The sequence below is a fragment of the Roseburia sp. AF25-13LB genome (assembly GCF_003478915.1).
GTDB classification, from domain to species: domain Bacteria; phylum Bacillota; class Clostridia; order Lachnospirales; family Lachnospiraceae; genus Roseburia_C; species Roseburia_C amylophila.
In genome coordinates, this window is the sequence record NZ_QUFO01000009.1 from 1 (window position 1) to 57,671 (window position 57,671).

The following is a 57,671-nucleotide window of genomic DNA, read 5'->3' on the forward strand; positions in this document are numbered from 1 at the left end:
TCAAGGCTGCTTTTTCGTTTACACCAACTCCGATTGTTTCCTTAACAGTTTATCTTCATTTCTAAAAGTTACAATCGGACCGAGGAAATACTCGCTATTACTATCAAATTCTGTCTTCCCTTCATCAGGAATAGCAAAAGAAAATATATCGTCCCAAAGCGTCCTGCATTCAGCTTCGCCCCACGCATAAGGTCTTTGATAATCCGGTATTAAAAAGTCCGATTTTTTACTCTGAAATAAATCTTTTATTGTTTTCTGGTCAACATTTAATTTTGACATAACGCAATTCCTTCCTCTTCTAATTCTATCATCTGAAAACTTTTTCCTACTCCAATCAATTCTTTAATTCGCATATTTCTTAAAATTCTCTGCCTGTTCAAGAACTTCCTTGTAAACATCATCAATGGTTACTGGCGGATAGCCGAACTCATCAAGCAGCAATATTAAATCCACTTGCAGATTTGCCTTAATATCATCACGGGCAGACCAATCAGTATAACGTGACTTATCATCAACAATCAGCTTTATCCTCTTGGATAATTCAATCATTTTATCGTCCGGATATTCAAACTCATACTTCTTGGCAACTGCTTTCAAAATATCATAGAAAGCCTTTTCCTCATAATCTATGCCCATATTCTTGAATGAGTTTTTTTCTGTTTTCAGTTCAGACAACAACTGTGCAAGCTGCTCCGCAACATCATCAAGGACTTCGTTGGCATACGCTTCATCACGACGTCGGTTATTATACTCATCAACAACCTTTTTGAGTCTGTCTGCAAATTCTACCCCCATAATCTTATTGACTTTCTTAAACTCGTCGATTGCCTGAGAAAGAAGTCTTTGAAGTATCTTAATTTTCGTATTCGGCAACTGAATAGCGTTTATCTTATTCATATATTCATCGCTGAAAATATCAACCGATATATGCTTTCCGGTTTCAAATAATTCCTCAATACCATCGGACTGAATTGCCCCCTCAAGCATTTTGCGGACACGAGCGTTCATCTGCTCGATATCCGGTGCATCACCTTTTGTCAACTTGAAAAGGATAGAACGGACAGCACAATAAAAATGAATATAATCCTTATCTTCATCAGAGAATTTCTCACTTGAACTACAGAGGTTAAATGCCTGTTTCATTCTCTTGACTGCTGCCATAAATCTTCTTTCCAGTTCTTCAGACAACTGCACATACTCAACCGCACGGTTCAAGCAGGCAAGCTGTTCGGTAGGGGAACCATTGAAGAAATCACTGCTGTTAAAGTTGTGGAACATCTGACCAAGGACTTCTAACTGGTCTTTTACAATCGTGATGGACTGCTCCACACCTTCAAATTCTTCGCTCTCAAAATTCGTATATTTCTTGAGGGCGGTATTCATATTTTTCTTAATACCTATATAGTCAACAATCAAACCTTTATCTTTGCCCTCGCATACACGATTTACACGGGAAATCGTCTGAATAAGGGTATGCTGCTGAATAGGCTTATCAATGTAAATCGTATCAAGCTCCGGCACATCAAAACCAGTCAGCCACATATCTACAACAATGGCAATCTTAAAGTTCGACTTCGGATTTTTGAACTGACGGTCAAATTCTTTCCTATCCTCTTTTGTGCCAAGCATATCAAATAGCTCTTTTTCATCATCTTTATTACGAGTCATAACCAACTTAATTTTTTCCATTGGCTTCAACTCTTTTTTATCTTTCTCACTCAGAACAACACCGTCATCACAAATCTTCTTTTCTGTCCATTCCGGTCTGAGTTCCTTTACTATCTTATAGAAATCGTATGCTATATTTCGATTGGAACATACAAACATTGCTTTGCCTGCTACGGTTGCACCTTCTGCCACACGGGTTTCATAATGCTTGATAAAATCCTCCGCAACAGCACGAAGTCTATCAGGGTCGCCAATAATAACTTCCATTTTGGCAACTGCTTTCTGACTTTCTTCTACTTGATGTTCATTTGCCCCCTCAAGTTCACACTGAGCATAATATTCTTCAATCTGTCTTACCTTATCCTGATTGAGCATAACCTTGGCTGCACGACCATCGTAAACAAGATTAACTGTAATACCGTCCTTAACAGCTTCCGTCATTGTATATGCGTCTACAACACCACCAAAGACTTCGATTGTTCCATCAACCGGAGTTCCGGTAAATCCAACATAAGTCGCATTTGGTAAAGAGTCATGCAGATACTTGGCAAAGCCATAGGTTTTCTGAACACCGGACTCTGTAATCTTAACCTTTTGGTCGAGATTGATTTGGCTTCTGTGTGCTTCATCAGAAATACAAATAACGTTCGTTCTGTCTGTAAGAAGCTGCAAATCCTCTGTAAATTTCTGAATGGTAGTCAGATAAACACCGCCACTCTCTCGTCCCTGAAGCTCCTCACGAAGTTTCTCACGAGACTCAATGCTTACAACAGTTTCATCTCCGATATATTTCTTTGAACCGACAAACTGCTTGGAAAGCTGGTCGTCAAGGTCTGTTCTGTCCGTAATAATGAGAATGGTCGGAGAAGAAAAGTATTTGCTTTTCATCAACATACGAGTAAGAAAAAGCATTGTATAACTCTTACCGCACCCTGTCGCTCCAAAATATGTACCACCTTTACCATCTCCTTCAGGGCGAAGATGAGCCTTGATATTCTCATACAATTTATTTGCCGCAAAGAACTGTGGATAGCGGCACACTATCTTCAAATCCTTATCGGAGTTATCCGGAAAATAAATAAAATCTTTGATAACTTCAAGCAAACGGTCTTTTCGGAAAAGTCCCTTTATCATTGTTACAAGAGAATTGATACCGTCCAGTTCTTTATCGTCTGAATTTATCTTTCTCCACGCATAGAAGAAATCATACGGGCTGAAGAAAGAACCATATTTATTATTTGCTCCATCACTGATAACAACAAAAGCATTGTATTTAAAAATCTCCGGAATATCTCTACGGTAACGGATTGTAAGCTGCTTGTATGCGTCCATTATGGTCGTATTTTCTTGTACCGCACTCTTAAACTCAAGAACAACAACAGGAATACCATTTACAAACACAATGCCATCTGGAATACGCAACTGGTTATTTACGCCCTCAATTTCAAACTGATTAACCGCTTTGAAAATATTGTTTTCGGGAGTGTCAAAATCAATAAGTTCAATATAGAGGTCTTTCTGCGTTCTGTCCTCACGGTTAAGAATAAAGCCATCGCAAAGCAACTTAAATACAGCTTTGTTTGCTTCATAAATCGTACCGGAAATATTACGCAACATTAAAATGACACTATCCACCTCACTCGGTGTGATACCGTCTTTCGCATAGCGATTATAGAGATATTGCTTCAGGTCGCCCGTAAGCAGAACCTCTGTCCTTTCTCTGTGTATCTGGTCGCCACTGACATAGGTGTACTCCTCGTCTTTGAACAACTCCATTATTGACATTTCCAATGCGTGTTCATTAAAATTTGCCATTGCGTTCACTCCTTTTGCGTTAGCTTTTCTTCCTTTTGTTTTTATTCTCCGCAATACTCTTATAATAAGTATTATAAAGCTGTTGTATTACCTCATAATACTTGTCCTCAAATGTTTCAGCTTGTGCATCTGTATATTCTAATGGATTTTGATTTATTTCTTCATCAGACTTTCTATTTCTTATTACAATAGCAATACTTTCAATCAACTCCATTAACCACATACACACTGTTTCTTCTTCACAATATGCAAGATTTTGAGAACTCCATACATAATCCATTGGTGGAATAGGTGTACCTTCGTCAAATTCCATTTTCTTTTCAATGTAGTAATAAAAATACTCATCTACATACTCCCCAACAGACAGTTGATTTATATTGAAAGTTCTTCTGGATTTATTATCCTTATTTATGGGTTCAAACACACTTGGTGTACCATTCCACCGCAAATCACGGTATCTCTCATAGCTTCTATGAAAATACTTTGCTCCATCATACAGATAATCTCTACCTAAATTATATCGCTCAATATCCTTTTCCAAATCCATTATACATTTCTGTACCCAACGAGTTCCCTGTATTGAATTACTTTTATATCCTGCTTGACGCAATATTTCATTCTGAAGTTCTTCCGTACAACGACAATATGCCGTGTAAATCTTTCTGGAATGTCTTTCAAGTGGATGTAAATTAGCAACTATAACACACCATGGTAAATAATCTCTCTCAGGCTCATTATCAATTAAAAATAACCGTGCCTTCATTTCTAACTCTTTTTCCGCTTGTAGTTTTTGAATTTCTTTTTCGTGCCGTGTTTGTAACCAATATATCAAAAACGAAACAGCTATTGTTGCCACTAATGACAATATTCCAATGACTATTTGAATTATTTCTGCTGTTGTCATACATACCACCTCCGTTAAATGATAATTTAGCTGAACAATGTGCTTGCGTTATGTACAATCAGTATTCAGCTGATTTAGAATGTGGCAAACCTTGGATTAAGTACACGGTGCAGGATTTGATTGACCGAGGGTTTATTGATCCTCCTATGGACGGAAACCATGGAGAGATACATCCCAAGGTAAGCGATTATGTTGCATCAGGTGTTCCGTTTATTATGGCAAACAATTTATCTGATGGATTTGTTGACCTTTCTCAGTGCGCATTTATTTCGGAGAAACAAGCGAGCTCTCTTAGAAAAGGATTTGCAAAACCCAATGATGTGTTGTTAACACATAAGGCAACTTTGGGCAGAGTTGCTATTGTACCAGAAGGTAATGATTACATCATCCTTACTCCGCAGGTTACCTACTATCGAGTTCATAAAGGATTAAGCAATGTTTATCTCAGATACTATTTTACCTCAAGCTATTTCCAGTCAATTTTGGAATCATTTGCTGGTGGTGGAAGTACAAGAGCTTACATTGGAATAACTAAACAATGTGAGTTGCCAATATATTTACCTTGCGAATCTTCCATGTTGGCTATTACAGGTGTTTTGAAAGAAGTCGAAAAGGTTCGTTCTTACAATCAATCCGAGATACTGAAACTCAAGGAGCTTCAAAGCACATTGATTGCCCAACTCTCAAGCCGCTAAATTATCATTTATCTTCTGCTTCAGTGCTATTCTATCGGTAATCGTCTTATACGCTTTTACGATTTTTTTCTGCTCATTTATGGGCGGAACTGGTAATTCTACCTTACACATTTCATCCCAATCCATTACTTCACGAACACTACCGTGGGATTTGAATCGGGCATATCTATCGAATTCCGGACGGCTAAACCACAACATCAAATACTCCGGTAACATTTGTTTTTCGTCAATCACTTCAAATACGGTATATACATTGCTGACAAGTCCTTCCTCGTAATCCTCCAAAAATGCTATTCCAATCTTATCTCCACGTCGAGAAGTATCTGGAATGTATGTAAACTGTCGTCTTTTTACCACTTTGTATTTTGCGAAATCTGTTCCAACTGTATTGGCAATCGAGGGTATAAATTTTTTCTGAACTGAAACCCCCAAGAGATTTTCCTCTTTACCTTCTGTATTTCTCACATCAACTTGTCTGATAAAATTGCCAAGCATTTTGTAGCCTTCTTTCATCATAATCGCCTCATCCAATGTATTTTCTGTGAGCCATCTTTACATTGCTCTGTTTGACCATTGCATACTGCAAGGTCGTATCTATTCTTCTATGTCCCAAGAGCTGTTGAAGCTGCTCAATGGGCATTCCTTTATCTATTGCCATCGTCGCAAGGGTTCGTCGGAACTTATGCGGGTGTACCTTTGCCAAACCCAAGCGATTACCCAAATTTCTAAGTCTAACTTCTATGCCACCGATTTTCATTCTGTTATACGGTGACTGCAAGGAAACAAACAATGCCGGATTATCATCTTTTCGGCTCTGTAAGTAGTTTTGCAGATGTATCTTCGTCCTTGCGTCAAAGTACACAATTCGCTCTTTATCACCTTTACCGAACACAATACATTCTCGCTCATTGAAGTTTATATCTTCACGATTGAGCAGAACCATCTCTCCGACACGCATTCCCGTTGAAGCAAGCATATCTATCATTGCCAAATCTCTAAGCTCTGTGCAACTATCACGCATAAGCTCAAGTGCTTCATCGGAATAAGTTTCCTTAACGCTTGTTCCAGTCTTAACTTTATGTATTCTCCTGACTGGACTTTTCAGAATATAATCTTCATCCTCAAGCCAAGAGAAAAAGCTGGAGAGTATTCTCCTTATATTATCAATCGTAACACGGCTTGAATGCTTGCGGTTCTGATATTCCGTAAGGTATGTTCTTATGTCATCGGTCACGATTTGCTTTACATCTTTCTGAAGCTGAAAGAGCATTGCTTCAATCGTTGTTTGGTAGTATTTGAGGGATTTCTCAGAGCAACCTTCGATTCGCTTTGCCGAAAGGAATAGCTCCACCAAATTCTGCTCTGAGATTTCCTCGTGTTCTTTATCCTGCGTTACCTGATAATTAAAAAGTGCGAAATGCAATACCTCTTGCAACTTTTCAGTCTGTCCATTATTCAAGTATGGTAACATCCCTTGAACAACATCATTGATTAAATTCTGTTTCATCGTCGTTTCTCCTTTGCAAATTTGAGAACGACAAGCAACGGCTGTTCTTTTTAGGACTCCCGCCGTCGGTAGGAGTTGTTAACTGGTTAGCCGAGCTTTTCCAGGACAGCTTTCGCCATAGCTTTGGTCTGAGCTGCATCAAGCCCGATGGTGTTTTTATTGAGGTTGGCAGGGTTCATAGCAAGAACCTCTTTCAGCCAAGCCCTGTGATACTGTTTACCTTTGTTGTATTTGGAAATCCTGGGCTGTGTAGTCGATACCTTCGCCCAATTTCTGTGAGACGGGTCAACCGTTTCATAGTAGGCATAGGACACAAACCACGATGCACCCATTCCGGTCAATATTTCTCCACCTTCAAAGGCGAAATTATGTGATGCCATATATGAACCCTCCTTTTCGGTAAATGATAATTTAGCGGCTTAATGTGTGAGCTGTGAAAGAAGCAATTCCTTTAAAGCTTCCAATTCCTTGATTTCCGCTACATTGCTCAAGCGTTGGTCGAAAAATGGTTCAATTAACGCATTGAATTTGGACAAAGTTTCACTATCAGGGATAACTAAAGGAAAACTTTTTAAGTTTGCTTGATTGATTTTTGGTTGTGCTGCTCCAGTAACAATAGGAGCCATATTAGTATTTGCCAAGAATAAATACAAACTATCTTCTGTAAAACCAGCTTTACCTTTTAAGATATGTGCGTGATTATTTGCCCAAAACTTCCCGGTTATATGTTGTAGCAACGGATGTCCATTTTCGTCTACGACATAAATACCATCTTCACTAACGAGAAGATATTCACCGTCAAATAAGTAATCATCAACATAATCAACAATAGATACAGCACCATAGTATGGATATACCTTTTCCATATCGGTTCTTTCTAACGTAGAAAGGGGTTTACGCATAGAGTCATAGAACTCGGCAATATCCTCTACACAGCCATTTCGCCAAAAGTATGGGCATTTTCCCTCAAAAGGCTGAAAATCTACAAACCAAGACTTGAAAATAGCTTGTGATGTAGCCAGTAAATTATCATTTATCTTCTGCTTTAAAGCAATTCTTTCCGTAATTGCCTTATAACTGTTCACTATTTCAAGCTGTTTTTCAATAGGTGGGATAGGCAATTCCAGTCTGCAAATATCGTCCCAAGTAATCCCACCACGAACACTTCCGTCAGTATGTAACCAACAAATACTGTCAAATTCCGGTCTGCGAAACCACATCATCAGATAATCTTCATTCAAAATGCTGTTATCTACTACCTCAAACATAAAATACGCCGGAGAAACAATAGCAGGTTCTTCTTCATCATACAATGCAACCGGAAGTCGTTCATCACGACCAACGTGCATTGGATTACACGCAAACTTTCCTTTTGTTATCAGTTTATATTTACTCAAATCCGTACCAATGACATTTGCAACCGACGGCATAAAGAACTTGTCTATGTTAATTCCCAAAACTCTGTCTGTTATGCTTTCTCTGTTCCGAGTATCAATCAGTCGGATATGGTTTCCTAAAATATCATAACTCGATTTCATATCCCAACTCCTTAAATACAGCAAGCAAATCTGATTTAGATTTTTCCTCTTGAGCAAGAAGTTCTTTGAGTTCTCCCTGCAATGATTTCATTTTGGTATCAAAGTCGATGTTCTCATCACGGTTGACAAACTCAATATATCTGCTCGGTACAAGAGTAAATCCTTTTTCCTTTACTTCATCAAAAGAAGCAGAATAGCAAAATTCCGGCACATTCTCATAAGTTTCCTCATAGCCTTCCTGCTGCCAGTTATGATATACACTTGTAACTTTGGCTCTATCTTCCTCTGTCAATTCAATGTACTTCTTCTCATAAGGACTTCCCATCTGTCGCAAATCCATAAAGAGTATTTCATCTTCTCGATTACGATAGCGTTTTAGCTTTCCATTCTGTTCAACAACACGAGCCTTTTTATTCTTATTGAGTACCCAAAGGGTAACGCTGATGTCAGTGGTATAGAAAAGGTTTCTCGGAAGAATAATAATCGCTTCTACCAAGTGATTTTCTATAAGCTGCTGTCTGATTTTCAACTCTGTACCATCATCAGATAATGCACCATTGGCAAGCAGGAAACCTGCCACACCGTTTTGAGAGAGTTTGGAAACAATATTCAGTATCCAACCATAGTTTGCGTTGCTTGTTGGCGGAACTTCATATCCGTTCCAACGAGGGTCGTCTATAAGCTCATTTTCGGCTCTCCACTGCTTTTGATTGAAAGGCGGGTTTGCCATAATAAAATCTGCTTTAAGGTCTTTGTGCTGGTCATTGGTAAATGTATTGGCTGCCATCTCTCCAAGATTTGCAGAAATACCACGGATAGCTAAGTTCATTTTTGCCAGTTTGAAAGTGGTATTTGTGTATTCCTGACCGTAAATAGACACTTTCTTTTTATTACCGCTATGTGCTTCTACGAACTTGATGGACTGCACAAACATACCGCCCGAACCGCAACAAGGGTCATACAGTATTCCGTCGTAAGGCTCAAGCATTTCAGCAATCAGGTTTACAATGCACTTTGGTGTATAGAACTCTCCTTTACCTTTTCCTTCTGCAAGAGCGAACTTACTGAGGAAATACTCATATACACGACCTATAATGTCGTTCTCTTTATCATCCGTGTTGATACGATTGATTTCATCAAGCAAAGAAGCCAACTTTGCCGTATCAATATGTAAGCGGGAGTAATAGTTATCCGGCAAAGCACCTTTCAGTGCCGGGTTGTTCTTCTCAATCGTATAAAGTGCTGTATCTATCTTCAGGGCAATATCGTCCTGCTTTGCGTTTTCAATAATGTATTTCCAACGGCTTTCTTCAGGAAGATAGAATACATTTTCCTGAGTATAAAACGGCTTCATATCCGCATACTTTTCGCCGTGTGTAGCAATAATCTTATTACGGCATTCCTCAAACTTGTCACTGGCAAATTTAAGAAAGAATAAACTCAGAACAACGTGCTTATACTCCGCAGGCTCAACAGAACCTCTCAATTTATCAGCACTTTTCCAAAGTGCTTCTTCCATTGATATTTCTTTCTTTGGTTTAACCGCACTTGCCATCTATAATTACCTCCGTGTTTTAATCTTCATCTAAAATAACTTCGCATATATCTCCGATGTCGCAGTGAAACACCTGACATATCCTCATCAGTACTTCAAGAGATACTGGCTCATGCTTATTTATCTTCGTTGCAGCGTATGATGTGATTTCGGCTGCACGCATTAAATACTGTCTTTTCATCTGATTATCAATCATAAGTTTTTGAAGTTTGTTATAGCATATCTTCATCAGTAACACCTCTTCATCTTATAATTCAGCAACTGTGCACACTTTCCCCACTATACTAAATAGTACCACATACCCCTTCTGAATGATAGCAGTTAATGTGAACAGAACGAAAAGTTTTTGATATTCTCGCCTAAAAGTTACACAGAAACGCTCATCCACTGTTAGTTGCAAAAGTATATTTTCAACAAATCTGTTGTTGCTTTGTCATTTATGACAGCCCGTCCTATTGTTATGCCATTGCTGATGATAATATATTCTCCGTTTTCATATCTGGCATTTACCAAATCATCTTCCCTTTTTAAGTCTATACATATACTTGATATAATTCCGCAAATCTCCTCTTGTGAGCTTCCGCTTTTTATCTCATAAGCATAATCCGCATCTCCTATCTCATTCAGATCAGTTACCAAACAATACTCCGCTCCATTCATCAGCATTTCTTCATTCAAAGTGGGTAATTGAGCCGTCTTATACTCATTAAATAAAAAGATAACTACAAGCGCAATGAATACCGGAAAAAAGATACCGCCAAACCGCTGTGCATAATTTTGTTCTTCCCACCGCTTGCCATGACGACCAAACAGCGGTATTTTCATCTGCACCAAACCTGCTCCTATACTTACAAGCAAAAAATAAAATATAACTTTTATCAAAGACTCATCCCTCATTTAATCATTAATAAAAATATCATTCCTAAAACGACGCCTACTAACCATATAAAACGAAACACCTTGTTATATCTTGAACTATTAGAACACGGAACAAGCCAATATTCCTGTGGAAACCCCAAAAGGTATTCTTTTAATTCCTGCTTCAATTCCATGACTATACTCCACATTAATCCAAACAGCACAATGCACACCGTTCCATAATATGTAATTGGTGCATTTGTAACCACAGCAAAGAAATAATGTGCCATCTTTAGAAGGAAGATACACCACGCAATACAGCATACCGAAGCCAAATATTTTTAAGGGTATAGGCGTTATATCAAGTTCTTAGTATATGAAATTTGCAGATTATTCTTGGATTTGGCTCAAATCAAATGCACCGTTCTCAATCAACTTCAAAATTGTGTCTACCAAGTTGTTCTTTACAGTTTCACTTTCATTTTCAGCGCCAGAATACTCTACATAAATAGTGTTCTCTCCCATATCAAAGGTTGCATAATATATTACGGTTTTGATACCTTGACTATTTGACTTTGTTACGAAATATCCTGCATTGATATCAACGCCGTCTATACTTGAAGTGATTGTATTTCCATCAATGATAGTATCTAATAGATTTACACCCTGTTTAGATACTACCATTCTTGTATCACCAATTTTTCCCTCAAAACCCAGAATATTATGATTGTCAGCATCAAAGTAAGCATCTGCGGTAACAGGCAAGTCTGCAAAAAGCATTTCAATCTCAGCATCGCTCAAAGGTCTTGTTATTACATTTAAGTTAATTGAAGATTGTGATAAGTCATTTTTAACAAAAGTAATTGTTTCTCCACCATCCAGCGTAGCAATATCGTTTTTTGTACCAAACAGATTGCTTTGAAAAATTCCCACTCCAATCACAGCAACGAGTACGAAGCAAGCAGCAACAGACACCCATTTTTGCCGATTAGTTATTTTACTTGTTTTTTTCATAGGTTCAGCCTCCTTAATATACTGATTATCGACATTTCCCAATGCCCTTAAAAGTTTCTTTTCTTTCATACAGAGATACCTTCTTTCTCTAACAATTTTTTGAGTTCGTTCCTTGAACGAAATAATGACATCTTGATTTTGCTCTCGCTCATACCATATTCCGTTGCAATTTCTTTAATGGGCGATAAATACCAATATCTTCTCATAAAGATTTTTCGCTGTTCTAATGACAGGGAAGAAAGAAAGCGGTTGAGAATATCCGTTAGAGCAATTTCTTCAACAATGTTTTCTGTACTATCCAACGATGGTATGCACTCTTTTATTTCATCAAAAACCAATGGCATTTGCCCGCCATTACGTTTCTTTGCATTGAGCAGTTCGTACCTGTCCAAAGATAAGTTGCGAGTAATCTTCCCTAAAAAAGTTTTTAGGACAGATGGACGGTTAGGCGGTATGCTGTTCCAAGCTCTTAAATAAGTATCATTTACACATTCCTCGCTGTCTTCGTCATTGTGAAGAATATTAAAGGCTATATATCTGCAATACTTTCCGTATTTTTTTGAAGTTTCGGATATAGCAGCTTCGGAGCGCTCCCAATATAAATCTAATATCTGCTTATCATCCATAGGCTTCTCCTCCTTTCCCTTGTATTAAGGCCTTTCACCCTAATAGACGGGAAAAATGTGTCAAGAGTCACTTAAATTCAAAAAATATTTATTCAAAGATTAGCTTTTGATATTAATTCTTCAAGTATCATTTTATTTCATTATCTCATCAGTCTTCACCACATAAGCATAGGCCTCTGGATTTGCCTTTTTCAAGTAACGAAGAGTCAATAACTTTTCATGCACTAATTTATGATTGGCATATTCCCGGAAGTCCTTCACCTTTTCAAACTCTGTATCTGTCAACAAACACATTACCATGTACATAACCATGGTTGCTCTCCCTGCTGCAATTTCCGGACTATAGTTTTCTGCATAAATATGTCCACGTAAGTCACGTATACCTTTAACATATATCGGATACTCCTCTGCTCCGACCTTGCCTCGTGACGCAATACATAAAGCTGACTCAAAGCTGTCCCATAAGCAGTCCGTTGGTGTTGCATTTATTCCACGGTATGCAATCTCCGCCAACGCAATCGGTTCATATGTACGCTTTACAACATCGCATTCTTTAAAAACCTCTATTAAAGAACACACGTCATAAAGCTGCTTCATTACTTCCATATCCTTACCTTTATTAAGTTCGACACCTGTCGTATGAGGAGCAAATGCAGTCAGTTTATCTGCAAGAATACAATCTGCACTCGGAATTTTAACTGTTAGATACTCTTCTTCTGTCAGTAGTAAATCATTTCTTATTTCCTTTGTCTCAACTTCTGCATAATGATTATTTTCAAATAGCACATCCAATAATATATAAAATTGTTTATTGTTAATTGGTGAATCATAAGTAAATTTAAAATGCCGCTTTTCTATATTGTTTTTTCCGACTCTCTTCTGTTCTTCCACCATCTGAAATGGAAATATAGCAGATGCTTTTTCTAAGTAATCATCCAAATCAGTCCCTGGTTCCACAATAATATCAATATCTGTAGATAATCGACGTGGCTTATCCATTAGCATCATAAGGCAGGTACCACCTTTAAAAATAAATGGCATCCTCACCCTTGCCAAAGCTTCAAGAAGTCCAAAAGCATATACAGTACGTTCTAAAAGCACCGGATCTCTCTTGCTGTCCTTTTGTAGACTGCGAATATATTCCTCACTAAAATTTTCTTTCAAAAGCATTTGCACCTATTCCTTTGTTTTTAATATAATATCCGTTTTATCATGTAGCAGTTTCTTTATTTTCTTTGCGCTCTTTCTTCGATTTGCATATCGAAACAAACAATTTTCATCAATATAGTATCTTGCAAAAGCATCCATATATACACCCGGATATTCTGACTCACTTATAGATGCCAGAAGTAACGGTTCTGACATAATGTCTACTAATAGCTTCTCCAATCTTGTATGCCACGATTTTTCCTGTCCTTTTGGTGCTTCTGTTATAAGCTTTACAATTACAATCATGTTATCCGACCAATACTGATGGTAGATATCTGCCGTTGGATTGATAAGCACTTTTCCAGGATATTTCTCCTTTAATGTATCAAAAACAAATTCCATAATATCTGATTCTACTGATAGGAATATAACATTATGAGCCACTAAATGATTTACGAAATCATTCATTTGAACAAATTCAAATATTGTAAAATTCAAATATGGATATTGTTCCTCTAGTTGCAATGCCACTTCTTCCGCCAATTCCGAATAGTCATGACGGTACACCTGCCGCTTATCATTCGGCAAACAATAATGATTACGTCCCACCCTTACTATCTCACCATCATTGACCATATCTTCAACCTTTTTGTAGAACGAAGCTTCACTTAATTGATATCCTCCCTGACGAAAAGAGACGAATAATTCATTGCGCGTAAATTCCGTCACATTATGAACACCCCTGAAATAAATTTCTTCAGTCATCGTGATATCACCTCCAATTATTTTTCCGGCACTTCACCCAGCCAAGTGCCGGAAATATATGAATAGCGTAATATCTCTTTTCATATTTGTCAATATTTTTTCGGCACTATTATTATTTTAGTGCCATTAATATATTTTGCTTTTCTCAAAAAAATATACCTGGAATTTTTTTACTTTTTCAAGCAAAACGACAAAAAGAGCAATCCACCATAAGATGAATCGCCCTCCCTTCAGCTACTACTTTCCATTCAGAAAATATGCCCAGTACCTTTTCTCTTTATCTGTCATAAGCACTTACCTTGCCTTTCCGGTTTTAGGTACGCTTGGAACGATAACATCATCAGACTTTCTGCTATCTACAGACAGCTTCATGAAAACGGAAGCATCAAAAAAGGGGATGTATCTGAATCCACGGTTAACAGATATATTAATCTCCTGGCTCTTAAGCTCAAAACAACCAGCAATCAGGATATGCGCCGCTATGAAAGACCTCACATAAATGAAGTATGGTGTGGTGATTCAAGTATTGGTTCTTAACTGAAAACTCCTGATGGTAAAATAAAGTTCTTCCATAGTGGTCTCCTTTCCGTAAAACTTTGTCAGCATTACCAATCTTCTCCATACTCATCCATTGCATCATCTACACCATCTGCATAATCGCTGTCTCTGTCATATCTGTCATAGTCATAATCGTCATCCATATAGATATCATCATAGCCATCATCATATGATTAGCGCCTATTAGGAAAACACACTGTCAAAGGGGTTTGTAGCGGGGGTTAGCCCGCTACTGCGGTATCTTCCGTAGTGTTGATTTCAATGTACTCGGCAATCTTGCGGAGCTCGTCAGCAAATTTGAATTTCACGCTGATATTGCCGTTTTCATAGACCTTGATATAGTCCACAAGTTCAACCAAGATTTCACGGTTGAGGGCTTCAATGTTCTGATACTTCATAAAGGCTACCAGTGCAGGATGCTCATTGTCCACACCGTTTGCCAGTTCTGCGCGTTCAGCGTTCAGCCGGGTAAGCACCGCGGAAATATCAGAAGTCTGCCGTTCATAGTCAGCCTTCATATCCCGGTATTCCTGCTGGGTGATTTCACCGTCTTTCCAGTCCTGATAAAGAGATTGCTTGTAGCGTGTTATCTTTATCAGTTCCCGCTCTTTTGCAGCTATCAGATCGTCCAGTCGGTAAGACTGGCTTTTTTTGATTGGAGCGGAATTGATCTGCGTTACGATTTCTGAGTAGGAAACAGCTAAATGTACCTGATGCTGTACGGCGAACAGAACAGCAGCCTCCAGCCGTTCATGCTTGATTGAGTGCATGGTGCAGGCTGTCCGGGAACGGTTCTTGTAGGTTGAGCAAGAATAATATACATTGTTGTTCTTGCTAACGCATCGGGTAATGGCCCGCCCGCAATCGGCACATTTCAGAAAGCCGCTGAATAAATGTACCTCACGGCCTTTCGGGGAAGTACGGGTATCACGCTGTAAGAGAGCCTGTACCTTATCGAAAGTTTCATAGTCGATAATGGCCTCATGTGTTCCAGCCACTTCCACCCATTCCTCGCGGGGAACAGCTTCAATCTGGTGTACCTTGTAGCTTTTCACCCGGCTCCGGCCTTGGGCTAAGTCCCCGGTGTAGGTCGGATTGGTAAGAATGGAGTGGATCATGCGGGCTCCCCACATAGGATCGTCATACCCTCTTGTCGAAACAGGCAAGCCCTTTTGTACCTTGTAAGCCGAGGGGCTCGGTACGCCGTGTTCGTTCAGGTACAACGCGATAGCACGTTTTGATGACCCTTGAATAATCATTGTGAAAATGAGTTTGACATTTTCAGCAGCATCGGGATCAACAATCAGCCTGTGCTTGTCCTTTGGGTGCTTTACATAGCCGTAAGGAGCAAATGCTCCGATATACTGGCCGTTGCGCCGTTTGTAATCAAATACCTGCCGGATCTTTTTGGAAGTCTGATAGCAGTAATTATCGTTCATCACGTTTGTAATGGGAACGATGATATTTGAAACGCTGTCGGGGTTCTTGTAGCTGTCCACATTCTCAGCAAGGCTGATAAAGCGAACACCCATTTGAACAAACAGGTTGTCGATCAAACTTCCGGCATCGCTATAATTTCGTGCGAAGCGGGACAGGTCTTTTACTATAACGCAGTTGATTTTACCACTCATGACATCCGCCAAGAGCCGTTGAAAATCTTCACGGTTAGCGTCCGTTCCAGTATGTCCGTCATCTACATATTCCGTGATACTTTCAAACTCGTCAATGTTGCGTCGGTAAAAATCGTTCAGTAGGTCACGCTGGTTCTTTACGCTGTTGCTATCGTCTTTTCCTTTTTTCAAATCTTCCTTTGAAAGCCGGATATAGATGCCCAGCCGCCAGCGGCGGATTGTGTAAGAGGGAGAGAAACTCTGCTGATACCCTCTGTTTTTTGCTCGTGCCATTGTTCCTCCTTCCCTATCACATTACACTTATATTATAACTCTGTCCGGGGAGGACAACAAGGATGCCTCCACTTCGGGACACTTTGTCTCGAAGAAGCAAAACGAGCTGTAACCGAAGTTACAGCCCGCTTCTTTGCCGCAGCAGGAAATCCGTCAGCTTGTCTTGGAGAGATGGCCCGCTTTCAGCAAATTCAATTTTCACGCCAACACCACCGATGCAAAAGCAGTATGGATTTTTGACAGTCTGCAAAAATCGAGAGATGCGCTCCTTTCGGGAAAGCGCATTGTCAAAGGTCATACCGCTCACATCAGGCAGGGACTCGGCAGCCACCGCGCCAATGTCAACGCTTCTCATTTGTTCAAGTTCCTGTGTAGTTAATTTCACGGTAAACCTCCTTCGCAGATTGATAGAACGCCTCCCGCTGTTTGGTGGGGAAACGCAACAGGCCAGCACCACCGGGATGCTGGCCTGTTGCCTTACTCCACCTTGGGACACTTTGTCTCGAGGTTTATTATAGTTTTTGAATATTAGAGAGCGCCGCACATATTTACTTGGCCTGTCCAAAGACAATCGTTATTTTCTGTGCGGCGCTCTCAAAGCAAGTGAAGCGACAAGCCCGGAGGAACAGGCAGCCAGTCTGTTCATTGCCGGATCGTGGCCTTGGGATGGCCGGGCCCATTTACGATGTTGGTGTTGTTCGCTCAATCTCTTTTTGGAAATGTCACCGCGCACCCACCGTCTGGCTCCCCGAACTTACTCAGGGTTGCCGTTATTCCCTTGCGTTAGGAAGAAAACCTCCTCTCATAAACCGAGACATTTTTTCATCAATTCCAAGTGGGTTAAGATGAAAAAATCAAAAAGTTTTTTTCATGCGTTCAAGGCCACGCTTGACCGACTGGCGAATAGACTCCTCATGTACGCCCTCGGCCTCGGCAATTTCCTTAATCGACTTGCCAAGAATGATATGTGCGTCAATTCTGCGGCCCTGGATCTCCGGCAAAGAGTTGAGGGCGTTCCATAGACGGATGAACAGCTCCATGCGCTCCAGCAGCTCCTGGGGCGTTGGCTCATGCAGGCAGGCGGAATATTCGATCCCGTCATCGCAGTCCAGAGAATACTGCGCCTTATGCCGGGAGAGCCGCCGCTGGTAGGCCATTTCGTGCCGGGCATCGGCCACAAACACTTCGGCTACCTCGTCAGAAACCTCGATAAACTGATCCTGTGTGTACCAATAATAAAAATCTTTCAAATTGATAGTAGTCATCGTAAAATCCTCCATTTCAGTTTGTTCGGGGTTGGTCGGAAACGAAATGGAGTAACGGCGGAGAACGGCACCGCACCTCGGGACACTTTGTCTCGAAGTCTGGAAAGCAAAATGCGCCTGTGCGACACAAGGCCGCACAAGCGCACGAAAAAGTATTATCGGTTATGTACTGTTTAATTTCATGTTCAAAACCGGACTGCTCCGACGGAGGGGCTACGCTTTTTTTAGCTGGTGCAGATCACGCGAACAATGAAATAATAAAATGAACACGGCAAAATAACCTCCCATCGGCTACCGTGTCCCTACAAGTCGTCATTGGTTTGTGTAGACGCAAAGAAACGGCGGCTCTGAAAATCAAAGCCGCCGTTTCAAATGGGCGTGTTGATAGGCTGCTGTACGACGGCTTTTTTTCTTTTGCCGTCGTGCGGCAGCTTGTTCCTTTTGCGCTTATCTTAACAAGCAATCCTCACAGAAATGTCACTGACACACGCTGTTTCGACAGAATAATGGGCTGAAATCTCACGAACCTGTGAGATTTGAAAAACCGGGAGAATAATCTCCCGGTTTTCATCGCAAATATTTAATTCTGCCGCAGTCTCTCTACAACGCTTTGCTTAACATTTTGCATGAAAGTTATGACGGGGGTTGCCAAGCAGACCAGCAAAACAATAGCTGCGACAACCAACAGAGAAATTACAGGATAGTGAAAAGCTGCATAAGGAACCATTCTTCTAAAGGCTGAGTATATTGGAATATATATCGCTGTTCCCAGTGTGGCAAGCAGTAGGAAAGAAATACTCCAATAATACCCGCCTTCCCAAAGCAATACATTTCTAATTTGCTTTTTCGTCATTCCTATACTTTCAAGTGTTGCAAATTCATGTTTCCGAGTATTTACACTAACAACCATTGTGTTAATGAAATTCATAATTCCTATCAGCAAAAATACAGCGGACAACCCTGCGGCTATAATCCTTGAGGTCAGCAAATATCCGGCCATTTCTTGCTGCTTTTCATATCGTGACAGAATCGTAATGCCCGGTGACGAAGCAGTAATGGATTGAAGCTGCTCCATAATCCCTTTGTCATAACTGCTATCAATCGTATCAAAAGCAATCCGAAAGATTTTGGTTTCTCCAGACAACTTCTCTATTGCCTGCTCACTGATATACAAATCAGGGGCAGTACCTCTCTCATTTCCTCGACCATTCTGAAAATCAGCGTCCAGAAAGCCAGTTGCCACTGTAAAGACCTGTTCCCCGGACTCACCGACAACGGTGATTGCTTGCCCTGGCTGAATCAATAGGTTTCCCTCATCATCCGTCATAGCGGACAAAACCACCAACTCTCCCTTTTCAAAGGCGGTTAAGTCAATAGGCTTATCAAGCGTTTTATTAAGTTCTTCGATATATCTGGAATCTATTCCGTAAACGCCGCTCCAAAAATTATCTGTATAGTTTTTTCGTGTTTCCGCATTTGAAAAATCAAGACCTGATACGCCATCCAAGGAATCAATATATTTCCCGAATACATTTTCGTCGTAAATGACATCCATAGTGGGCCACGGTGAAGCAGAATAAGTGACGCGCAGATTTTCAATTCCCTGCATTGTTTCAATTTGCTGCAACATTTCATCAGAGAGCAGGTTTCCTTCTTCGGAAATGCTGTAAGTCAATGCGAAATCACTTTCTCCCCATTGATTTACAAAATTGTCGGGACTTAGGCTTGATAGTAGACCAGCAGAAACCAAAAACAATATTAAGCCTAAAAATAAGGACGCAAAAGTAAGGAAAGCGCTTTTAGGGTTTCTAAAAATATTATCTCGTGCCATCCGAGATAATTTTGTTCTATGGCTCTTATGATCTCGGTAACTCCTTGTATTTGCCTCCGTATAGCGTGAAGCCGCAACAGGAGAAATACTTGCAGCTATTTTCGCTGGTTTCATGCTGCCGATGATTGCAGTAAAAAATGTGAAGATTGCGGCACCCGCAAAAATAATGGGGGAAAAGGACACTATCTCCCCAAGGTCTGTATCGCTTGAGTACATCATATTCATGGCAAACGGAACAAGTCCAAGCGAAACAATACCACCGACAATCAGGCCGCTGGGAATACCGATCACCGCCGTTCTGAATATTTGAGAACGCACGATCCGCTTGATTTGTCTTTTTGTCGTGCCTATCGTTTTAAGCTGTCCATAGAATTGTGTATCTCTTGAAATTGAGATATACAGAATGTTATAAATCAGCAAATAGCCGCTGATAATGATAAAGACGATAATAGCAGCCAGTGGAAGAACAATGGTGGTGGAATTGCTCTGAGCAATAGGTACAATTTCAAAGGACTGACTTTCTGTAAACGAAATCTTCCGTTTTAGTTTTTCACAGGATCGCAGGGCATTACTGTCATCAGAAAAAGAAATCATTGCGGTAGACACACTATCAAAGGGAAGCCCTGTTTGTGTTGCAAAAAGCTCCGAAACATAAGCGGCACCACGGTTGCCTGCACGTGAAGCCGAATAATCTGTGTAATAGCCCGACAAAACAAATTCATCGGAGATATATTGATAATCTGTTCCGAGTTGATAGGAAAGGGAAATATTCATCCCTATCTGTGGATCATCAATCCCCATTGCACGCAAAGCCCATGTAGGGAGCATAATTTCATTTTTTGCTTGCGGATAATCTCCGTGTATATCCGAAATTGTTGGTACACGGTGTTCTTGCCATTCTGTTTCGTCTATCCAGGTAATACTCAGCAGGGCATCGTCCATTCCAGATGTATCAATGCTGCCCAATCTCTGACTGACACCAACTACGGATACCAAGCTGGATCGGCTCAATTCTTCATATTGTTCTTCTGAGAGGCTTGTAATTGCCACATCCGCAGTCGTGCCCATCGCACGAATTTGCTGCATTTGATAGGTTTCAAAATAACTGCACCCCAAACTAAATACAGATGTAATCATAAAGGCGGTCAAGAATAATGCGATGGTAACGAAAACATTTCTCTGCTTATTAGCGCGGTAGCTTCTTTTGGCAAGACGATTGATTGTTGCCTGATTATTGTTCCCAAATAAAATATCATCCATCAATGTCACCCCCTGTCACTGTGCGATTTTTCCGTCCTCAATACGGATAATTCGGTCGGCAAGCTGGGCAATTTCATTGTTATGGGTAATCATTACAAGCGTTTGATGGAACTTCTGACTTGTAACTTTCAGCAAACCAAGAACATCACTACTTGTCCGGCTATCCAAATTGCCTGTCGGTTCATCTGCAAGTATAATAGCTGGTTTGGAAACAAGGGCGCGGGCAATCGCTACACGCTGCTGCTGGCCGCCGGACAGATTGTTAGGCATACTGTTCAGCTTCCCATCGAGAGCCAACATTTTCACGACTTCATCCATAAACCGCTTGTCCACGGTATCACCATCCAGCTCCACCGGCAGGACAATATTTTCATAGACATTCAGCACAGGAACAAGATTGTAATTCTGAAAGATAAACCCGATGTTACGTCTGCGGAAGATGGTAAGCTGTTCATCCTTGAGTTTCGATAATTCTTTCCCTTTTACTTTAATACTGCCGGAAGTTGGCGTATCTAACCCGCCCATCATGTTCAGCAAAGTAGACTTACCGCTGCCGGAAGTACCAACAATGGCAACAAATTCACCTTCCTCAATGGATAGGGTCACGCCATCCAATGCTTTTGTAATGTTCGGTTCGGTGCCGTAATATTTCTTCAAATCTGTCGTTTGTAATATGTTCATATAGAACACCACCCTTTCTTTTTGATGGCTCTATCATAAAAGGTAAACCTCACAGAAATGTCACGGGAAACAAAATACCTCTGTTTAATTAAAGCTCAAATGTCATAGGCCTGTGACATTTTGTTTTTTAGCGTACTTATTTTATTGTCGAGGCAGAAAGACGGAAAAAGTTGAACCCCTCCCAACCTCGGATGTTACCCGGATATAACCGCCTTGCAAGGTTACGATCTCACGAGCCAGATATAGACCAATACCAATTCCATCTACATCATGTACGATGTCCTCTCGATAGAAACGCTTGAAAATTGCTCCCTGATGCTGTTCTGAAATGCCAATGCCTGTATCTGCAATGTCGATTTTCACATACATTTCCCAACTTTCAACCGAAACACGGATTTGACCGCCCTCCGGCGTATATTTCACTGCATTGTCCAAAATATTGAACAGTGCTTCGCTTGTCCATTTTCTGTCATGGGAAACGACCAAGTTCTCCGGGCAGTCCACTTGAACATTGATCTGTTTTTTCTCGGCGTTCAGAAGAATACCTCCCAATGCGGCGGCAAGCGTGTCATAAAGCGGCTGGCTTTTCTTTTCCAGAGAAATAACACCTGTTTCCAAACGAGAGGTTTTAATCATAGCCTGCATGAGAAAATCCAGTTTATCAAGCTGGCTGGCCTGTGCCGTTAGAAACTCTTTTTGTTTTTGCACAGGGACTTCATTTTCAAGCAGAGTGCTGTTAATCATTTTCAAGTTCGCAATCGGGGTCTTGACCTGATGGGAGATGTCGGAAATCAGTTCTTGCAGGTCAGCCCGTTCTTGTGCAATGCCGTTCTTGTTTTCCTGCATGACTTCATATAAACGGTTCAGCCGATATTCAATTTTATAGAAAAGACTTTCTTCTTCCACAGTCTGTTTCGGCTGCATATTCCCGGATAACATATCATCCATTAAACTGCAAAAAGCATCGGAGAACATTGCCAGTTTGCGGCGAACCAGCACCATAAAACAAACAGCGCAAACCAGCACAAAAATGCCGAACAATAATACATACCAGACAGCGGTTATATTTTGGGTCAGCCCATACAAAGCTGCTGAAACCGTCCCCATTGCCACCAGCAGGAGAACAGCAAAAAAGATACAGGCTTTGTTGACGGAAAGTTTTCGCACATTCATTTCAGCACTCCTCCGATCCACATATAGCCCATACCATATACCGTTTTGATATACTGACGGTCAGGTGTTTCGATTTTGTTTCGTACCCGGCTGATCGCCGCAGTCAGAGCGTGTTCATCCACAAAATTTCCGTCTGCGTCCCACAGCTTTTCCAACAAGACTTGCCGGGTCAAAACAATCTGCGGATTTTTCATCAGGATTTTCAAAAGTCGATATTCCAGTGGGGTGAATGTAAGTGGCTTTCCTGATAGAGTAGCACTCATTTCTGAAAAATTGATGGTCAGTGTGCCATCCTCATAAGTATCACCACCATATTGTTTTGTCAGCCTACCCAGCACTACCGCTAATTTCTTTTGAAAGACGCTCATAGGGAAAGGTTTTGTCACATAATCCTCTGCGCCCAGTTCATACCCTTTGAGCATATCGCTTTCCATATCATTTGCGGTCAGAAAAATAATAACGGTATCAGGGCGACGCTCTTTTATTTCCCGGCAGAAGTCAAAACCGTTCCCGTCCGGCAAATTTACATCCAGCACAATCAGGTCATAGTCCTGCTTTGTCAAGAAACTACTGGCCACTGATTTTGTCAGTGCAGAATCAACCGTATAGCCCGCAGTATTCAAGTTATAGCATAAAGTATTATTCAAAAGCCGATCATCCTCGACTACTAAAATTCGCATGGTATCACACTCCTTCATTTTCAGTATAGCACCCAAATGTCACAGAAACCTCACAATATTTCTGATTTTATTTTAGATACCAACCTCTGATCTTCGGGACAAATTGTCCCAAAGTTATAGGTATATTGTACCTCACATTTCCGCGATCATCAATTTTGCGTATGTGAAATTAAATAGTCAGTAGTATGAAATACAAAGTCGTTCAAATAATATCACATGAAATGTAAAATCATATCAGGTGATGTTATGAAGATAGAACGAGATGAAAGACGCTTTGATTTTCACGATATAGGGCTCGCCATCAAGCGTGCAAGAGAAGCCAGCGGCATGACACAGGAGCAACTGGCCTATATTGTTGACCGCGCTCCGCGTACCATTATGTATAATGAAAATGATGGTCAGCATCCAAGCTTCAACACCTTTTATCAGATGGTTACAATGTTTGATATATCGGTGGATCAATACTTTTACCCGTCCCAGAATAGCGGGAGCGAGTGCAGGAAGCGGATTGATGCCATGTTGAACGCCTTGGACGAAAGAGAATTGAAAATCGTTGAAGCTACAATCCAAGCGATGAAAGCATCGAAAGAAACGGAGGAAACGTAAAAGAAAGCGTAACCTCCGTTTTTTGCGCCATGTTGCGGGTTGCGCGTTTTGGCAAGCAATTCGGGTGTGGCCACACTCCGAAATTTTTGCAGGGCGCAGGGCCCGCAAAAATGCTTGTTGGGGAGCTCCCCAAACCCGCTGTACTTCGGGACAAATTGTCCCAAAGTCCCGGTGCGCTGCACCGTAGTCTGCGGCCCGTCACTATCGTTCCTGGGCCTTATTTTCACGCTCGTCTGTTATGCCGAGCAGATGATCAATGTTCGCTTTTATTGCCACAGCCTCCCGCATTTGCCGCTGGGCATCCCGGTATTCTGCATAAAGCTCTTTCTTTTGTCCCGCCAGCTCACGGCAGGATTTTTTTAGTGCTTCAATCTTAGGGAGCTTTGCGCCGTTCAGTATGGTGTTCATGGTATCCTTTGCCGCCCGGTAAGTGGCAAGCTCCACTTCATGCTGGGCCAGATACTTTTTGCTGTACCGCGCAGCCTTGTACCCATCGAATACCGGGCGGGTCTTGGCATAGTCCACCGTGGCAGCCATCAGCTCCGAGGTTTTGGAAAGAGCCTCCTCCGTTGTGCGGAGCTCGTCAGACAGCTTGTGAAAGTGATCCACAGCAGCCTCGGTGCTGGCCGTCAGCGCCGCATAGTCTGTCAGATGATGCTCCTGCAAATACTGGAGCGCGGCAGCCATCTGTTTTAGGTTGTAGACCTTGGCCCATCGTTCATAGGCCGGGCCCTTGCCCTGGGTCATACGCTCTTGAATGTCGATGATGAGATTAACTCGCCGTGGCGGAACCGTGGGCTCCTCTGTCAGCTCAGGGAGTGGACGTTCCCCGGCAATTACTGCCTTGATGTCCTCCGGGTCAAATCCGGCTCCCAGTGTAGAAGCCCGGAGCCGAGTCGGTTTTTCCTGCCCGGGCGCAAGGAATGAGATGACACCGCCGCGTCCCTGTTTCACCGAAAAGCCGGACTCCTCCATGAGACGAAGAAAGTCGGCAAAGTCCGTGGGCTTTTTCTCCAAAGTGGCGAGAACAGCCAGCCGCACCCGCTGCTTGGCAGAGGGTGGCTTTTCTCCGATCCACTGTCCATAGTGGAGAAAACGACCCTTGCTGTGCTGGCACGGATTTTGGATAACAGACAATTCATGTTCGATGCACACGCGGTCAGAGAGCCTCCGCAGGGCAAAGGACGAACCAATGAAATTATGAAATTTCCGGGAGCGGTCAAAGGCCGTCGCATTGAAATAAATGTGATTGTGGATATGGGCCTTGTCGGTATGCGTACAGACGAAGAACTGATACTTTCCCTTTGTCCAGCGCATCGCCGTTTCATAGCCGATACGGTTTGCTTCTTCCGCCGTAACCTCCCCGGGCAGGAACGCCTGCCGGATCTGAAAGAACAGGGCCCCGCGAGACACGGCCCGGCCTGTCTCTGCAAGGTATTGACTTTTTACCAGAAGAAACTCGGCGGGAGCCGTGTTCGGATCGCAGAGATAGGAAGATACGGCTCCCAGCTTTTCTGGGTTCAGGCCATAGGTGAAACGATCCTCCATCGTTTGAATTGCACTTTTTCCCGCCGCTGTTTTATAAGGGCGGATGTAGGTGGTCGCCGTAAAAATCCCTCCTTCCGGCAAACAGTATTTTTACTTTGGGACACTTTGTCCCGAAGTAGAAAAAGCCGGGGAGCGGTATCAACCACTCCCCGGATGGGTCAGAGCTCTACCAGCGCGGAGAGCTGTTTCAAGAGATCAGACAGCGGCTCCCACAAAGCGGCATAGTCCCGCTGCAAGGCCTCGAGTTCTTCGGGATAAATCGCGCCGTAGGTGTTGGCTTGAATTGCCACTTGGTTCAGATTGTTGGAGCAGCGCCGCTGGAGCGAAACCAGCTCACGAACAGGCGAAAGGTCAACATGAAGCACATACCCACTCAGGGCCATTTTCCGCATATAGGCTCCCATATTACGGATGCCAGCCTCCGCCATACGTTCTTGAATCAGGGCCTGTTCCGCCTCCGACACCATCACATGAAGATGAATCGGACGGCGGCGGTTCTTTGTCATCGTTCCTCACGCTCCCGGCTGCGGCAGGCGCGGGGCGGCTCCTTTACCTTATCCAGCGGCTTTTCCTGTTCGTCTGCCGGAATGGGGCGCGGCAAATGAAATTCACGGTGCAGGCGCAGCGCCTCCAGTACAGACAAATCCTGTTCACGTTTCTTTTCCATATACGCACCTCCTTATCTATCGTCACGGTCAGGCTGCCTGCGCTGGGGAGCCGGAGCCTCCGGGCCGCGATCTGCCTCCGCCAACTTTGCCGCGTTTTTCATCTGCTCGGCAATCGGACGGGGCCTGTCGGGATTATCAGGCGCAGGACGCAGCTCATAGTCGGATGCCTGTTTTTCTGTCAGGGGGCGGGTATAGGTAAGATAACCCCAAGCCAAGAACGAGCCATTTTCCACCGGGACGCGCTGATCGTAATTGAAAATTTCATCCGGCTTGTTATAGGGCGGCTTCGGGAATGTCCCGATGTCCACAGGCCGCTGGGTCGAATAATACTTGTAAAGACCGGGAGCCTCGGTCTGCCTGATCCCCACGTTATAAATACGCTGATAGTCCTGCACCCGGTCTGTAAAATCCTGTTCCATCGCGGTGCGGTCATTTCCATAGTGACCCCATTCGTACTGCCGCAGGCCGTCTTTGTCATCATAGCAGGCCCATGTGACATAGCGGGATGGCGCGGTGGGATGTTCGCCCAATGCAAATCCACGTCCATTTTCCAGCATAACAGCCTTCAGAATCGAATAGCCTTGATTTTTGTCCATAGTACACCTCCCATCATCGAGACATTTCTTTGTTTTCTCTTTTCACAAACGGCTGGAGCTGATAGGGGCTTGTACCGTCCTCGGGCCGCAGAAAGTCTATCCGGGCCGCAGCACGGATAGCGTTCTGGTTAAGCTGGCGCTGCCATGCCCCTTGGCTGGGAGCCCACTTAAAGCCGTTGCTTTTCAGTTCCTGCCGCTGATCGGCATCGGGCTTTTCCTCGAAAATAAGCTGCAAACGGTTTTCAGCCTCGTTGATTTTTGCCTCGCCTCCGGGGAATGTCCAGCCTGCAAACTCGGAGCGGTTGCTCAGTTCCTCAATTCGCTGGCGTACACGGCGGATGTTGGCGTTGTTGTTGGAAAGCAGATAGGCGGGATACGGCTTGCTTTTGTCCAAGTGCCATGACTGCGCCATATCTGCTTTGAGCTTTTCTGCCTGCTCCGGCGTAAGCTCCGGGCAGCCATCCAGCGTTTTGTGTTTCCGAAAATACGCATTGACCGCCTTCATGGTGGCCTGCTGGGACTCCAGCCCCTCCAGCTTTTTTGTCAGCTTTTCCACGGCCAGATCATCGTCTGCGCTGATCCCGCCCATACCAACAGAGCGGATTTTATCAAGCAGCTTTGAAATCTCCGCATACTCTCCATAGTTGCGATCCCGGGCGGCGTTCTGCTTGTGCTTTTTTGCCACAGGGAAATTGCCGCCCCCGGAGATCAGAATAGAGGGCACCCGGGCATCAATCACATTGCGTTCATTCAGATTTTCCGCAAGTTTCCGGGCATAGCGATCCACCAGCGCGTCAATCTTATCATGGTACATTGGATCGACACGGGCTTTCTGGCGTTCCGCCGCTGCATACGCTTCATCGACCATTGCCCGGTAGCCCGCCGTAGCGGAGCCCGGCTGATAGTCGGAAAAGCTGTTCATATCTTTTGCCCGCTTTGCGGCTTCTTCGTTGATCGGATAATATTTCGGCATAGTACCTCCTTCCACAAAAGCCGGAACTTTGGGACAAATTGTCCCAAAGCTCCGGCAGCTAAAATGTTGACAGCATCTCACGGAAACAGGGCCGGACATAGAAACATACACCTCCCGCAGAAAAGGGCCTTAAAAAGCCTTGTCACAGGCGGGTTTGAGGTGGCCTAATTGTCAACACATCAGCCCCGTTTTTTCCGCATATATTCCCGCTGCTGTCTGCGATGTGCCGCTTTTGCACAGGCCGCCGAACAATAGGTTTGCCGTCCATCAGGAGCCACGGCTCTGCCGCATACCGGGCAAGCCTTGAAATCCGGCCTTGGCCCCTCTGTCAGCAGCGCAATCTCCAGCGCCGGATCAAGGGGCAGAACTGCCTCGCGGAAGTAGCGGCAATAAGCCCCTGTCCAGCATTTCCCAAACATATAGCACTCGCAATCCAGCGGCAGGCAGCCGCAGTCCCGGTCATAGTTGGCACACCATTTTGACACCAGCCTGCGGATTGTCGCTTTTTCTGTCCGGGTCAGTTCTCGGCCCACAGTATCACCTCCCGTTGCCCGGTGGTTTGAGCTGCTCCCGGTAGCAGAACACGCAGCCGATCCCGCGCCAGTAAGGGCAGCCGTCACAACGGGAGCCCTTCGGCGGCAGGCTTGGCGGCACACCCTTAAAGTAGCTTTTTTCTTTCATAAATCCCTCATAGGGGTTATTTGTAAATCTCATTCATTATCCTCGCTTTCGGTATCGTCCTCGTCCCAAGGCGGCCCATTGTCCTCGGGATCGTCATAATCAGCCAGTTCCTCACTGTAATCCTCTTCGGGTACAGCAGCTTTTTCATGCTTCGGGCGGTAGATTTTGAAGTACCAGCCTGCACCGCCGCCCAGAACAGCCACTGCCAAAATCAGCAGAAGCATCCCGGTATTGCTTTTCTGCTGGGGCTCGGGTTCCGGCTCCTCCGCAGGTTCTGTCACCGGGGCGGGTTCGGGAGCCGTGCCAGCACACTCGGTCATGTTGACCGCGCAGACTTCGCAATCCGTATGGATGGCTCCGGGCGCACATTTTTCTGTGCAGGAGCAGGCCGGAAGTTCTCCGCCAGCGGCCTCCAGTGCCGCCAGCAGATCGGCTTCATCCACCATGTTCAGAAAGTAGGTGTGATACTGTTCGCCGTCCTCATCCACAGGCTTGTCATAGTCAATGACAATGTAAAAGGTGTTGCCGCCGCTGGTTTCCACCGTGATGAACTGTTTGTTGGTTGCGGCATCGTAGAGCAGATCGCGGGTCACAAGGTTTCCATCCTCCGAAAAGCCCTCGCCCGGGGTAATGGTAGGCGCTGGCTCCGGGGCCGGAGTTTCTTCCACAACAGGCGGTTCCTCATTCCCGCCGTCCGAATAGGCGTAGGCTGGGATCGCAAAGCCGCATAAAAGAACGGCGGAGCAAAGCCCCGCCGCCAACATACGAAAATGTTTCATATTCAGTTTTCCTCCTTCTTTTTTTCTTCGGACTTCGGGACACTTTGTCCCAAAGTACCGCCGTCCTTCAGCTTCTCAAACAGCAGCGGGAGCTCCGTAAGGGAAATGCTCATGCCGCGCACAATGTCCACGATCTCGCTGTTTTCTGCCTCCAGCTTTTTCTGTTCCAGTTCCTTGAGCCTGGCCTGCTGTTCACTGATTTTGGCCTTGACCTTATCAATCTCGGCCTGAATTTTCATGCTTTTGGTAGTTGCCATTTCAAAACCTCCTGTCACGGTAAACGCCCGTAGGCGTAAAAATGAGATTGCCAGTAGCTTGTATTCAAGTTTGCGTAGCCGATGGGATCTCCGCAATGCAGCATTTTTCCATCACCGACATAAATCCCGCAATGGCTCACGCCCGGCGTGTCATAGGTGCCTTTGAAGAACACCAGATCACCGGGTTTGGGAGAACTGGTCGGCGTACAGATGTTATAGAGCCCCTGGGCTCCCAGCCTGCCCACATTCCAGCCGGAGTGATTGATAACCCACGAAACGTACCCCGAGCAATCAAAGGAAGTGGCGGGAGAACTGCCGCCCCACACATAGGGATAGCCGATGTATTTCTGCGCTTCGGCAAGCATCGCGGCAAAGGTTTCATCGTCCAGATATTCTCCGGGCACTTCGTAATCACCGGGTTTCCCGGTAATGTACTTGTTCACATAGGGAGAATCCGGAAACAGATCAGGACGGTTTCCCAGCGTTGCCATATAGATGGCATACCGGGAAAGCTGATCCTCGCCCATAACGTATACAGGCACATGGGACAAATCAAAATTTTCCAGCGTGACCGTACAGATGTAATAGTCGTAAGGCACCTGATAGGTGTCCGTATGGGAGTTGCCGTCCTCGTCCGTCCATGTGTCGGTTTCCGTGCGATACCGGGTTTCCACCACCACATCCTCCGTTAGAATGTACTGGCGGTCAAACAGCATTTGCAGCGTTCCCTGTACTTCGTCTATTGTCCATTGCCCCTCATGGAGCGCACACAAAAGAGAAAGCAGCACATAGGGGTCATGTTCGATTTCGTCCAGATCGAAGTGGTATTCGTCATAGTCATGGGTGCTTTCATAGGTGTCCAGATAATGCTGCAAATCATCTTCCAGCGCACAGTAGGCAGCTTCGGCGGCCAGCATATCCCGATCCTCACAAGGATAGGTGCTCGCCCCTAATGCACCGGCCCCGGCGTTCCCCAGCATAAGCATGGTAGAGGAACAGGACTGCATAGCAAACAGGAGTAACACACAGAGCACCGCAACCACGGCACCTGCGGGATGACTTTTGACAAATTCCACTGCCCGGGCGGTCAGGCGTTCTGTGGCTGTGGCAGTTTTCCCAGCCGCAGCCGCGCTCTGCTTTGCAGCCTCCTTTGCCTGCTTGCGGTATTGCCTGCGGAGCCGTTGCTTCTGCCAGTAGCGGGTAAGGGCATTTTTCGTCAGCTCCGGGTGCTCCTGTGCGGCGGTGTGAAAATGGTAATCCGCCGTGTATTTGGTATAGCGGGCCTCGGCCTTGCGTACCACTTTTGCCGGATGTTCCCGGACTTTACGGCGCACAAAGCGGGAGCCGTGCCGCAGCGCGGTTTCTCCCGCAAGCTCAGAACGGTGTGCGCCTTCTGTGCCGACATTTTCCTGTTCCACTTCAAAAATCTTGCCATGCACGAAGCTGTGAACGGAACCACTGGCAACACGGCCTATGCGTTTTACCGGGCCGGGCTTTTTCGGCGGCTTTTGTTTTGCCAGCTTCTCCCGGGCCTGTTCCAGCTTTTCGCCTTGGGACTCCATACGGAGCTTTGCTGCCGCAGCCTGTTCTTGCTGGCTCTTTTTGCGGAACTTGGACTTTGGGACACTTTGTCCCGAAGTGTCGGAAGCCTCCGGCCCGGACTGCTCCCCGTCAGGGGCGTGGGCGGTCTGCGACCAAGCCTCCTCCTTGGCCTTATTCGTTTTTCGTTTCATTCTTCATATCCTCCGGGCGGGTAGTCAGCAGGTCATAGATTTCTCCGCGAGGGAACCGATCCACAAACGGGATGGTCACATTTCCATAGAACAACAGCCCCTCGCCGGAATTGCTGTGTGTGATATAGGAAAGCTGATGCTCGGAAATACCGAGCTGTTTTGCCAGAATGGTACGGTCACTCTGCGCCTGCGAAAGCAGAATCATAAAATCCGTGTTGTCCAGAATGTTCTCGATTTCCCGGCTGGCCAAAAGGTCTTTGACGTTCTGCGTCAAAGCAGACGGCACACATCCTTTTTTACGCAGCATTTTCCAGACTGCCACAAAGTAGCTGGCTGTCAGCGGATCGCGGAGCAGAATATGAAACTCGTCAAAGTAGCACCAAGTCGCCGCACCCTCGTGGAAGTTCTGATCCACCGCCTGCGAAACGAACTCATTTGTGATGTGCATTGCAATCTTTCTAAGGTTTTCGCCCATGTTTTTCAGAACGATGCACACCACACGGCTGTCCGTCTTGACGTTGGTAGGATGGTTAAAGAGATTGAGGGAGCCTGTGCAATAAAGCTCTAAGGCAGTTGCCACGCGCCGGGCTTCGGGCTCCGGCTGGCGTAAGAGCTCTTCGTACAAATCCTGCAACAGCGGTGTTTTTGCAGTTTCCAGTCCGAGCGCCTGTTCCCGGTACACCAAACGCACACAGCGGTCAATGACCGTCTTTTCAATGGGCTGCAAGCCTTCCTTGCCGCCGACCACCAGCTCGCATAGGGACAAAAGAAAATCCGCCTTCATGGAAAGCGGGCTTTCTCCGGCGGCCATATTGAGCTCCACATCCATCGGATTGAGGTGGTGCGGGCTGTCCGGGGCAATCTCGATCACCTGGCCGCCCAGCCTTCGCACCAGCGGAGCGTATTCGCCCATCGGGTCAACCACGATGATCCGATCCTGCGGGATGGTGAGAAACACATTCAAGAGCTCACGCTTTGCAGCAAAGCTCTTGCCGGAGCCCGTAGAACCCAAATACATCCCGTTTGCCGACTTCAGCTTTTTGCGGTCAGCCATGATGACATTGTGAGAAAGTGCGTTCATGCCATAGTAGAGTGCCTGCCCCGCCATGCGGAGCTCCCTTGTCATAAAGGGGATAAAGATGGCTGTGGAGCTGGTTGTCATACCGCGCTGGATTTCTACCTCGTTGTAACCAAGGGCCAACGAGGAAACAAAGCCCTGTTCCTGTTGCCAGTCCAGACGGCGCAGAGCGCAGTTGTATTTCTGCGCGATACCGCCCACGGTAAACACATCGTTTTCCAGCCGCTGGCGGGTAGGGGCAAGGTTTACCACCGTAAAGGTCAGCAGAAACATTCGCTCATTGCGGGATTGCAAATCAGCCAGAAGCTCCGCTGCGTCCTTGCTGAATGTAATCAGGTCAGGGGGAAGAATATCCGGGTCATAGCCGGAGCGCACAGCCTTTCTCTGTTCCTCCACTTTCATTTTTCCGATGTCCGAGATTTTCCCCTTGATGGTCTTAATTGCCTTGAGCTGATCCACGGTCTGAATGTGCATGGTCACGGTCATTTCCGCATCCAGCTCCAAGATTTCTGCCAGCAGCTTATCCGAAAGCTCCGATGCCATAATCTGCAAGTAGGACACCGCGCCCCAATACTGGCCGATGCGGAATGTGCGGGACTGGCGGAAGTCGAGACTGTCCGGGGCAATAAAGTCTTTTGTGCCAAGCCCGGTCTGTGGGATGTCTTTCCACGAAAAGCGGAACGCCTCGCGGCTCCCCGGATGCATCTGGCTATGAAGCAGCGCAAGGCGGGCCCGCCCGTCCATAGGCTCCGAGGGAACGCCCAGCCGCTTAAAGTTTCCCATGACATCAGCCTCCACACGCTCCAGACGGGGCCGTGCCTCCGCAATCCCCTCGGCGGGTATGCCAAAGGTGATGTATTTTGAGCGTTCAATGCCGTTATTGCTTTTGGCAATCTGATTTTTCAGCATCCCGGTAAACTCGTCCCGGACGCTGTTATAGTTGTCATCCGCTTTCGGGATATTGACCTGATAGCGGCTGCGGGAATGAGAACGGCGGTTGATAAAGGAAAGCTGGAACGGCAGCGAACTGTCAAAGTAGTTGAGAAATGAACTCCATCCGCTGAATATGGCAGTCTGATCCTCGGTGGATGCCACGGAGTAATTGATGTCCTCATATTCCACGGTTTTTGTATAGAGCCCGCCCGGGAGCTTGCACACACCGTCCGGGTGCATGGACAGATACGGGATTGTCTGCTGAGCAGACAGGGTCGCCCGGCCTTTACCCTTGGCGGCGGCTCCGTTTTTCTTCTTTGTGTTTTTCAATCACATCCTCCTTTCCAGCGCCCGGCCCGGCAAAGGGCGCATAAATGTTTTCGGTTCGGTAGGCCCTGATCCCCGGCCTTAGAAACTTGGCCCGGATGATGTTTCGCACAACCTTTTCAAAGGGCAAGCCGTCCTTTTCATACATCGCCAGTAGGAACGCCGGGAGCATAATTCCCAGCATGAGAAACATCGCCCCGGTATTGCCGAGGGTGCCACGGGTCAGCAGATAGGCCGGAATCCCCACTGCGCCCGCGCTGCCGAAGCAGACAAGCTGGCGTTTGGTGAGGTTGAAAGCCATCTTTGTTTTGATTTTGGATAAATCGTTTGGTACGTTTACATAGGGCATAGATCACACTCCTTTCTGCACTTCGGGACAATGTGTCCCAAAGTCCGGGATGGTTGGTGTTACTTCATTTCCCCATACAGCCCAGCCGGGCGGGGTCTGCCTGGCAAAGAGCTCCACGCGGGGCAGATCGCCCATCAGGGAAATGATTTTGGCGCGGGCCTCGTCCGGCTTTTTGCTATGGGCTTCAATCGGGGAAATGATGAATTGATGAATGTTGGCAGCCTGCCGCTTTGGATGTCCCTTGGTTGCCAGCAGGCAGATTTCTGCATTGCCCCTTGTCCAGAAGCCAAGGCCGTAAAACCAGCTATCCGCCTTCTTGTTCTTTTTCAGCCAGACGAAAGCGACGCTTTTGTAGGTGAAGCCCCAAGCCTCGATCAGCCGGAGCGCCTCCGGGAGCTGCGGGAAAGTAGCCCATAAAAAGAGTGCGCTGTCCGGGGCTGCAAGATCAGCCACAGGCAACGCACATAACTCCTCAATGCTCATAGTGGGATAATGGTTTTCCGCCGCGCCCTGTACTTTCTTAGCCGAGTAGCGCCACGGCGGGTCAGCGTAAATGATAGAATACTGCTGGATAATTACACTCCTTTCTCGCCAGAGCTTTTTACTGCCTGCGCCGCACGAATACGCTCACTGGCTGCGGCATAAAAGGCCGGGGCCGTTTCAAAGCATACAAAGCGACGTTCTGTGTTGATGGCTGCAATCGCGGTTGTGCCGGAGCCCGCGCAAATGTCCGCGACCAATTCGCCGGGACGGGTATAGGTGCGGATCAAATACTCGCAGAGCTCCACGGGCTTCTGTGTGGGATGGATGCCGCCGGACACCGTAGGCACAAAAAGCACATTTCCGGGATAGCGGCGGCCATCGTTGGACTCTGAGCCCTGCCGTTCAAATTTCCCATAGTTAGAGCTTGTACCGCTTCGGGAATGAACACGGGTATATGGCTTGCCGTAAGTAAACTGTGGATTGTAGACCGGGGACTTTTGGTAAAACACCAAGATGTTCTCGGACTTTTTCAGCGGAGCCCGGTTTGCATTGAGAAAGCCCGTTCCGCGCTCTTTGTACCAAATCCACTCATAGCGGAGCATGGCGAGGTTGGATGCGCCCAGCACCTTGTCAAAGGGGCACTGTGCGAAGAACAGCACCGCGCCATTCGGCTTGACCGCCCATTTCACCGCCTCCCACAGTTCCGGGAGCGGCAGGGGCACATCCCAATAATTCCGGGTTGTGCCGTAAGGCGGATCAGTCAACAGCATATCCACGCTATGTTTGGGCAGGGAGCGCAGGCCCTCGATGCCGTCCATGAGAAACAAGCCCTCCTTCGGGACACTTTGTCCCAAAGTGCGGCTATCGGTCATTGCGGGCCTCCTTTGCTTTGGCAGGTGCAGGCCGGGCGGCATTTTCTTTTCCAGCTTGTTTCGCGGCCTCGGCCATCTGCTCCTTGATCGGGGCAGGCCGTACCGCCTGGGCCCGTGCAACAAGCTGTTCCACCGCCGCATGATACGCCTCCACACCAGCCGCATTGATCCGCTCCTGTGTGGCGCGGTCAGGAATCCGAACCGTAGCCCGGTATCCCGTCCGGCTGGCAGGATCGGGTTTAGAGGGAGCTCCGAGAAAAATTCCGTTTTTCCCGTCCACAACCTTAAAATCGTCGATGACCACACCGCCAAAATTGACGCTGGCGAAGCCGATCAGTTTACCCTGCGGCTCAATCGGGCGGACAGATACTGTGATCGGAACAACCGCCTCTTGCAAGACGGCATCCGTCCGCATTTTTACCGCCTCGTCAATACTAACGCCCTTGACTTCTGCAAGCTCCGCGATGGGAGCATCAAACAGCCAGCGCCGCTCCTCCGCAGCAATCTGCTCCGGGGTCAGCAATACATCGTCGTTCTTACTCAGATAAAATTCCTCCTTTCCGCTTGCCGGAGCAGGCTGGGCGGGGTCGTCCATCAATTCTTTTCTTTGCAGGACGGCCTCTGTTTCCGCCATAAAGCGGTAAGCATCCGCCTCAGTAAACTCCTCCGGCGTTTTTCCATTCCATAAGCGCGTTCCGTCTGCCCCGTATCTTCGCGGCATAAGCACCACCTCCTGTTAATGAGCGCCAAAGATACGCTGGGCAATGCTCCCGGTCTTAAAGAGCATGAAGCAAAGCAGAACCGTGTAGCCCACAGTTCCCCAAATCGCCCCAATGGGATCGCCGCTTGTTGCGATGCCTTGAATGAGCACCGCGTAAATTGCAACACATACAAGAATCAGCAGCCCTTGAAAGCCCACGGCAAACAGGGACTTGATGTAGTTCTGTCCGGTGCCACCAAGCTCCCGGTTGGAAAGCGTAGCAACGGGGATGGGGGCCAGACTGGTCAGCAGTAGGGTAAGAACCCGACGCCTTACCATATCACTATGGCAGGTTTCCGAGAACTCCCCTCCGAACCGGACTTACACCTCTCGATGTATCCGGCTCTCCAGATGTCAGTCTAATTTCCCTACGTGTAACTTATCGTGACAGTCAATGCAGAGTGCCATTGTCTTGCGTCTGCGCCCAATCATGGCGATTTCCCATTGTTTCCTGCCACTCAAATCCTTGAGTTTTCGTACATGGTGTATCTCAAGCGGCACATTCTCTGTGCCGCACCACTCGCATTTGTTCGCTTGTAGCCTTTTAATCAGGCTGTTGCGCCCGTAGTTCTCAACCACTCTTGCCACTATGTCGGGGTTGCCGCTTTCGACTTTGGTATTCCGGCGGAACCCATTATTGTAGAACAGCACTTTACCCACTTTGCCATTTTTCTTCGGATACTCCACAACAAAGTCTTTTCCTTGACGGTACTTGCGAATAATTCTGCTAATTCGTGTCCGATATTTTCCGGCGAAAGTTTTGAGCATACTGTATCTCATTACATAGTAGAAGTTGTTGAGTACGGTCACGTTGTTTGCGAGCCGGTAGTAGTTGTATAATCCACGGATTTCTGCGTTGTACTGGTTTAGGATTTCCAGGTCGTCCAGGTGCAACAGGCGGGTGCGCCGGACAGGTTCCCAAACCTCTTTGTTTCCGTTCTGTTTGTCGTATTTAATTTTGAGGGCATTGTAGGAGAGCAGGCGTTTTACCCATTTATCATGGGGAACATAGAGCAAGACTTTTCCGTTGTTCACTCGTCTGGTAGCCCCGGTTTTGGTCTTTTTGCTGTACTCGCCCTTGGCGATTGTGACCTCGTATCCCAGAAACTTTGCAAAATCATGTCCGTGGGTAATCAGAGTCTTTTCCCCGGACATTTCCAGATGAAGTTTTTCCCGGATAAAACAGCCTACTTCTTGTTTTACCTGTTCTGCGTCCTCTTTACTGCCGATAACTCCTATCAGAAAATCATCCGCATACCGGACGTAGCAAATCCTCTTATAGCTGTCGTCCATCTGGTCACTGTATGGCATGGATTTCAGACTGCGCCGCAGTTCCCGGATTTCCGCAATTAAGCCCTCTTTTTCTTTCTCGCTCATTTTAGAGAGATTTCTTTTAAGCCGTTGCTCTTTTCCCCGGCAAACATCCAACTTCTTCTTGAACGCAGGATTGATTTTACGGCGGTTTCCGCAGTTGAACTTCTCTGCGTATTCTGCCATATAGTTGTCCAGTTCGTTCATATAGATATTTGCAAGGATGGGGCTGATGATAGAGCCTTGGGGAGTGCCGGAGTAGGTATTGTGATAATTCCAGTCCTCCATATATCCGGCTTTCAGAAACTTCCATAGCAGACCAATGAAATGTTCGTCTGCAATCCGCTTCCGCAGAATGTCAATCAGCACATGATGGTCTACATTGTCAAAACAGCCCTTTATATCCCCCTCAACGAACCACTTTGTCCCCGTAAAATATTTCTGTACATATTTGAGTGCCGTATGGCAGCTTTTGTTTATGCGGAAACCGTGGGAGTAGTCGCTGAAAGTTGGCTCATAGATGCTCTCTAAGATGAGCCGCACCACCTCCTGTATCAGTTTATCGTCGAATGACAGTATCCCCAGAGGGCGCATTTTCCCATTGGATTTCGGGATATACGTTCTCCTCGCCGGGTTGGGCTGGTAGCTGAAATCACGCATTTTTTCAATGAGGGCGTTTATCCTTGCCATTCCCATACCGTCAATGGTTTTGCCGTCTGTTCCGGCTGTCATGTTGCCTGGTTTCGCCTGTATCCGCTGGTATGCCAGCAGATAGAATTGTGGATTGTACAGATTGCGGTATAACCGCTCGTACTTGTAACTCTTATTACACGCCTTGGATTTTAGGCTTTCCAACACATTTTCAGGACTTCTCATAATGCCTCACGCACCTTTCCTTTTTATGAATTGGTTGACATCCTGCCTCCCTTCGCCATGTAGACGGCTTTCCCGCCCTCGGACTACTACGGAGGCTCCGTTGCCATGCCGGATATTCAGCGTCATCTTTCTTGGGTTTTTACCCCTTGAAATTTTTCACCTTGCGGCATTACGCATAGCCGGATAATCCCGGCACTCCGGTTTAGGCAATCTCCAGTTAGACACCTTGGGAAAAGCGTATTGTGATGTCGGTAATGGGTTTTCGTCCTTTTCCGCTTATTGCGGCTGGCTGTCATAAGTATCGTGCGGTCTGTGTCTACCTGTCACATTCTGCTATGACATACGGCGAATACAACCATCCTGCGCCGCCGGGTCGAGTATCCCGCCTCGGACTGCCCTTAAAGCAGTTTAGCCTTGTTCCTCATTCACAATGTTGCGTCTTGCCGCTCAGTCGTGGGTAGATGGTTTCCCCAACTTGCGATTTTTTCGGTACGCTATTGTCCCCCTTGTGGTTTCCCTCCGGGGTAAACCGAATGACGCTAAAGTGACATTTTTCACGTCTTTGATACTTTTCTTTACCGGCTTGCCAAAGCCGGATTCCCAAAATGCCCGCGCACCGCTTTCGGATGAAAAGCGGCGCTTCTGGACGCGCGATAGATTTCCAGCATCCTGCCATACACCAAAACGAAAATGATAATTCCCATCGCCTTCATCGTGAAGCCAATGAGCGCAGACTGCAGCCACAGCCCCAAAAGCGGCCCCAAGTCCATCGCCTCCAGTGAGGTTTCCAGTTCAGCAAGCATATCCGCCGAAACATCGGTAGAGCCTTGAATGAGCCCGCCTGCCTGCGCGATGACGCTCTGCGAGACATCGAACACGGCCATGACGATATTGAATGTATTTGACAGGATTAAGATTGCACAGGCTGTTTTGAACATCCATTTATAGAGGTTCGCAACGTCAACCTCGTGCATATTGTTCTTTTCCAAAAGCATCTGTATGAGCTCATAAGTGGCAACAAAGGTCAGCACCATTCCGGCAATCGGCAGGATCACCGTTTCGGAAAGCTGTCGGATCAGGGAGAAAACCCCGGCGTGCCAAGCCGCCGGGGTAGTCCCTACCTGTGCCGCAATCTCTCCGACTTGGGTATTGACAGTATCAAAAAGCCCTTCGAGGTTCCCCATGATCCCGCCAATCAGAAGCTCTTTGATCCAGTTTGTGAGCCAGTCGGTGAGAAAATCCATAAGCGCCTACCTTAAAACAGGCCAGACAGCAGAGGGATCAGTGTGGTGCCAATGACGATGATGCCGCCGCCCGCCATGAGCTGCTTCATGCCCTGGGACTTTGCTTATGTGTGATAAAGAAGTAATAGAAGTGTAAAAAATTTTGCCGTTCCTATCCGGCACATGAGGTATGTCGGATAGGTCGGGCGGTTAGGTGTCGGGCAGTTCTACCTTGCCGACAAAAGAATAATAGATTTCGATTTCCTGTCTGCGTAACTTGCCCCGGCGTTTCCCGTCAAGGGCAACGCTTTCATGGACAACGATTTTCTCCACAAACTCCCGCAGCAGAGTAGGGGTAAGTTCTTCAATGGTAGTGTGCCTGCGTACCACATTCATAAACTTTTCAGCGTTTGCGGTGGCTTCCTGCGCTTTGGAAAGTTCTTCCCGCAGTCTGGCGGCACGTTCTTTCAGTTCTTTCTGCTCGGCTTCATAGTCTGCCGACAGCTCTGTGAAACGCTCGTCCGATATGCGCCCGGTTACGCTGTCCTCATACAGCCGCTTGAAGATAGCAGATAACTCGGCTATGCGTTTCTCGGCGGCTTCCAGCTCCTTTTTCTTGGCGGCGTTCCTGCGTCTGTCCCCGTCCTCATTCTGCTCGATTAAAAGCTTCATAAACCGGGCTTCATGCTTTGCCGCATAGCTGGTAACTTTCCGCAGATTGGAGAGTACGCCAGCGGTCAAGAGGTCAGTGCGGATAAAGTGCGCTGTGCAGTCGGCGGTGCGTTTCTTGTAGCTTCCGCAGATATAACAGTCCTGCTTGCGCTTGTCCGTCTGGTATCGCTGCTGGTACATGACGCTGCCGCAGTCGGCACAAAAGAGTATGCCGGAGAACAAGCCCACTTCGTCATAACGGTTGGGGCGTTTGCGCTGCTTGCGTAACTCCTGCACCCGTTCCCACGTTTCCCGGTCAATGATAGGCTCATGGTGGTTCTCAAAAACCGCCTGCTTTTCCGGGGGATTTTCTATGCTGTGTTTCAGCTTGTAGGACGGCTTCTCGGTCTTAAAGTTTACCAGACAGCCCGTATATTCCCGGTTTTCCAGCAGATGAACCACGGTATTGGTCGCCCACTTGCACTCATAGCCGGGGTGGTAGCGGCGGGTGCTGCCCGTCCTGCGGTATTCCAGCGTCCCCGGCGTGGGGATTTGCTGCTCGGTCAGCATACGGGCTATCTTGGTCGGACCGTTCCCGGCAAGGCAAAGGCTGTAAATCTGCCGTACCACCGGGGCGGCTTCCTCGTCAATGATAAAGTTTTCGTCCTCGTCCATGAGGTAGCCATAGACGGGCTTGCTTGTGATGGGCTTTCCGCTCATGCCCTTAGAGCGTTTTACTGCCTTGATTTTCTTGCTCGTATCTCTCACCAGCCATTCGTTAAAAATGTTCCGCAGCGGGGCAAAATCATTTTCCCCCTGTGCGCTGTCCACTCCGTCATTGATAGCGATGAAGCGGACACCTTTCTGTGGGAAAATCATTTCTGTGTACATTCCCACCTGTAAGTAGTTTCGCCCTAACCTCGACATATCCTTGACGATAACTGTCCCGACTTTCCCTGCTTCAATGTCTGCAAGCATGGCTTGAAATCCGGGTCTTTGAAAGTTCGCACCGGAATAACCGTCGTCGGTGTACCAGCGCAGATTAGAAAATCCATTCTGTTTGGCATAGGTTTCCAAAATCCTCTTTTGGTTGGAAATGGAATTGCTCTCGCCTTGCAGCTCGTCCTCATGGGACAGTCTTGGGTAAAGGGCGGTAATGAGTTGCTGGGTGGTCTGTCTTAACATAAATTCCTCCGTTTCCGACAGCCAGCCCCACTATTCCGTACCTTGATTGTACCACATGGGGCGGCTGTCTGTATAGCGGCAAAAGCGTCAAATCTGCTTCTTTACGGTCGGTAAAAATGACGGTTTTTCAATCAGGCTTATCACAGGTCAAATATCCGGCGGCGGCTTCTGCTTCCAGCACTTTCATCATCTTGTCAGCGGCGGTGTCGGTCGCCCCCTCCTTGAAAAAGCCAGACACCACAAGGATTGTGTTGCCTATCCTCGTTTCGGTCACGCAGTCCGGGCGGCGGGCAGGGCGTTTGTTTCTCTGGGTGTCGGTCATAGGCAAATCTCCTTTCCGGCAAGCAGCCGTTTCAGCTGTTCCATTTTTCCCTGTGCGGCGGCTTTCCTCAAATTCTCCCCGGTAAAGCAGAGAGGGGAACACATTTCAAGCAGGCGGTCATAAATCCGGGCGTGGGCGGTGTCCTCCGGGTGCTGCAATTCCTCCAGCGTGAGGTTGGTCGTCACAATCAGCGGCTTCCTGCTCCGGTAGCGGCTGTCAATCACATTGTAGACCTGTTCCAGACCGTATTCTGTGCCACGCTCCATTCCAAAATCGTCAATGATGAGCAGGGGGAAGCTGCAAAGGCGGGAAATATATTCGTTCCTGCCCGCAAAGCTGGCGGCAAGGTCGTTTAATATTGCTGCAAAGTTTGTCATGCACACCGGGACTTCCTGCTCCATGAGGGCGTTTGCAATACACCCGGCAAAATAGCTTTTCCCAGTGCCTACCCTGCCCCACAAGAGCAGCCCGTAGTTCCCGTCCTTTATCTGTTCCCAGCGTGCCACATATCCGGCGGCGTTCTTCATCTGCGGGCAGCTGCCGTTATCGTTGGCAAATGTCCAGTCCTGCATGGTCTTGTCTGTAAAGCCCTGCCGTTTCAGCCGTTCCACCGTTTCAAGGTGGCTGCGCCGCTTCTCGGCGGCTTCCCGTTCCTTACGGGCTGCCCGCTGGCAGTCGCACTCTGACGGGTGGCGGTCACGCCCGAAAAAGGTCTTGCCCTCCGGGAAATAGGCTTCTTTGGGTTTCCGGCATTTGCCGCAGTATAAAAGCCCGTCCTCCCCGGTGTAATCCTCCGGCTCGGCTGTGGTGTCGGTCATAGGCAGTATGGTGTTGTGGATTGTATCGGTCATAGGCTTTCTCCCTCCTTGAATGAATAGTCCGGTATGCCTTTCTTTGGCTTCTCTTTGGCAGCGTCCTCCTGCGCCCACTTGTAAATGGTGGCTGCATGGCTCTGGTACTGCTTCCCGGTGGAAGCGATGTGGCAGGAAAGGCGGTCAAGGTAATACTCCCACTTGCCGGGGAAGTCCTGTTCCAGCTCCAAAAGTTCTGTGTCAGAAAGAAATACATTTTTATATCTGCCATAAGCGGCGGGGGGCTGCCCCTCACTCGCTCCTTTTGTTTGGCTCTCTATTAGGTTGTTTATATTAGTTTGGTTAGGGGACGGTTTTCCGACCGTCATAAGGTCAGTTTTCCGGCTGTCAGTTGGTCGGTTTCCCGCCCTTATGAGGGGCGGTTTTCCGTCCGTCAGTTGGTCGGAAAACTGTACCACTGGGATAGGCGGCACTTTCACATACAGACGGTTGGCGGCAGAAAAGCCCGTCCGTCTGCGTTCCAGCAGCCCGGCAGCGTCCAGTTCGTTCAGTGCGCCCTTTATGGTGGTGCAGCCTTTATCCAGCATTTCCGCTATCTCTGCTATGGGGTAGACAATGTATGTCCGTCCCTCGCTGTCCTGCCAGCCGTTCTTCTGCGAAAGGGTGGAACGGTCTAACAGCAGCGCATATAACTCTCTTGCGGTGTGGGATAGGTCTGTTTCCAGCAGGAAACGGGGGTAAGGCAGGTAAGCGGGCAGCTCCGTTCCTGCGGTCATATAATCAGCGATAGGGTTCACCTCCTTGTGGTGTCTGTCTGTGGGTTCTGTTACGCTTTTAGGGGGCGTTTTTAAGGGAAAAGGATAAATGTATCACGCACCCTTTGACACCCTCCAAAAAAGCCTTGATTTATGCGGGTTTGAAATGCCCTAAAGCGTGACATTTCTCCCTTTGTTTCCGCTTCCGTTTGGCGGCGTTTATCCGCTTCATGCGTCCGGCGCAGTCCGGGCAGTATTTCCCCCGGTTGGATTTTGGGAAGAAGAACGCCCCGCAGACAGCGCAGCGTTTCCGGCTTCCCCGGCGCAAGAGGGCGGCTTCCAGTGCTTCATCAAGGGGCAGGACAGCGGCGGTAAACCAGCGGCAGAGCAGCGAATAGCTGATACTCTGTACACACACGCAAGGCTCGCCGTCCTCCAACAGCAGGCAGTTCCCGCTGTCATAGTTGCAGCACTCATGCACAAGGCGGCGGGCTGCCCGGTACTGGCGGTAGTCCATGCGGGGGATATTACCGTTCATGGCTCTGCTCCTTTCTGCGCTGCGGCTCGCTCCGGCGTAAAATCTGGTCGATATTGCCCTTGACAGTCTGCAAGCGGCGGTACTCCTCCCGTTTTGCCCGGTAATCGTTGTAGCCGCTGTTTTTCTCTTTGATAAGGCTTTCAATCTCTGCTTGCAGGGATTTATAGCTCGGCAGCTTGGAAATGCCGTTCTCCCTGAAATAGCGGGCGGCTGCGTCTGCTATGATAAAGTCACTTTCATGCTTCTGACGGTAGGCTGCTTTTGCTTTGGCGTTTTTCTGCTGTTTCAGCCCGTCCCGGACAGGGCGGGTCTTGGAATAGGCAAGCACCTGCCGTTGCAGCTCCTTTTTCCCGTTCAGCGTCTTTTCCACCTGCTTCAACCACGCAAGGCTTTCCTGCATGGCGGCATAGGCGGCAGAACAGGCTTCGTCCAGTTCCTCCGGGGAGGAAAAGCCGTACTGCTGATAGGCGGTAACGGTAGCTGCCATTTGCTTTAGGTTGTGCTTTGCCGCCCAGCGGTCATAGCCCACGCCCTTGCCCTCGGCTCGCTTGGCTTCCCGGTCAACCATGCGCTGCAAGGTGTTGTCTGCCGGGGTGGTTTTTGCAGCTTTTTCCCCTTGTAACGGCTTTTTAACTGCGGCAGGGTATTCGGGTATGGCTTTGGTCTGTTCGGCAGCTCTGTGGGCGTTCTGCGTGAGCAGGGCAAGGACAGCAGCCTTGTCAAAATCGTCCCCCAGCTTTCGGGCTGTGATAGGCTTTGTCCTGTCCGGCGTGAGGTAGGAAAGCCGCCCCCGGCTCTCCTTGACGGTCACACCCTCCCGCAGCAAAAGGGAAGAAAACTCGTCAAAGCTGCCAGCTTGGGAAAGTGCCTGCCGTATCGTCCGGCGCAGCTTCGCCTTGTCCGTTTCAAACTTGGTGGGCTTGGTCGGCTGTCCGGCGGCTTCTCTGGCGGCGTTCTCTTTGTCAAGGGCAAGCTGCCCTTTCTTTGCCGCCCAGTATTCCCGTTCGGTTATCCGTTCCTTGCTGCCGTTCAAGAGGTCGATTTGGTAAAGCCCCTCCCGGTGGCACATTTCCATGACTTCGCTCTTGAAATATTCCATAGCGGCGTTGGTGCAGCGGTGCTTGCAGCCCTCCAGCGTGTCGGCTGGTCTGTCCATGTAGGGCAGAAGCGGGACTTCGTAAATCCGCAGGGAGTTGATGACGATATGCACATGGATATTCCCGCTGTGGTTATGCCCGTCCGGGTGGGTGCAGATTAGGGCTTGGTGTCCGGGGAAATGCTCCTTGCAGAACTGCTCGCCCAGCTCCTGCGCCCGGTCTACGGTCAAGCCGTTGTCTGTCCCGTCCCGTGGGTCAAAGCTGATGATATAGTGGTGGCTTTTCACATCTTCCCGTTTTTGGTTTTTCTCATAGCGGAGATTGGCTCGCATACAGGCAACAGCGAAATCCTCGCCCCCGCAGTTGAGGGAAGAAATGCGGTAATCCTCCCTCGGTATCAGCCGCCCGTTTTCATCAAGGGTGGCTTTCATGGTAAACTCGTCATGCTCAAATGTGAGATAGGCTTCCGCTGCGCCATAGTCGGCGTTTTTAGAGCTGATATGTTTGAATGTTGCCAACAGCGTCACCCACTTTCTGCAAGACTTCAAACTTTAGGGCAGCAAGGTCGGAAACCGCCGCCCGTACCTCCCCGGCAAGCTGCGGATAGGGACTGTGCCACTCGTTCAGCGTCCGGGCTATCTGGTTTAAGTTGCCGCCGATCCTCCCGTATTCGGCGGTCAGCTTCCCGACAGCGGCAAGCAGCTCGTCATTGATGGGGGAAACGGTTATGATGGGGCGTATGGCTGCCCCGGTTATGGCTTGCCGGATAAACTCGGCTTGGCTCATGTGGTAAGCAGAAAGCCGCTGGGCAAACTCGGCGTATTCTTCCTCGGTCATGCGTGTTTTGACTACCCGGCTGCGGTGCGGCGTGTTGTATCGTTTCATAGGTGGTTGACCTCCTTTCTGTGCGTGGTGTCCTCTCACTAATAGGAGAAAAACAGGGTGTGAAGCGGAACTGTTTTTGAAAAATCCGAAAAATATTTTGAGGGGTTTTTCAGCGGCGCAAGCCGCATAAGCAGGGTTTGGGGAAGGCACTCCCCAACAAGATTCCCGCAGGGGCAAAATGAGCGATAAGCGAATTTTGGCACCTCGGTAGAATCTTGCTCTAAGAAACTGCCGGACTGCCGTTCACTTGCTACTGCCACTTTTTCGGGAAATCTATAACCAGCTTTTTTATAAAAGGCTGCGGGCGGCGTTCTCCCCTTACTCCCTACAACACCGCAAAAAGCAAAAATGACGGACTTTCCGGCAAGAACTTTTCCTGCGGCGTGGTCTTTCCCGACAATAAGGCGTTTTGGAAACTGTGTTTTGCTCGCCGTCTGAAAAAAACGGCAATCTTTTTTGGCTTCACTGTCTAATACGGAACATTTGGAAATTTGCCAAAAATGGGCGCAAAAAAAGCAGCAAATCTTTTTCGGATTTACTGCTTCATGTGCCGCTGCGGGGCGGCGGGATATTCAGTTTTTATGTTATCGGTCAAGCCGAAACTTGAACAGGCTTTCAATCAGCTTTGTTCTGATGTAGTCCTCCATATCAGAGTTATAATAACCGTTCATGTTGGAGAAGTAGCGGATATATCCAGCGTATCGGTCAAGGACGGCTTGTATCGCTATGGGGTCGCCCTCATGTGCCTTTATGATAGTGTCATAGGGGAGAAGTCGGTTACTCATGGGACAACACCTCCATTTCCTCTTTCAGCCGCTTCAAGGCAAGCTGAATATGCCGCCCGATTGTGCTGCGTGTCCAGCCGCTTTGTTCTCCGATTTCTTTCTGTGTCAAGTGCTGGAAGTAATATAAAAAGATTTCCTCTTGTGTCTGTTCCGGCAGCCCGGCAAGAGCCGCCGCAAGGGAACAGCTATCTAAAAATATCGTCTGCCCCCGGACAGAAAACAGATAAGTTTCGCCATAGTCCGGCACTTGAAAATACTCGTCTGTGGTGCTTAGTGGGACAAACTTTTCTTCGGTCAAATATTCAAGAGAGATTTCCCGTCTCCACCTCGCCGCCAGCATACGGGCAGCGTCAAAGGACGCATGGCGAATAACAATCCGGCAATAGGTATCATGGGTATAGCGGATATGTTCTTGATAGGCTTCCTGTTCGGTCATGGAAAATCCCCCTTTCTTCAATTATGGGAAAGGGCGGCAGCATTTTCTGCTGTCGCCCCTTGATTACCCACCGGCAAGGACAGGCGGGGCTGTCAACGGTGGGTGCAGCCCATTTACTTGCCGTTGACTGGCTCGGCTGGTTTTGCTATTTTTAGCGACTTCATTCATCTATGCTTATCGTTTCATCACTTATTGCTAGCGGGTTATTCTGGGTATTGCTGTTGAGGTCTGGAACGCTGAAAAAGACAGCAATAAAAATATTCACAAGAACGATTACTGCTAATATAATGGCAACAATTTTCCAGATACGACATGAGCGGCGGTTCTTGATTGCCAGTTGCTCGTTTATTCTGGATAGTTGTTCGGCAACATCACTGGCGACATTTTCATTTTCAATTTTCGTACCCAGCAATTCACTGACAGATACCTCTAATATTTCAGCCAGACGAATAAGAGTATCAGCGTCGGGAACGGACAAATTTTTCTCCCATTTGGAGATAGTCTGTCTGACTACATGAAGTCTGGTTGCTAATTCTTCCTGTGAAAAGCCTTTCTGTTTTCTGAGAGTTTTTAGATTTCATAGAAACATGATGCGTTCCACTCCTTTGTCTTGGTAAATCAAAAATAGCATGATAGCTGCTATGCGGCAAGCAATGCAGATTAACATTAGCGCAACTGCCTATAAAATAAGCATAATTCCGCACAAATCACTTGAAAACGAATATTTCTTCAATCGGTGCTTCAACAACTCTTGAAATATCAATCGCCAGTTTAAGTGAGGGATTGTATTGTGCCTTTTCCAGCCGCATAATTGTTTCTCGCCGCACGCCTACCTGTGCCGCTAACTGCTCTTGTGTCAAATCCTTTAATAGCCTGTACTTTTTTAATCTACATTCAAAATCCGGCACGCTTATTCCTCGCTTTCATCAAACTGTTCATCGTTATCATAATGATATAGCAGATATTCGCTAAGGAATATTTCAAGTGCTATGGAGAGAGCTATAACAATAACAAGAGCAATTAAGGTATATTCAAGGTTATCCATGAGCTTTCCCTGTCCCAAAATGAGTATTGCAAGAAAAATAATGGACAGAGAAGTTTTGTTCGCTACACTTTGCGCTTTCATTTTGTTTTCTTTGTATCGTTCATCTATAAGAGTATTTGACATTTTTCCCTCATAGAAAAATCCGAAAAAGCCGAAAAACAGGAAAAACACAAAAGGAAAAATTGTCTTGTCAACGCTGTAAGTCCAAAATCCCAAAAATCCGGCAAATCCTAATAAACCTAAAAAACCCAGTTTTGGATTTATTGTTCTGGTGGATTGCAAGGTTAATTCCCTACGCCTGTTTGTTTTAATAGATTCCAAAAACAACACAACAATATTCACAATATACAAGGTAAGAAGTACGCCGGAAATAATCATAGGCAGGTCTTGCACTCTGAAAACATATTCAGATAAATCCATAGGCACAATAAACCTTGAATTGTTAAATGCTATCGTGTACCATGAAGATATTGCTACCAGCAGAGCGCATATCACGCCCAGGCAAATTGTGAGTTTCGTTCTTTTTTTCATAATGGTGTCCTCCGATGAGATGTATTTGTCGCTTGTCGAGATAAATATATCACTTCAAAGGCTGGCTGTCAATAGGAAAGATACAAATACATCACTTTCCCCAAAATGCTTAGAAAGACAAAAGCTGATATAGGAAAATCCCCACATCAGCTTTTCGTATTGGTCTGTGTTTCGGAAATAGTGGCTGCTGTCTATCAAATTATCATTTGTTACTTTACCGCACATGAGCATTGGAGCCCGGGTTATCCGAGCCGTAGCCCTCCAGCAGATTGACCACACCCCATACGCCAAGGCCAGCGCCGAGCGCGATAACGAGGGTCTGTAAAGTGTCGATTGCAGATGAGAAAAATGCCATATAAGCCTCCATTTCTCCGGGATTTTCCCGGTAACAAAAAAGCCGCCCATGCAGGCGGCAGGTTACAAACTTCGGGACACTTTGTCTCGAAGCGTTTATGCAAAGGCGTCTGGATCGTCGATGTCATCATAGTTGAGGATGTCCTCGTCCTCTTCCGTGAGTGCATCGTCCGGCACAGTCACCTCATACATCGTACACGCCTCGTTCAGCCGGGGCCGCCTGCGGCGGTTAATGAGCCTGTCGAGGTCAAAAGCGTTTTTCTGTTTATCGGCCTCCGCCGTATAACGGTAGTTCGGATGCCGTTTCAGATCATACTTGGGAGAGAAAAACGGGGGCAGACCCCGAAGCTGCAAAATACATTTGTCTCCCGGCATGGTTGCAAGTTCGGCTGGGGTCATCAGTTCCCGGCCCAGCCGCTGGGTATTTTGACTGTAGCTTTCCGACTGGCCACGGGAGCGGCTGTCGGTCTGCATACTGATTGTGGCTTTTCCCAGCCAGTTCTCGGATATTTCCTTGATGGTGCTGGCTTCGCGGCCACCAAGGAACACCACGCTGTCCATGTTGCCGAGGATTGTCTCGGCGTGCTTATCGTAAATGGCCTTGCATTGTGCCAACTGCTGATACAACAAGCACAAACTCACCTCACGGGAGCGGATGACCGCGACCAGCTTTTCGAGCTGGGGCACCTGTCCCGTGTTGGCTGCCTCGTCCCACAGCACCCGTACATGGTGCGGCAGGCGGCCACCGTGAACATTGTCCGCCCGTTCACACAGGAGGTTGAACATCTGCGAAAATGCAAGTGCCACTAAAAAGTTGTAGGTCTGCGTGGTATCGGAAATGATGAAGAATACCGCCGTTTTCCGATCTCCGATGCGGTCAAGCTCCAATTCGTCATAGGCCATGACTTCACGAAGCTGCGGGATGTCAAAGGGAGCCAGTCGCGCACCGCAGGAAATCAAAATGCTTTTTGCCGTCTTGCCGCTGGCCAATTTGTACTTTTTATACTGTTTGACCGCGAAGCAATCCGGCTTACGCTTTTCGAGCCCGGCAAACATATAGTCCACCGCGTTCATAAAATCCTCGTCATCCTCCTTGACCCCCATGCCGGAAATCATATCCACAAGGGTATTCATGTTCCGATCCTCGGCAGGCCCCTCGAAAATGATGTAGGCAATCAGGGCGCAGTACAAAAGCGTTTCCGATTTTGTCCAGAATGGATCGCCTTCCTTGCCTTCGCCCTTGGTGTTGGAAATCAGAGCATCCACGAATTTCAGAATATCGGCCTCGTTGCGGATATACGCCAGCGGGTTATAGTGCATGGATTTTGAAAAATCTATGCTGTTGAATACCTTGATTTTGTACCCGCGTTTTTGTAGGAAACCCCCGACCTGTCCCAGCACACCACCTTTCGGATCGACCACCACATAAGAGGAATGAGCCTGTAAAAGCTGGGGCGTAAGCCAGAAGCGGGTTTTGCCGGAGCCGGACGAGCCGATAATGCAGCAATTCAGGTTTCTGGCATTTGCGGGGATTTTCGGGCGGGTGTTCATCGTGAGAAACTCTGTCCCGGTCAAAATCACGTTGTTTTCAAACCTTGGATCAACAAACGGTTTGATGTCTTTTTCCGTTCCCCACCGGGCGCTGCCGTATTCTGCATCCCGCCGGAACTTCTTGGCGTTCTTGCTTTTGAAATAGATCAGCAGCCGGAAAACGATTGCGCCCACAATGCCGACAAGCCAATCCAGCGGGGCAAGACCGGGTGCAAAGTCAGCAAAGGCCGGGCCAATCGTCTGGCCCAGCCCGATGAGCTTATGTGCAAAATCGTTACCCGCCGCCAGCCGGTAGGCCGTTCCCAGCTTGAGGAACGCCCACAGGATGAACAGATAGGGAATGTTCAGAATGAGATATTTTCTAATCTTATCTGTCCTCATGGGCCACCTCCTTTGCATGTTCTTTCTGTTTCGGCTTTTCTTTGGAAAGCTGATCCGCCGCCTGTTGCAGTTGTTCTCGGATGGGAACTCGGTTCGATTTTGCTTTGCTTAACACCTTCCGGGAATACTCAGAAAAGCAGGCGGTCATTGCGTCTGCCTGTCCAGCCTTGAAAAACAACAGGTATTTGTCCGGCCCGGTTTTATAGAACGCATAGTCTACATTCCATTTCCGGGCCACACGGTCAAAGGACTTGGCATCCCCGGATAGCTCGATGCTGTTTGTGGATGTACCGTGTGCCATGAGCTTTCGCACACTTTGCTTGCCGTGTGGTGTTTGCCGCCCACGGTATGCCTTGCGGATCTTCCGCCCCACCATACCCAGCACATACGCCAGTCCCCGCGCCGTCAGCTTGGTTGTTTTTACGGATATGGCTATCGTGCGCCGGGAAATATCTTCATCAATCAGTTACACCGCCTCCTTCCTTGGGACAATTTGTCTCGAAGTGCCATCACCGATCCCCACGGTCTTTTTTCTGCATTTGACGGTAGCCCTCCAAAGAAGAACCGTCTATGATTTCCTGATAAGCGGCCATTTGCTCCCGGATAGAGAGCTTCGGGAAAGAGAACACCTTATGCTCCTTGGGAATATCCTGCAAGCCGTGATACACTTCCACGAAATGATCGCTTTCTTTGACAACATAGCCGCCCGGGGCAAAATGGCCGTTTTCGTGGATGCAGGCATCCCGGCCATACGCCTCATAATCGAAATACGGTTTTACCTGATCCGGCACATCCAACATTTCCAGATCGTCCACATAAATACGCCCCAGCGTTTCCTCATCGGATACGCCGGGGTAAAAGCCGTAACAGTCCAGATTTTGTGTCAGATTGATGATGTCCCGCACCGAAGAACAGTGATCGCCGCTGTCGAGGACGGCCTCCAGTGTTTCCAGCTCCGATGAGGTAAGCTCGGAAAGCAGGCAGGCCAGATGATTAAGCTCATCCAGATTTTCATACTCGCTCAAATGGTCATAGAGCCCCAGCACATCCCCATCGAAAGAGGTAATAAAAATTTCCTGATAGCGGACGCCATCCACGCCGATCCGTTTCAAGAGAGCCTCCACCTCCTGGGCGGTTGTGGGAAATTTCAGTGTTTCACCCACAAGCTGGCCCTCGCTGTACTTCCCCGCGTTGGTAACGTAGGCTTCAAACAGGGTTGCCATTAGCGGCGGCCCTGTCCCTTGACGGTCAGGATGCCCTCAAGGGTTGTTGCCGTAATTCCCAGCCGCTGGGCCACGGCAATATCATTTTTCATGGCTTCGGTCATACTGTGCCCGCAAACAACCAGCACATGAGAACGGCGGAGCAGGTCACGGCTCATGTCGATGCCGCTTTTATGCTCCTCGGGAACAGCATCATTGAGAAACAGGGGCAAGTACAGGGGCGGGCAAATAGGAGAAAAGCCTGCCTCATACACGGTGCGGCAATACTGCGCCGCCAGTTCTGCGTTTTCGCTATCGCCGCCGAGCCATGCAGCGGTGATATAAGCAAGGGGTCGTTTCATCGTTCATACCTCCGATATTTTAATAAGAAAGTTCAACCCAAACCCCACGCCCTTTCCCAGTCTTGGGAAAGGGGGCGGCTCTGGAGGATATACCCCCGCCGCTTGCCGGGGAAATAGCACAGCCGGGGCAGACCGTCAAGGGCGAGCCGCCGAAAACGGCGGTGCGCTGCACCCTTGACGGCCCACTCCCGGCTGTACTAAAAAACAGGCGGCGACGGGGGATATATACCACCAGAGCCTCTGCGCGAGGGCGGGGCCCTCGGGACAAAGTGTCTCGAAGTTGTTACTTGTCAAGTTCCTGCTTTTTCGGGGCTTTTGCCAGCTCCGGCGGCTGTTTTTCTTTCCAGTCATCCAGCAGGGACATAATCTGTTCTTTCATTTTGGCGGGAGTGACCTCCTTGCCAAAATACTTTTCCAGTTCCGCAGTAGAAATAATCACGCCTCGATCCTCCTTTTTCTGTTCTGATAAGATACCGTCAATGACATCGCCGTTGAGCTTGCCTTCCTTATCCAGCTCCCGGAGCCGTTTGGCCTGGGCCAGCGAGGGCGAAGCCTGCTCCCCGTCAATGGAAACAGCAATAAGCCTCTGATTTTTCGGTTTGATGTAGGAAAGCTCCACGGCAGGCATGAAGCCCATCTTTTTATCGTCTACCTTATCCAGAAGCTCCGGCACAAGGGAGTTGAGCCGCAAGTAGCGCATGACCTTTTTATAGTTCATTTCATGCGCCTCGCCTACAATCTCAACCGAGCGTTTCCCGACATCGCCTTCCGCAACACCTTTCAGCCGCCCGCCCTGATGCTTGATGTCCTCAACCTCGAGTTCCAGCAGCGCGGCCAATTCGCTGGGGAGCATCCCGTCACGCTGCTTGTTGCTGTCCTTCATGGCCTGTACCGCTTCGTGGTCGGTCATTTCACGGACGATAAAGGGCATTTCCTCCAGTCCAGCCAGCTCACTGCCGTGGGTACGGCGATGGCCCGCTACAATTTCATAGCCGTTTCCATCTTTCTCCGGGCGGGCAAGACCGGGAACCATTACACCGTTTACGCGGATAGAAGCAACGATTTCCTGCATCTTCGCATCGTCCCGTACCTTAAAGGGGTGCGGACGGAATGTGTGAAACGGATGAACCTCGGAAAGTTTCAGATAAACCAGCTTGCCTTCCTCAACCGGGCGGGGCGGTGTAGTCGGCTCGGGAGCCGTCTGTTCCACAGCAGCAGTTTCCTTCAGTGCCGTATCCTGTGCGGGCTTAATGGGCTCCTTGGCATCCGGGGCCTTTCCATCGCTTCGGGACACTTTGTCTCGTTTGGACGGCTTGGGCTTGTCAGGGGCCGCCTTATCCGCCTTGGGTGGGCGGCCCTTGCGAGCCCCAGCCGATTTCTCCGCTTTCTGATTTTCAGTCGCAGCCTTTTCCGCTTTCGGCGGACGGCCACGGCGCGGCTTTTTCGGTTCCTCCGTATTGGCGGGCTGCGGTGTTTCTCCGGGGGCTGCCGCCTCTGGCGTTTCGGGGGTTTCCGACTTTTCGACTTCGGCGCGGGCGTTCTGCCTCTTTTCCGCCATAAGTTCATTGATTTTGTCAAAGGACACAACCACATCGCCGGACTCAGGTATGGCAGGCCCGGTCTGTTCCTGCTGGGGCTCAGACGCTGCGGCCTGTTCGGGTGTGGTGATAGACCCGGCGGCCTCCGGGGAAGTATTCTCCGCAGGGCCTGTGTTCAGTTTTTCATCGGCCATTTACGATCCTCCTTTTCGTTAAAGTTGCACAAATTTGAACGCTAAAATTTTGTAGTTATTTTTGCGCCTCCTTTCCGTCTATCCACGCAAAAAAGCCGCCCGTTTTTCATGCCGGACGGCTTTTTGCGTAATGTGATAGATCAAATATTATTTTTTCTGGTTTGTAGGCTCCGAAAAGCCTTGTATTTACAGTGTTCCTAATAGGAAGTAATCATAAGAGTCATATGTACTCTTCTTTGTCGTTGTACTTTTCTTTGTACCACTGCTATATGATGACTTGTTTGTAGAATTTGATTTATTATTGTAACTGCTACTTGAACCAGAGTTACTTGTACTGCTCTTAGAAGTACTGCCAGACGATTTATTGCTATATGATGAACTGCTATGGGATGTACTGCTTCCCGTATATGGTTTATGCAAATAACAATAGCTGCTTCCACTTGCCTGCTTATTATCACATCCTGCCTTAATGCACTTAGGCTCACTTGCTTCACCTATGGAACCTATTACAAACAGAACGCCTATTATTACAAGGAATATTGCCAGTCCCTGTCCAAATGAATTCTTTCTCATACAAATCATCCTTTGCGTCATCCTCGAAGTCTCCGGCATCTCCAAATAATACTTCATGTTCTTCCCTGCTAGTGCAAAGCATTTCTCCTGCAAACATCATTTCTGAGCTATCTATTTCTCCATCGCCATTTAAATCCATCCAATTTCTCATTGCCATACCTCCTGTAATCAAGGTTATTTGTTTCTTTCTGATTATATAGTACTACTTCTCTTATATGATACCATAAATAACCATATAAGAGAAGTTCCTTCATTCCTGCTACACAAGCACAAAATCAAAAATAATTTAAGTTCACCACTTAACATTGTGGCAAAGATTTCCACTTCCATGAATTCCATCTACATTTTTCGACCCAAAAAAACTACACACCTTGAAAATTCATTCAAAATGTGTAGTCTATTAAAAATACTATTTAAATATTCTAATTCACTTTCTGGCTCAATCTCACCCGTTGCGAATGCCTCGGTCTGTCCACAATGACTTCTTTGCATTCCAACTCCTGTGTCCACTCTAACAATCTTGCCAGAAGTACTTTTACATCTTTTCGATATGGCTTTGGATCATTTACTAATGCACTATGTAATTCTACCGTAATTTCACCAAAATACATTTCACCACTATGTTTCTGCAATAATTCTAAGAGCCATCGGTATGCTCTGCATAACGAAAATGCTTGCTGTATTTCAGTTAATGATTCTCCTTTACTCATTTCCAGAAATTCTATTTTCTGCCCTAAGCTTTCCTTCGCTGTATCATATTCCGGAAAATCATTTACGAATAACATGTTTTCTACCGGACGAAACAAGTCGGTAATCCTTTTTGACCAGCCCAACTCAGAAGAAGTTCTATTTTTCATCTTGTCTAATGCTTCTGCCTTCATAATACTATATATTCGGTCATCCATTTCCACGGAGCCTTTTATAAGACAGTTTACTCTTTGTATATCTGTTTCATCCACTTCACATTTTTCAGCCATTTCAAGATTACCGCCTTCTTCCAGCAGTATTCCTTTATTTGTTAAATTTGCGCTTCCTATCACTCCATTCTTATCATCAAATATATACATTTTTGCATGCAAATCAAAATAAGCATACATTTTCCATTCATGTGATTTACAATACTCATAAATTTGCAAATCAGTTGCACCATTAATAATATCTTTTAATTGAAAACGCACAATTAACGTCTTATCCTTTATTGTCTCATTACAATTTTTCTGCATAAACTCAAGTGCATTTTGCTTGCAGAACGCAGTAATAACTACAATGGATTGATGACAACTTTGTAATTCCTTATAGATACATTTCTTTATTTCATCAGATATTAAGATACTCACGTTATCACCTGCTATTTCAAACTTCCATGTTGTGCATTGATATATTTTCTTAATTTTTCATTCCATGTAGCAATAAGATTATCATTCTCATCTTCCTGTCTGCGATTAGTCTCATCAATTGCCTTAACTAAGGATGCCACAAAAAGTTCAAATGCAACCTTTGCATCATTTGATTTTATCAAATCTTCAAGAAATGTCTTATAAAAAATATGATCCATATTAAACTTTACATAACAGTTTCCCAAACCAAATGAATAGTCAAATAAAGCTGCCAGTTTTCCCATATTCTGATAGTCTATATTAACCTGATTTTTAAGATTATTTACGATTTCTTCCTGCTGAGGATCTATAACCCCTCTCTCTTCTAACTGTTGTTTGCTCTTTTCGTATAATTCCTCTTTGGAAGTAGTTCTTCTTACCTCTGCGGATTCACTTTCCTCATTCGGTATTTCACTTTCTTCTACTTTATTTATTATTTTCGTTGTCGGAGAATCTATATCCTTTGAAGACCTTGCATTTTCTCTGGTCTTCTTATTTTCTTTATACATCCGTTCTATTGTAGGATGAATTATGCTATACAACTGTACCCATACCGGTTTTACAGGCTCATCCAAATAATCATCTTTATCTATCTTTCTCAATTCGACAAACTGCTTGTTATTTGCCACTCCAAACGCTTCATCCAGAACAGGATCAAATTTAATTTCGCAGCCCCACCACCTATGTTGCGGCTGATTAATATTTTCATAAAAATCGAACTGTCCAAAATCAATTTCTCTATTTGCCCGTACAATTGATATTCCTTCCAATTTTTTTACATAGCTTCCTAATGGCTTTCCACCCGGATCTCCTGCTACTGCTGTCTTGTCATAAAATTCCTTTTTTACTTTTGAAAAACGAATTTCAATGTTGTGTTCCTTTGTTTCTCCTGTTATCTTATCAATATATTGAATAGGAAAATAAATAACTCCATCTGTATGCTTCTCATCTGTATAAGGTTCAAAAATACTTTCTGTGTAATTTATATTATCGCCTGGACAGATATTTTCCGGTGTTGCAGGATTTCCCAATACATAATTTGGTTTCATGAGAAACAGCGGATCATTTGGCATTATTCTTTTTGAATTATCCTGATTTTCATGATGAATTAAACTGATATTACAGATTCCATCATGAATAAAATATCTGAACTTTTGTCCTAATGCAAATTCCAATTTTTTAAACAGAAATGATACTGTTTTAGGCACTACTCTATCACAGTTTTTCCACAATACAAATGTGCCACTCTCCATAAAATTGTATTCTTTTACAGCATCATTCTGCCCCTGCATTTTATAGGTTAAATACTTCTTGTATTTTGAAGGAATCTCACTTTGCACCGGATCTTCCAATACGGTCTGCGCTCCATCCTTTACTTTATTTATATCCAAAAATACTTTCTTGCAATTATCATATCCATTCTGCCAGGAGTACACATCAACTGATGGGCATGCATATAAAGAAGCCTGCGGCAAACCAACTCCAAATCTTCCCATTCCTTTTCTGTCAGTTCTTGTGGAATATCCAATTCCAAGACAGCTTTCCAGTTCTAACTGCTCCATTCCTTTTCCATTATCCAGAAATCCGATTTCTTTGATA

59 protein-coding genes and 5 pseudogenes (1 of these 64 running past the window's edge) are annotated in these 57,671 nt (G+C 46.7%); 3 read left to right on the top strand and 61 right to left on the bottom strand.

The features are described 5' to 3' along the window. Positions 1-18 precede the first annotated feature (18 nt). From DWY37_RS11865 to DWY37_RS11875, 3 genes are all read right to left on the bottom strand, one after another. Positions 19-279 (bottom strand): DUF262 domain-containing protein, encoded by a 261-nt coding sequence (locus DWY37_RS11865; protein ID WP_243092132.1) that lies wholly within the window; start codon positions 277-279, stop codon positions 19-21. 63 nt (positions 280-342) lie between these two features. After that, positions 343-3,483, bottom strand: a complete 3,141-nt coding sequence (locus DWY37_RS11870) for a type I restriction endonuclease subunit R (RefSeq protein WP_118540944.1) — start codon at positions 3,481-3,483, stop codon at positions 343-345. A gap of 19 nt (positions 3,484-3,502) precedes the next feature. Continuing rightward, positions 3,503-4,387, bottom strand: coding sequence for a hypothetical protein (locus tag DWY37_RS11875; RefSeq protein WP_118540942.1), 885 nt, complete (start codon positions 4,385-4,387; stop codon positions 3,503-3,505). A 50-nt stretch (positions 4,388-4,437) separates the two neighbouring features. Here DWY37_RS11875 and DWY37_RS11880 point away from each other — a divergent pair, with 50 nt between their 5' ends. Next, the gene (locus DWY37_RS11880) at positions 4,438-5,082 is read left to right on the top strand and encodes a hypothetical protein (RefSeq protein ID WP_118592606.1); all 645 of its coding nucleotides are present in this window, start codon (positions 4,438-4,440) and stop codon (positions 5,080-5,082) included. On the opposite strand, the gene DWY37_RS11885 is transcribed toward DWY37_RS11880, so the two are convergent. From DWY37_RS11885 to DWY37_RS11940, 11 genes are all read right to left on the bottom strand, one after another. Next, the gene (locus DWY37_RS11885; RefSeq protein WP_330417611.1) at positions 5,071-5,598 is read right to left on the bottom strand and encodes a restriction endonuclease subunit S; all 528 of its coding nucleotides are present in this window, start codon (positions 5,596-5,598) and stop codon (positions 5,071-5,073) included. The genes DWY37_RS11880 and DWY37_RS11885 overlap by 12 nt on opposite strands. Positions 5,599-5,605: 7 nt before the next feature. Beyond that, a complete protein-coding gene (xerA, locus tag DWY37_RS11890) occupies positions 5,606-6,589 on the bottom strand; it encodes a site-specific tyrosine recombinase/integron integrase (RefSeq protein WP_118540936.1) in 984 nt (327 codons plus the stop codon). 86 nt (positions 6,590-6,675) lie between these two features. Beyond that, positions 6,676-6,969 (bottom strand): hypothetical protein, encoded by a 294-nt coding sequence (locus DWY37_RS11895; RefSeq protein ID WP_118540934.1) that lies wholly within the window; start codon positions 6,967-6,969, stop codon positions 6,676-6,678. A gap of 39 nt (positions 6,970-7,008) precedes the next feature. Then, a complete protein-coding gene (locus tag DWY37_RS11900) occupies positions 7,009-8,127 on the bottom strand; it encodes a restriction endonuclease subunit S (protein WP_118592607.1) in 1,119 nt (372 codons plus the stop codon). Beyond that, positions 8,111-9,682 (bottom strand): type I restriction-modification system subunit M, encoded by a 1,572-nt coding sequence (locus tag DWY37_RS11905; protein WP_118540933.1) that lies wholly within the window; start codon positions 9,680-9,682, stop codon positions 8,111-8,113. Before DWY37_RS11905 ends, DWY37_RS11900 begins: the two co-directional genes overlap by 17 nt. Positions 9,683-9,701: 19 nt before the next feature. Next, entirely contained in the window at positions 9,702-9,911 is a 210-nt protein-coding gene (locus tag DWY37_RS11910) for a helix-turn-helix domain-containing protein (RefSeq protein ID WP_118540932.1), read from the bottom strand. 161 nt (positions 9,912-10,072) lie between these two features. Further along, entirely contained in the window at positions 10,073-10,507 is a 435-nt protein-coding gene (locus DWY37_RS11915) for a hypothetical protein (RefSeq protein WP_227700434.1), read from the bottom strand. Between the two features lie 423 nt (positions 10,508-10,930). Then, positions 10,931-11,623 carry a hypothetical protein gene (locus tag DWY37_RS11925; RefSeq protein ID WP_118540930.1) on the bottom strand — a complete coding sequence of 231 codons (693 nt, stop codon included), beginning with the start codon at positions 11,621-11,623 and terminating at the stop codon, positions 10,931-10,933. Next, positions 11,620-12,180: an RNA polymerase sigma factor gene (locus DWY37_RS11930; RefSeq protein WP_118540929.1), complete on the bottom strand. Its 561-nt coding sequence runs from the start codon at positions 12,178-12,180 to the stop codon at positions 11,620-11,622. The genes DWY37_RS11925 and DWY37_RS11930 overlap by 4 nt, the downstream gene beginning before the upstream one ends. A gap of 132 nt (positions 12,181-12,312) precedes the next feature. Then, positions 12,313-13,350 (bottom strand): nucleotidyl transferase AbiEii/AbiGii toxin family protein, encoded by a 1,038-nt coding sequence (locus DWY37_RS11935; RefSeq protein WP_118540927.1) that lies wholly within the window; start codon positions 13,348-13,350, stop codon positions 12,313-12,315. A gap of 6 nt (positions 13,351-13,356) precedes the next feature. Next, positions 13,357-14,094: a DUF6577 family protein gene (locus DWY37_RS11940; RefSeq protein WP_117698008.1), complete on the bottom strand. Its 738-nt coding sequence runs from the start codon at positions 14,092-14,094 to the stop codon at positions 13,357-13,359. 348 nt (positions 14,095-14,442) lie between these two features. Here DWY37_RS11940 and DWY37_RS16495 point away from each other — a divergent pair. Beyond that, a pseudogene (locus DWY37_RS16495) lies at positions 14,443-14,625 on the top strand (IS481 family transposase); the annotation flags it as partial. A gap of 248 nt (positions 14,626-14,873) precedes the next feature. Here DWY37_RS16495 and DWY37_RS11950 read toward each other — a convergent pair. The 7 genes from DWY37_RS11950 to DWY37_RS11985 all read right to left on the bottom strand — a co-directional run bounded on the left by DWY37_RS11950 (position 14,874) and on the right by DWY37_RS11985 (position 23,446). Next, positions 14,874-16,556, bottom strand: coding sequence for a recombinase family protein (locus DWY37_RS11950; protein WP_118544537.1), 1,683 nt, complete (start codon positions 16,554-16,556; stop codon positions 14,874-14,876). 118 nt (positions 16,557-16,674) lie between these two features. Further along, positions 16,675-16,941 carry a DUF6870 family protein gene (locus DWY37_RS11955; protein ID WP_007884026.1) on the bottom strand — a complete coding sequence of 89 codons (267 nt, stop codon included), beginning with the start codon at positions 16,939-16,941 and terminating at the stop codon, positions 16,675-16,677. A gap of 469 nt (positions 16,942-17,410) precedes the next feature. Further along, positions 17,411-17,821 carry a sigma-70 family RNA polymerase sigma factor gene (locus DWY37_RS11960; RefSeq protein WP_118540925.1) on the bottom strand — a complete coding sequence of 137 codons (411 nt, stop codon included), beginning with the start codon at positions 17,819-17,821 and terminating at the stop codon, positions 17,411-17,413. Between the two features lie 580 nt (positions 17,822-18,401). After that, a complete protein-coding gene (locus DWY37_RS11970; RefSeq protein WP_118544538.1) occupies positions 18,402-20,912 on the bottom strand; it encodes an ABC transporter permease in 2,511 nt (836 codons plus the stop codon). A gap of 15 nt (positions 20,913-20,927) precedes the next feature. Then, complete coding sequence (locus DWY37_RS11975) at positions 20,928-21,593, bottom strand: ABC transporter ATP-binding protein (RefSeq protein WP_005335790.1); 666 nt, start codon at positions 21,591-21,593, stop codon at positions 20,928-20,930. A gap of 141 nt (positions 21,594-21,734) precedes the next feature. Then, a complete protein-coding gene (locus DWY37_RS11980) occupies positions 21,735-22,766 on the bottom strand; it encodes a sensor histidine kinase (RefSeq protein ID WP_117461331.1) in 1,032 nt (343 codons plus the stop codon). After that, a complete protein-coding gene (locus DWY37_RS11985) occupies positions 22,763-23,446 on the bottom strand; it encodes a response regulator transcription factor (protein WP_117461330.1) in 684 nt (227 codons plus the stop codon). The genes DWY37_RS11980 and DWY37_RS11985 overlap by 4 nt, the downstream gene beginning before the upstream one ends. A gap of 246 nt (positions 23,447-23,692) precedes the next feature. Between DWY37_RS11985 and DWY37_RS11990 the strand changes: the two genes are divergently transcribed. Then, positions 23,693-24,052: a helix-turn-helix domain-containing protein gene (locus tag DWY37_RS11990; RefSeq protein ID WP_054754179.1), complete on the top strand. Its 360-nt coding sequence runs from the start codon at positions 23,693-23,695 to the stop codon at positions 24,050-24,052. 201 nt (positions 24,053-24,253) lie between these two features. Here the strand turns inward: DWY37_RS11990 and DWY37_RS11995 are convergent, their stop codons facing one another. The 40 genes and pseudogenes from DWY37_RS11995 to DWY37_RS12195 form a co-directional block, all read right to left on the bottom strand. Then, positions 24,254-25,600 carry a relaxase/mobilization nuclease domain-containing protein gene (locus DWY37_RS11995; RefSeq protein WP_199650060.1) on the bottom strand — a complete coding sequence of 449 codons (1,347 nt, stop codon included), beginning with the start codon at positions 25,598-25,600 and terminating at the stop codon, positions 24,254-24,256. A gap of 158 nt (positions 25,601-25,758) precedes the next feature. Beyond that, the gene (locus tag DWY37_RS12000) at positions 25,759-26,106 is read right to left on the bottom strand and encodes a plasmid mobilization protein (RefSeq protein ID WP_117715284.1); all 348 of its coding nucleotides are present in this window, start codon (positions 26,104-26,106) and stop codon (positions 25,759-25,761) included. After that, entirely contained in the window at positions 26,103-26,267 is a 165-nt protein-coding gene (locus DWY37_RS16005; RefSeq protein ID WP_181968383.1) for a hypothetical protein, read from the bottom strand. Before DWY37_RS16005 ends, DWY37_RS12000 begins: the two co-directional genes overlap by 4 nt. A 12-nt stretch (positions 26,268-26,279) precedes the next feature. Then, positions 26,280-26,864, bottom strand: coding sequence for a hypothetical protein (locus DWY37_RS12005; RefSeq protein WP_117567778.1), 585 nt, complete (start codon positions 26,862-26,864; stop codon positions 26,280-26,282). 13 nt (positions 26,865-26,877) lie between these two features. After that, the gene (locus DWY37_RS12010; RefSeq protein WP_117715283.1) at positions 26,878-27,837 is read right to left on the bottom strand and encodes a hypothetical protein; all 960 of its coding nucleotides are present in this window, start codon (positions 27,835-27,837) and stop codon (positions 26,878-26,880) included. Positions 27,838-28,016: 179 nt separating this feature from the next. Then, positions 28,017-28,370 carry a cysteine-rich VLP domain-containing protein gene (locus tag DWY37_RS12015; RefSeq protein WP_117471214.1) on the bottom strand — a complete coding sequence of 118 codons (354 nt, stop codon included), beginning with the start codon at positions 28,368-28,370 and terminating at the stop codon, positions 28,017-28,019. A gap of 177 nt (positions 28,371-28,547) precedes the next feature. Beyond that, on the bottom strand, positions 28,548-29,297 hold the full coding sequence (locus tag DWY37_RS12020; protein ID WP_118540921.1) for a DUF4366 domain-containing protein: 750 nt from the start codon (positions 29,295-29,297) through the stop codon (positions 28,548-28,550). Positions 29,298-29,299: 2 nt separating this feature from the next. Next, complete coding sequence (locus DWY37_RS12025; protein WP_117461324.1) at positions 29,300-29,554, bottom strand: DUF4315 family protein; 255 nt, start codon at positions 29,552-29,554, stop codon at positions 29,300-29,302. 14 nt (positions 29,555-29,568) lie between these two features. Continuing rightward, entirely contained in the window at positions 29,569-31,287 is a 1,719-nt protein-coding gene (locus DWY37_RS12030; RefSeq protein WP_118544539.1) for a C40 family peptidase, read from the bottom strand. Then, positions 31,268-33,628, bottom strand: coding sequence for a VirB4-like conjugal transfer ATPase, CD1110 family (locus tag DWY37_RS12035; RefSeq protein WP_173765246.1), 2,361 nt, complete (start codon positions 33,626-33,628; stop codon positions 31,268-31,270). The genes DWY37_RS12030 and DWY37_RS12035 overlap by 20 nt, the downstream gene beginning before the upstream one ends. Next, positions 33,585-33,974 carry a PrgI family protein gene (locus DWY37_RS12040; protein WP_015563852.1) on the bottom strand — a complete coding sequence of 130 codons (390 nt, stop codon included), beginning with the start codon at positions 33,972-33,974 and terminating at the stop codon, positions 33,585-33,587. The genes DWY37_RS12035 and DWY37_RS12040 overlap by 44 nt, the downstream gene beginning before the upstream one ends. A gap of 3 nt (positions 33,975-33,977) precedes the next feature. Further along, complete coding sequence (locus DWY37_RS12045) at positions 33,978-34,547, bottom strand: MT-A70 family methyltransferase (protein WP_330417617.1); 570 nt, start codon at positions 34,545-34,547, stop codon at positions 33,978-33,980. Between the two features lie 2 nt (positions 34,548-34,549). Further along, on the bottom strand, positions 34,550-35,329 hold the full coding sequence (locus DWY37_RS12050; protein WP_021738873.1) for a DNA-methyltransferase: 780 nt from the start codon (positions 35,327-35,329) through the stop codon (positions 34,550-34,552). Beyond that, positions 35,319-36,050 (bottom strand): septation protein SpoVG family protein, encoded by a 732-nt coding sequence (locus DWY37_RS12055; protein WP_118540915.1) that lies wholly within the window; start codon positions 36,048-36,050, stop codon positions 35,319-35,321. Before DWY37_RS12055 ends, DWY37_RS12050 begins: the two co-directional genes overlap by 11 nt. 15 nt (positions 36,051-36,065) lie before the next feature. Next, positions 36,066-36,344: pseudogene (locus tag DWY37_RS12060) on the bottom strand (VirB6/TrbL-like conjugal transfer protein, CD1112 family); the annotation flags it as partial. A 99-nt stretch (positions 36,345-36,443) separates the two neighbouring features. Further along, on the bottom strand, positions 36,444-38,276 hold the full coding sequence (locus tag DWY37_RS12065) for a reverse transcriptase/maturase family protein (protein ID WP_118540911.1): 1,833 nt from the start codon (positions 38,274-38,276) through the stop codon (positions 36,444-36,446). Between the two features lie 653 nt (positions 38,277-38,929). Beyond that, positions 38,930-39,520 (bottom strand): annotated as a pseudogene (locus DWY37_RS12070) (VirB6/TrbL-like conjugal transfer protein, CD1112 family); the annotation flags it as partial. Between the two features lie 11 nt (positions 39,521-39,531). Continuing rightward, positions 39,532-39,624 (bottom strand): annotated as a pseudogene (locus DWY37_RS16155) (Maff2 family mobile element protein); the annotation flags it as partial. Positions 39,625-39,709: 85 nt separating this feature from the next. After that, positions 39,710-41,335: a recombinase family protein gene (locus tag DWY37_RS12080; RefSeq protein WP_002594230.1), complete on the bottom strand. Its 1,626-nt coding sequence runs from the start codon at positions 41,333-41,335 to the stop codon at positions 39,710-39,712. Positions 41,336-41,462: 127 nt separating this feature from the next. Further along, positions 41,463-41,657, bottom strand: coding sequence for a transposon-encoded TnpW family protein (locus DWY37_RS12085; RefSeq protein WP_002594231.1), 195 nt, complete (start codon positions 41,655-41,657; stop codon positions 41,463-41,465). Continuing rightward, entirely contained in the window at positions 41,654-42,508 is an 855-nt protein-coding gene (locus tag DWY37_RS12090; protein WP_002594232.1) for an ATP-binding protein, read from the bottom strand. The genes DWY37_RS12085 and DWY37_RS12090 overlap by 4 nt, the downstream gene beginning before the upstream one ends. Then, positions 42,505-43,245 carry a replication initiator protein A gene (locus tag DWY37_RS12095; protein WP_002594233.1) on the bottom strand — a complete coding sequence of 247 codons (741 nt, stop codon included), beginning with the start codon at positions 43,243-43,245 and terminating at the stop codon, positions 42,505-42,507. Before DWY37_RS12095 ends, DWY37_RS12090 begins: the two co-directional genes overlap by 4 nt. A 130-nt stretch (positions 43,246-43,375) precedes the next feature. Next, complete coding sequence (locus DWY37_RS12100) at positions 43,376-43,762, bottom strand: cysteine-rich VLP domain-containing protein (protein WP_002594234.1); 387 nt, start codon at positions 43,760-43,762, stop codon at positions 43,376-43,378. Continuing rightward, positions 43,752-45,377, bottom strand: a complete 1,626-nt coding sequence (locus DWY37_RS12105) for a relaxase/mobilization nuclease domain-containing protein (RefSeq protein ID WP_002594235.1) — start codon at positions 45,375-45,377, stop codon at positions 43,752-43,754. Before DWY37_RS12105 ends, DWY37_RS12100 begins: the two co-directional genes overlap by 11 nt. Further along, positions 45,349-45,744: a plasmid mobilization protein gene (locus tag DWY37_RS12110; protein ID WP_002594236.1), complete on the bottom strand. Its 396-nt coding sequence runs from the start codon at positions 45,742-45,744 to the stop codon at positions 45,349-45,351. The genes DWY37_RS12105 and DWY37_RS12110 overlap by 29 nt, the downstream gene beginning before the upstream one ends. A 584-nt stretch (positions 45,745-46,328) precedes the next feature. Continuing rightward, positions 46,329-46,529: a helix-turn-helix domain-containing protein gene (locus DWY37_RS12125; RefSeq protein ID WP_118300895.1), complete on the bottom strand. Its 201-nt coding sequence runs from the start codon at positions 46,527-46,529 to the stop codon at positions 46,329-46,331. Then, positions 46,522-46,965: an RNA polymerase sigma factor gene (locus DWY37_RS12130; protein ID WP_007054578.1), complete on the bottom strand. Its 444-nt coding sequence runs from the start codon at positions 46,963-46,965 to the stop codon at positions 46,522-46,524. Before DWY37_RS12130 ends, DWY37_RS12125 begins: the two co-directional genes overlap by 8 nt. Positions 46,966-47,125: 160 nt before the next feature. Further along, positions 47,126-47,530: pseudogene (locus DWY37_RS12135) on the bottom strand (helix-turn-helix domain-containing protein); the annotation flags it as partial. 142 nt (positions 47,531-47,672) lie between these two features. Next, positions 47,673-47,873, bottom strand: a complete 201-nt coding sequence (locus tag DWY37_RS12140; protein WP_032747079.1) for a helix-turn-helix transcriptional regulator — start codon at positions 47,871-47,873, stop codon at positions 47,673-47,675. Positions 47,874-47,875: 2 nt separating this feature from the next. Next, a complete protein-coding gene (locus DWY37_RS12145) occupies positions 47,876-48,541 on the bottom strand; it encodes a DUF3796 domain-containing protein (protein WP_050540877.1) in 666 nt (221 codons plus the stop codon). Between the two features lie 214 nt (positions 48,542-48,755). Beyond that, positions 48,756-48,896, bottom strand: a complete 141-nt coding sequence (locus DWY37_RS12150) for a Maff2 family mobile element protein (RefSeq protein ID WP_014080223.1) — start codon at positions 48,894-48,896, stop codon at positions 48,756-48,758. Between the two features lie 95 nt (positions 48,897-48,991). Beyond that, on the bottom strand, positions 48,992-50,827 hold the full coding sequence (locus tag DWY37_RS12155; protein WP_118540907.1) for a VirD4-like conjugal transfer protein, CD1115 family: 1,836 nt from the start codon (positions 50,825-50,827) through the stop codon (positions 48,992-48,994). Further along, complete coding sequence (locus DWY37_RS12160; RefSeq protein WP_155177692.1) at positions 50,814-51,293, bottom strand: DUF3801 domain-containing protein; 480 nt, start codon at positions 51,291-51,293, stop codon at positions 50,814-50,816. Before DWY37_RS12160 ends, DWY37_RS12155 begins: the two co-directional genes overlap by 14 nt. Before the next feature lie 43 nt (positions 51,294-51,336). After that, a complete protein-coding gene (locus tag DWY37_RS12165) occupies positions 51,337-52,050 on the bottom strand; it encodes an antirestriction protein ArdA (RefSeq protein WP_014080243.1) in 714 nt (237 codons plus the stop codon). Continuing rightward, positions 52,050-52,391 carry a DUF7768 domain-containing protein gene (locus DWY37_RS12170; RefSeq protein WP_003020223.1) on the bottom strand — a complete coding sequence of 114 codons (342 nt, stop codon included), beginning with the start codon at positions 52,389-52,391 and terminating at the stop codon, positions 52,050-52,052. The genes DWY37_RS12165 and DWY37_RS12170 overlap by 1 nt, the downstream gene beginning before the upstream one ends. Positions 52,392-52,674: 283 nt before the next feature. Then, the gene (locus DWY37_RS12175) at positions 52,675-54,123 is read right to left on the bottom strand and encodes a ParB/RepB/Spo0J family partition protein (protein WP_118540905.1); all 1,449 of its coding nucleotides are present in this window, start codon (positions 54,121-54,123) and stop codon (positions 52,675-52,677) included. A gap of 186 nt (positions 54,124-54,309) precedes the next feature. Beyond that, positions 54,310-54,696, bottom strand: a complete 387-nt coding sequence (locus DWY37_RS12180; RefSeq protein ID WP_147403595.1) for a hypothetical protein — start codon at positions 54,694-54,696, stop codon at positions 54,310-54,312. Beyond that, positions 54,614-54,847 carry a hypothetical protein gene (locus DWY37_RS15865; RefSeq protein ID WP_118540901.1) on the bottom strand — a complete coding sequence of 78 codons (234 nt, stop codon included), beginning with the start codon at positions 54,845-54,847 and terminating at the stop codon, positions 54,614-54,616. Before DWY37_RS15865 ends, DWY37_RS12180 begins: the two co-directional genes overlap by 83 nt. Positions 54,848-55,118: 271 nt before the next feature. Next, positions 55,119-56,033 (bottom strand): phospholipase D-like domain-containing protein, encoded by a 915-nt coding sequence (locus tag DWY37_RS12190; protein ID WP_158575685.1) that lies wholly within the window; start codon positions 56,031-56,033, stop codon positions 55,119-55,121. Positions 56,034-56,044: 11 nt separating this feature from the next. Then, positions 56,045-57,671: the 3' portion of an ATP-binding protein gene (locus DWY37_RS12195; RefSeq protein ID WP_117698006.1), read on the bottom strand. It continues 173 nt past the right edge of the window; only the last 1,627 of its 1,800 coding nucleotides appear in the window; its start codon lies beyond the right edge, outside the window; the stop codon is at positions 56,045-56,047.

Coding starts and splice junctions, on each gene's coding strand:
- DWY37_RS11865 (WP_243092132.1), bottom strand. CDS start 279: ATGTCAAAATTAAATGTTGACCAGAAAACAATAAAAGATTTATTTCAG.
- DWY37_RS11870 (WP_118540944.1), bottom strand. CDS start 3,483: ATGGCAAATTTTAATGAACACGCATTGGAAATGTCAATAATGGAGTTG.
- DWY37_RS11875 (WP_118540942.1), bottom strand. CDS start 4,387: ATGACAACAGCAGAAATAATTCAAATAGTCATTGGAATATTGTCATTA.
- DWY37_RS11880 (WP_118592606.1), top strand. CDS start 4,438: ATGTACAATCAGTATTCAGCTGATTTAGAATGTGGCAAACCTTGGATT.
- DWY37_RS11885 (WP_330417611.1), bottom strand. CDS start 5,598: ATGATGAAAGAAGGCTACAAAATGCTTGGCAATTTTATCAGACAAGTT.
- xerA (WP_118540936.1), bottom strand. CDS start 6,589: ATGAAACAGAATTTAATCAATGATGTTGTTCAAGGGATGTTACCATAC.
- DWY37_RS11895 (WP_118540934.1), bottom strand. CDS start 6,969: ATGGCATCACATAATTTCGCCTTTGAAGGTGGAGAAATATTGACCGGA.
- DWY37_RS11900 (WP_118592607.1), bottom strand. CDS start 8,127: ATGAAATCGAGTTATGATATTTTAGGAAACCATATCCGACTGATTGAT.
- DWY37_RS11905 (WP_118540933.1), bottom strand. CDS start 9,682: ATGGCAAGTGCGGTTAAACCAAAGAAAGAAATATCAATGGAAGAAGCA.
- DWY37_RS11910 (WP_118540932.1), bottom strand. CDS start 9,911: ATGAAGATATGCTATAACAAACTTCAAAAACTTATGATTGATAATCAG.
- DWY37_RS11915 (WP_227700434.1), bottom strand. CDS start 10,507: ATGAAAATACCGCTGTTTGGTCGTCATGGCAAGCGGTGGGAAGAACAA.
- DWY37_RS11925 (WP_118540930.1), bottom strand. CDS start 11,623: ATGAAAGAAAAGAAACTTTTAAGGGCATTGGGAAATGTCGATAATCAG.
- DWY37_RS11930 (WP_118540929.1), bottom strand. CDS start 12,180: ATGGATGATAAGCAGATATTAGATTTATATTGGGAGCGCTCCGAAGCT.
- DWY37_RS11935 (WP_118540927.1), bottom strand. CDS start 13,350: ATGCTTTTGAAAGAAAATTTTAGTGAGGAATATATTCGCAGTCTACAA.
- DWY37_RS11940 (WP_117698008.1), bottom strand. CDS start 14,094: ATGACTGAAGAAATTTATTTCAGGGGTGTTCATAATGTGACGGAATTT.
- DWY37_RS11950 (WP_118544537.1), bottom strand. CDS start 16,556: ATGGCACGAGCAAAAAACAGAGGGTATCAGCAGAGTTTCTCTCCCTCT.
- DWY37_RS11960 (WP_118540925.1), bottom strand. CDS start 17,821: ATGACTACTATCAATTTGAAAGATTTTTATTATTGGTACACACAGGAT.
- DWY37_RS11970 (WP_118544538.1), bottom strand. CDS start 20,912: ATGGATGATATTTTATTTGGGAACAATAATCAGGCAACAATCAATCGT.
- DWY37_RS11975 (WP_005335790.1), bottom strand. CDS start 21,593: ATGAACATATTACAAACGACAGATTTGAAGAAATATTACGGCACCGAA.
- DWY37_RS11980 (WP_117461331.1), bottom strand. CDS start 22,766: ATGAATGTGCGAAAACTTTCCGTCAACAAAGCCTGTATCTTTTTTGCT.
- DWY37_RS11985 (WP_117461330.1), bottom strand. CDS start 23,446: ATGCGAATTTTAGTAGTCGAGGATGATCGGCTTTTGAATAATACTTTA.
- DWY37_RS11990 (WP_054754179.1), top strand. CDS start 23,693: ATGAAGATAGAACGAGATGAAAGACGCTTTGATTTTCACGATATAGGG.
- DWY37_RS11995 (WP_199650060.1), bottom strand. CDS start 25,600: ATGGAGGATCGTTTCACCTATGGCCTGAACCCAGAAAAGCTGGGAGCC.
- DWY37_RS12000 (WP_117715284.1), bottom strand. CDS start 26,106: ATGACAAAGAACCGCCGCCGTCCGATTCATCTTCATGTGATGGTGTCG.
- DWY37_RS16005 (WP_181968383.1), bottom strand. CDS start 26,267: ATGGAAAAGAAACGTGAACAGGATTTGTCTGTACTGGAGGCGCTGCGC.
- DWY37_RS12005 (WP_117567778.1), bottom strand. CDS start 26,864: ATGGACAAAAATCAAGGCTATTCGATTCTGAAGGCTGTTATGCTGGAA.
- DWY37_RS12010 (WP_117715283.1), bottom strand. CDS start 27,837: ATGCCGAAATATTATCCGATCAACGAAGAAGCCGCAAAGCGGGCAAAA.
- DWY37_RS12020 (WP_118540921.1), bottom strand. CDS start 29,297: ATGAAACATTTTCGTATGTTGGCGGCGGGGCTTTGCTCCGCCGTTCTT.
- DWY37_RS12025 (WP_117461324.1), bottom strand. CDS start 29,554: ATGGCAACTACCAAAAGCATGAAAATTCAGGCCGAGATTGATAAGGTC.
- DWY37_RS12030 (WP_118544539.1), bottom strand. CDS start 31,287: ATGAAACGAAAAACGAATAAGGCCAAGGAGGAGGCTTGGTCGCAGACC.
- DWY37_RS12040 (WP_015563852.1), bottom strand. CDS start 33,974: ATGCCCTATGTAAACGTACCAAACGATTTATCCAAAATCAAAACAAAG.
- DWY37_RS12050 (WP_021738873.1), bottom strand. CDS start 35,329: ATGACCGATAGCCGCACTTTGGGACAAAGTGTCCCGAAGGAGGGCTTG.
- DWY37_RS12055 (WP_118540915.1), bottom strand. CDS start 36,050: ATGCCGCGAAGATACGGGGCAGACGGAACGCGCTTATGGAATGGAAAA.
- DWY37_RS12065 (WP_118540911.1), bottom strand. CDS start 38,276: ATGAGAAGTCCTGAAAATGTGTTGGAAAGCCTAAAATCCAAGGCGTGT.
- DWY37_RS12080 (WP_002594230.1), bottom strand. CDS start 41,335: ATGTTAAGACAGACCACCCAGCAACTCATTACCGCCCTTTACCCAAGA.
- DWY37_RS12085 (WP_002594231.1), bottom strand. CDS start 41,657: ATGACCGACACCCAGAGAAACAAACGCCCTGCCCGCCGCCCGGACTGC.
- DWY37_RS12090 (WP_002594232.1), bottom strand. CDS start 42,508: ATGACCGATACAATCCACAACACCATACTGCCTATGACCGACACCACA.
- DWY37_RS12095 (WP_002594233.1), bottom strand. CDS start 43,245: ATGACCGCAGGAACGGAGCTGCCCGCTTACCTGCCTTACCCCCGTTTC.
- DWY37_RS12100 (WP_002594234.1), bottom strand. CDS start 43,762: ATGAACGGTAATATCCCCCGCATGGACTACCGCCAGTACCGGGCAGCC.
- DWY37_RS12110 (WP_002594236.1), bottom strand. CDS start 45,744: ATGAAACGATACAACACGCCGCACCGCAGCCGGGTAGTCAAAACACGC.
- DWY37_RS12125 (WP_118300895.1), bottom strand. CDS start 46,529: ATGAGTAACCGACTTCTCCCCTATGACACTATCATAAAGGCACATGAG.
- DWY37_RS12130 (WP_007054578.1), bottom strand. CDS start 46,965: ATGACCGAACAGGAAGCCTATCAAGAACATATCCGCTATACCCATGAT.
- DWY37_RS12145 (WP_050540877.1), bottom strand. CDS start 48,541: ATGAAAAAAAGAACGAAACTCACAATTTGCCTGGGCGTGATATGCGCT.
- DWY37_RS12150 (WP_014080223.1), bottom strand. CDS start 48,896: ATGGCATTTTTCTCATCTGCAATCGACACTTTACAGACCCTCGTTATC.
- DWY37_RS12155 (WP_118540907.1), bottom strand. CDS start 50,827: ATGAGGACAGATAAGATTAGAAAATATCTCATTCTGAACATTCCCTAT.
- DWY37_RS12165 (WP_014080243.1), bottom strand. CDS start 52,050: ATGGCAACCCTGTTTGAAGCCTACGTTACCAACGCGGGGAAGTACAGC.
- DWY37_RS12170 (WP_003020223.1), bottom strand. CDS start 52,391: ATGAAACGACCCCTTGCTTATATCACCGCTGCATGGCTCGGCGGCGAT.
- DWY37_RS12175 (WP_118540905.1), bottom strand. CDS start 54,123: ATGGCCGATGAAAAACTGAACACAGGCCCTGCGGAGAATACTTCCCCG.
- DWY37_RS12180 (WP_147403595.1), bottom strand. CDS start 54,696: ATGAGAAAGAATTCATTTGGACAGGGACTGGCAATATTCCTTGTAATA.
- DWY37_RS15865 (WP_118540901.1), bottom strand. CDS start 54,847: ATGAGAAATTGGATGGATTTAAATGGCGATGGAGAAATAGATAGCTCA.